This window comes from Streptomyces sp. NPDC005899 (assembly GCF_040629645.1).
Taxonomy (GTDB): Bacteria; Actinomycetota; Actinomycetes; order Streptomycetales; family Streptomycetaceae; genus Streptomyces.
On sequence record NZ_JBEXWB010000011.1, the window covers coordinates 1 to 54,058 of the forward strand.

Sequence of the window (54,058 nt, forward strand, 5' to 3'; positions counted from 1 at the left end):
GCCCGTGGGGCTCGCGGCCGGGACGGCCGGTTCCGCCGCCGCCGACGGTCCGGCCGCGCCGGCGGCCTCCGTCCGGCACCCCGCAGTCAGCACGGCGACGGCCAGCACACCGAGGGCGGCAGCCGTCGCCGTACGCCGCCGGGCGGCACGGAGGCCGTTCGTCCGCTCCGCGCCCGCACCGGCCCGGCCCCTTCGGCTCCCCGCTCGTCCCATCGTCGGCCCCCTGGCTCGCCCGCCACCGGCCCCGTCCTGGCCCGGTATCCCATGAGACGGATTCCCGCCCTGCCCGGTTGCGCAATCCCGAGCATGATGGGGACACGCGTCCGGACTCGGGGGAGCATGCTGTGAGCAAGGTCCCAACGCGTGGCTCACCCCGGCCGGGCCGCCGCCGCTAGAGTCCGTCGCGAGGTCTTGTTACCGAGAAGTAGCGTGAGCGGGAGGCACAGCACATGACGCGTGAGTCCGAGTCGGGACTGCCCATCGAGCCGGTGTACGGACCGGACGCGCTCGAAGGCTGGCGGGCCGACGAGAAGCTGGGCGAGCCGGGTGCGTACCCGTTCACGCGCGGTGTCTACCCCACGATGTACACGGGCCGGCCGTGGACGATGCGGCAGTACGCCGGGTTCGGCACGGCGACGGAGTCCAACGCCCGCTACAAGCAGCTGATCGCCAACGGCACGGCCGGACTCTCGGTCGCGTTCGACCTGCCGACACAGATGGGGCACGACTCGGACGCCCCGATCGCCTCCGGCGAGGTCGGCAAGGTCGGGGTGGCCATCGACTCGATCGACGACATGCGTGTCCTGTTCGACGGGATCCCGCTGGGCGAGGTCTCCACCTCCATGACGATCAACGCCCCGGCGGCCCTGCTGCTCGTCCTCTACCAACTGGTCGCCGAGGAACAGGGCGTGCCGGCGGAGAAGCTGACGGGCACCATCCAGAACGACGTGCTCAAGGAGTACATCGCCCGCGGCACGTACATCTTCCCGCCCAAGCCGTCGCTGCGGCTGATCGCGGACATCTTCAAGTACTGCCGTGCCGAGATCCCCAAGTGGAACACCATCTCGATCTCCGGCTACCACATGGCCGAGGCGGGTGCCTCGCCCGCGCAGGAGATCGCCTTCACGCTGGCCGACGGCATCGAGTACGTCCGCACGGCCGTCGCCGCCGGCATGGACGTGGACGACTTCGCCCCCCGGCTGTCCTTCTTCTTCGTCGCCCGCACCACGATCCTCGAAGAGGTCGCCAAGTTCCGTGCCGCGCGCCGGATCTGGGCCAGGGTGATGAAGGAGGAGTTCGGCGCCGAGAACCCCAAGTCGCTGATGCTGCGCTTCCACACCCAGACCGCCGGCGTCCAGCTCACCGCCCAGCAGCCCGAGGTGAACCTGGTGCGGGTCGCCGTGCAGGGGCTCGGAGCCGTGCTCGGCGGCACCCAGTCACTGCACACCAACTCCTTCGACGAGGCCATCGCGCTCCCGACCGACAAGTCCGCCCGCCTGGCGCTGCGCACCCAGCAGGTCCTGGCGTACGAGACGGACGTGACGGCGACGGTGGACCCCTTCGCGGGGTCGTACGTCGTGGAGAAGATGACCGACGACGTCGAGGCGGCGGCCCTGGAGCTGATGCGGAAGGTCGAGGACATGGGCGGGGCGGTCAACGCCATCGAACGTGGTTTCCAGAAGAGCGAGATCGAGCGCAGCGCCTACCGCATCGCCCAGGAGACGGACAGCGGTGAGCGGGTCGTCGTCGGGGTGAACCGCTTCCGGCTCGACGAGGAGGAACCGTACGAGCCCCTGCGCGTCGACCCCGCGATCGAGGCCCAGCAGGCCGCCCGGCTGGCGAGACTCCGGGCGGAGCGCGACCAGGGGGCGGTGGACGCGGCGCTGGCCGAGCTGAAGAAGGCGGCGGAGAGCGACGCGGGCACGGCCAACGTCCTCTACCCGATGAAGGACGCGCTCCGCGCGCGGGCCACGGTGGGCGAGGTGTGCAACGCGCTGCGGGAGGTCTGGGGCGCGTACGTCCCGACCGACGCGTTCTGAGGGGCGGGTGGACGTCCTTCACCGTGCCGGCCGCGGACCGGGTGGAGGCGGAGCGCTCCGCGGAGGGGCTGCTCGGCGGCGGCGAGGGCTGATCCGCCGGGCGGTCCACCGCGACGAGGACCGCCCGGGCCGGGTGTCGTACTGGCGTGCGACACTCCGTTCATGCTGGGTGTCACCGATCTTCCGACCTATCTCGCCGGCCTGGTGCTGATCCTCCTGCTGCCGGGACCGAACTCGCTGTACGTGCTGTCGGTCGCGGCCCGGCGCGGGGTGCGCACCGGCTATGTGGCCGCTGCCGGGGTGTGGACCGGGGACGCCGTCCTGATGACGCTGTCCGCGTTGGGCGCCGCCTCACTGCTGCAGACGACGCCCCTGCTCTTCGCCGTCGTCAAGTACGCGGGGGCGGGCTACCTGACCTGGATGGCGTTCGGGATGCTGCGCGCCGCCGTGTCGATGTGGCGGGAGCGGCACCTGCGGGTGGCCGGGCCGGCGGACGCGGCTCCGGCACCGCCGGGGGTGCCGGCGCGGCAGTCCGTGCGGGAACGCCCCTACCGGCGCGCGCTGGTGGTCAGCCTGTTCAATCCCAAGGCCATCCTGTTCCTCATCTCCTTCTTCGTGCAGTTCGCCGACCCCGGATACGCCTATCCGGCCCTGTCGTTCCTGCTGCTGGGCGCGCTGTTGCAGGCCGGCAGCTTCCTCTACCTCTCCGTGCTCATCTTCGGCGGCACCCGGCTGGCCGCCGCCTTCCGCCGCCGCAAGCGGCTGTCGGCGGGGGCCACCTCGGCGGCGGGCGTGCTGTTCCTGGGCTTCGCGGCGAAGCTCTCGTTCAGCAGCGTCTGAGGAGCGCCTGCGGGGCGGGCGGCGGGCCGCTAGTGGTGCCAGGCATTGCCTCCGACGTTGTGGATCATGCGCTGGAGGACCTTGAGCGCGGCGACGAACTCCTCGTCCGGGATTCCGGCGTGGATCTCCGCTCTCGCCCGGGCGACCCGTTCGTACGCCTTCTCGCGCAGGGCGTGGCCCTCGGGGGTGAGCCGCAGCCGGTCGGCCGCGTCCTGGGTGACCAGGCCGTGGGCGACCAGGGTGTCGATCTCCGGCTCCAGCCCGTCGCCGACGTTCAGGTAGCCGCGGAGCATCGCCACCACCTCGGCGCGCGGCCTGCCCTCGTCGTCGGCGTCGACGAGCTGATTGAGGACCCACCAGGGGGGCTGGGTCAGGCCGTGCTCGGCCAGGGCGGCACGGATGTGGGTCACGGTCGCCTCGTGGGCGGCCCAGCTCCAGTAGCCGATGGGCTGCCGGGCCAGTCCCGCGTCGTCGTGTGTGTAGTCCATGTCCTGGACCGTAGGACCTCGAGCGAGGTTGAGGTCAAGGCCCGGTGATCCGGCGGAGCCCGGTCCCGCCCCGCGCTCTCAGCCCAGCCGCTCCCGGAGCGGGACCCTGGCGGCCTGTGCCGCCATCGTCCGCTTCAGACGGGGCCCGATCGGCTTCTCCACCCAGCGGTGGAGCAGGTGGGCCAGGAGGAGCATGCAGCCCACCGAGGCGGCCAGCGTCACCTGTGTAGGCAGGTGCAGGACGCGGTTCATGACGCGGATCGCGAACCAGCCCAGGTGCTCGTGCAGCAGGTAGAACGGGTAGGTGAGCGCGCCGGCGACCGTCAGCCAGCGCCAGTTCGCCCATCGGAGCCCGCCGAGCGCCACCGCCGCCACCGCGGCGAACGCCAGCGTCACGATCGCCTGCACGACGTAGGGGGAGCGCGCGAAGTCGCCCTCCATGCCGGGGTGCCAGAGGGCCGTGACCGAGTACCGCTGACCCAGGAGCCAGCTCGTGACCACGATGCCCCACAGCAGCAGGTCGCTGCCGTAGCGGTGGATGAGGTAGAGGGCGAGCCCGCCGACGAAGTACGGGGCGTGGTCCCGCATCACCAGGGCGTCGGTGAGCGGTGTCTGCGCCACCCGGGCGAAGACGGCCGCGAACGTCCAGCCGATGCAGAAGACGACCACCCGGCGGTAGGTCACACCCCGCCAGACCACGAACACGGCGAAGAGCAGGTAGAACCGCATCTCCACCCAGAGCGTCCAGCAGACGCCGAGGACCCGGTCCACCCCCATCGGCTGCTGGAGCATGGTGAGGTTGACGAGGAGTTCGTCCAGCGGCAGTGGCGCGACCACCACCGGGAGCAGTACCGCGGCACCGGTGATGAGCACGATCGCCGCCCAGTAGGCGGGGTACAGGCGGGCGACCCTGGACCGGAAGAAGTCACCCGGGCTCCGCCCCCAACTGCTCATGCAGATCACGAAGCCGCTGATGATGAAGAACAGCTGCACCCCGAGGCTGCCGTACGTGGCGAACGACGACAGCGTGGGGAACTTCACGCCCGGCGACTGGCCCCAGGACTCGGCCACCGGGCCGTTCTTGCCCGCGTAGTGGTACAGGCAGACCATCAGCGCCGCCAGGATGCGCAGGCCGTCCAGGGCCCGCAGGCGGCCCGTGTCCCTGGAAGCGGAACGGGATGCCGGTGCCGGGGCCGCCGCCTGGGCGGGCGGTGGTGGTGCGATCGTCACGTCGGTGGTCCTTCCACGTCTTCCACCGTCTTCCCCCCGGGAAGACGCACGTCATGGGGTGGCTGTCAGCCGCACGGTCAGGGAGCGGGTGTCAGCCGCTGTTGACCCGGCCGCCGCCCGGGAGACGGCGGCCGGCCGCCCGCTGCCAGGTGCGGGCCTGCCGGGCGAACCGGCGCACGGTGGGGTTGCGGGGGAGGAAGTCGAACTGCGGGGGCAGGGCGCCGGGCAGGGCGAGGGCGGTCAGGCGGCGGCGCCTGAAATAGCGCTCCCGGCCGGACACCGGCTGTCGGGCCAGGAACGCCTCCGCGGAGGGACGCAGTTCCGGGTAGATCTTCGGCTGCATCGCGAAGCCGACGGCGGTGACCAGCCCGCCGAGGTCGCGCCGGATCCGCTCCTCGCCCGGCAGGCTCCACCCCGCGGTCGCCGCCGCGTCCTCGAGGTCGGGCAGGAGCGCGTCGACGATGGTGACCGGGACGCGGTTGCTGTTCTGGTACGGGGTGAGCCCGTTGAGCAGCGTGTCCGTGCCCAGGCGGGCGACGGGGATGCCGTAGAAGGCGGCGGCGGTGAGCAGGGCGGTGGAGAAGGCGCCGACGACGAGCGCCGGGCGCAGCCGCTGGTAGACCACTTCGGCGATGACCGGGGCGTCCAGCACGGTCAGTTCGGCGCCCAGCCGCCCGGCCTCCTCCTCCAGGACGTGCGACCAGCCGGCCGGAGCGGAGGGATGCGGCTTGAAGACGAGGTGGCGGTGCCCGAGCGCGACGGCTCCGCGCACCATCCGCACGTGGAGGTCCTCCTCCTCGGCGGGGGTCAGGACGTCGATCGCCGACAGGTACTGGCCGAGCAGCAGGGCGGGGGCCTCCTCGCTCCGGGGGGCGGCGAAGGAGGGCGCCGAGCCGGCCAGCTCCGCGAGCACGCCGAGGAACTCGGCCGTGGGCACGATCTCGGGCTCGACGCCGAACTCGGAGAGCAGCAGGGGCCTGAGCCCGGGTACCAGGTCCAGGTGGAGGAGCCGCTGCACCCGGGTGCCGATCAGCGGATCGATCCTGTTCCGGGTCGGGCCGTAGCTCATCAGCCCGTCGGCGTAGACGTGCACGGGGCTCTCGCCGAAGATCTTCACCAGGGCGCTGGACGGGTTCGCCTGGATCGACTCGCAGGCGATCTCCACCGGCCCGTCACCGAGGTCCCAGGCCAGCCGCAGGTACCGCTCCCAGAGCAGCGTGTCCTGGTCGCGGGGGAACCAGCCCGCCGGGTGGAAGGGCTGGATGAACTCGTTCCAGGAGAGCACGGTGTCGAACTCGGTGCGCAGGCACGCGAACCCGTCCATCCGGTCGAGCGGGGTGCCCACCTCCGGGGCGTACGAGGTGTCGCTGACGACCAGGACGCGGCGGTGCGCGTCACGGGGGCCGAACTGGCCCGCGCGGATGGCGGCGGTGACCGTGGCCGCGGCGTACTGCGAGCAGGCCGCGAAGAGCTGGGTGGTGCGGGGGCCGGACATCAGGCGGAGACTCCTGTGGTGACGGAGGGAACGGACCCGGTGGGGACCGGGCGGCGGCGGAGCCGGCGGAGCCGTGCCGCCCGCTGGTCCCCGAGCGAGTCGAGTGTGTCGCTGAGGAGGTCCTGCGGAAGGCGCTGGAGTGCGGCCGCGCTCATCGAGCGCAGTTTCCGCGCGACGGCCGGCTCGAACCTCTCGACGGAGTTCAGGTGGTGCGCCATGACGGCCGCGTAGGTCCGGACGGCTTTGGGCAGCAGCCTGTCCGCCTCGGGGTCCCGGGCCGTCTCCTCGATGACCTGGTCGAACGCCCGGATGAAGTCGAGCTGTCGCACGTCGCCGATCTGGGTGAGCGAGGAGGCGACGCCGCGCCGGTAGAACACCCCGAGCAGTCCCACCGCGGCGAAGGACTCCGCCTCCCGGTGCAGCCGCCAGATCCACGGCCGGTCCTCGGCCGTCCGCAGCCCGTGCGTGAAGTGGAGCAGTCCGCGGTCGACGAGGCGCCGGTGGTAGATGCCGGCCCAGGCGTACGGGTAGTCCACCGACGTGGTGCGGTCGGCCGGCAGGATGGCCTCCCGCGGGCTGAACGGAACGCCCCGCAGTCCGTGCGGCACCCGGTGCACGGTCCGGGCCCGGCCGGTGACCTGCACGTGGTCGGCGCGCACGAAGTCGCACCCCAGCTCCTGCGCCGCGGCCAGCAGCCGCTCGTAGTAGCCGGGGGCCAGCCAGTCGTCACCGTCGAGGAAGGTGATGAACTCCCCGCTCGCGGCGTCCAGTCCGGTGTTGCGCGCGGTCGCGAGCCCGCCGTTCCTCTCGTGCCGTATGACGACCGCCCCGGGGATGTCGTCCCGCGCCCGGCGCAGGATGTCGGCCGTCCCGTCCGTCGAGCAGTCGTCGACCAGGATGAACTCGAAGTCCCCACGCGCGTTCGCGCGGAGACTTCTGAGGGTGTCGGGCGCGTAGGTCTGCACGTTGTAGAACGGCACGATGACGGACAGCTTAACCATGCGGATCACGCTAGGTCCGGGCCCTGACATGCCGTCTGTCCCCGGTGGGGACACGGGGTGAACGGGCCGTGTCGGCTCCGTTAACCGGCCCGGCGACACGGGCTCGGGCCCCGGCGGGCGGCCCTGATTCCCAAGCGTCGGTGGGCTGTTAACCATCTGTTGCCCCCGCGTTGGGCCGCCCATCGAAATGCCTTCCTAACTTCTAGGGCGTGCCCCCTCGTACCAGTAACGCGGCCGGTCCGGCCGTCACCCCAGCAGCCGGCCGCGCGGCGCTCCGCGTCGCCGTGCTCGCCGACTCCGACACCCGCTGGAAGTGGGGTGCGCTCACCGCGCACCGCCTCGCCGGTGCCGCTGGTGCCGTCGGCTCCGGCCGGGCGGAGCGGCCCGCCGAGATCAGCGGGCTGCTGCTGCGCGGCCGGGCCACCCCCACTCCCCGGCAGCTCGCCGAGGTGGGTGTGGACACGGGCCGGGTGCGTGAGGTGACGACGGCCGAGTTCCTGCGCACCGTGCGGGACGAGGCGTACGACGTCGTGGTCCTGGCGCTCGTCGGCGGTGCCGTACAGGCGATGCTGCACGGCCTGGCCGCACTGGAGCTCCCGCGCAGGCCGGTCGTCGTCACCGGTTACGTCGGGGTCGTCTACGAGAAGCTCGCCGACGGGCTCCTGCTGCGGCACGGCGCCGACATGGTCCTCGCCAACTCCCGTCACGACGCCGGGCGCTTCCGCACGGTGTACGAGGGGGTCGGCGCGGACGCCTCCGCCGTCACCGAGGCCGCCCTGCCGTTCCTCGGCGGGGAGCCGCACCGGGCGGAGGAGGGCCGCGACACCGTCGTGTTCGCCGCCCAGCCCTCCGTACCGGCGTCCCGCGCCGAGCGCGCCTACCTGCTGCGCCGGCTCGTCGAGCACGCCCGGCTGCACCCGCGCCGCGAGGTCCTGCTGAAGCTCCGCTCCAGGCCGGGCGAGCACACCACGCACATCGAGGAGCTCCCCTACCAGCGCCTCGCGGACCGCGTGCCCGGCGGCCTCCCGCCCAACTTCCGCCTCGTGTACGGGCACATGGGCGAGGTCCTGGACCGCACCGACCTGCTGGTCACCGTCTCCTCGACCGCGGCGCTGGAGTCCCTGCACCGGCGGATCCCGACCGCGGTCCTGTCCGACCTCGGCGTCCGCGAGGCACTCGGCAACCACCACTTCATCGGTTCCGGGCTCATCACGTCGTGGGACCACCTCGACGGCGGATTCCGCCCGCGCCCCGACGAGGAGTGGCTCGCCGGCCAGGGAGTCGCCGCCGACGGCTCGTACTCCACCGCCTACGACGCCGCCCGCGCCCGGGTGGACGGACTGCTGGCCGCCGGCCCGCTGCCCGCCCTCGCCCCCTACTACACCGCCGCCACCGCCCCCGGTTACCTCCCCGGCATCCTCGCCCGCTACCACCTGGGCCCCGACGGCCGCCCGCTGCCGGGCGCCGCCGCCCCCCGGGAGGCCGGCCGGGTCAGGGGAGCCGTGCGGGAGACCGTCCGCAACGCGGCGCGCGGTGCCTACCGCCACGGCGTCCAGCGGGTCGCCCCGGTGATCCGCCGGATGGGCGAGCTGTGACCACCACTCCAGGAGCAACCATGACCCCGCCCCCGGCCCCGACCGTGCTCGCCGTGATCCCCGCCCGCGGCGGATCCAAGGGCGTTCCCGCCAAGAACCTCGCCGAGGTCGGCGGCTTCCCCCTCGTCGCCCGCGCGGTCCGCGCCTGCCTGGCGTCCCCCGAGGTCACCGACGTCGTCGTGACGACCGACGACGAGGCCATCGCCGACGCGGCCCGAGCCGCGGCCGAGGCACTCGGCGACGGGCCCCGGCTGCACTGCGTGCAGCGCCCCGCCGCCATCGCGGGCGACACCGCGACCAGCGAGGCGGCCGTCCTGCACGCCCTGGACGCCTACGAGGCCCTGCGGGGCGGCCGGACGGCCGACGTGGTGCTGCTCGTCCAGTGCACCAGCCCCTTCATCACCCGCGAGGACGTCGACGGGGTCGCCGCCGCCGTCGCCCGGGACGGCGCCGACACGGCCGTCACCGTCGCCCCCTTCCACGGCTTCGTGTGGCGCGACGGCAGCGCGGTCGAGGACACGGCGTACGGCGTGAACCACGACAAGGCCGTCCGCCCGCGCCGCCAGGACCGCCCCCAGGACTACCTGGAGACCGGCGCCGCCTACGCCATGGACGTCGCCGGATTCCGGACCCACCGCCACCGTTTCTTCGGTCACACGGCGCTCGTGGAGACCGACCCCGCCCGCGTCCTGGAGATCGACGACCCGCACGACCTCGCCCGTGCCCGCGCCCTCGCGCCGCTCCTGGACCCGTCTTCGCTGCCCACCCGGGCGGACGTCGACGCCGTCGTCCTCGACTTCGACGGCACCCAGACCGACGACCGGGTGCTCATCGACTCCGACGGCCGGGAGACCGTCGCCGTGCACCGCGGCGACGGCCTCGGGATCGCCGCCCTGCGCAAGGCCGGCCTGCCGCTGCTGATCCTGTCCACCGAGCGGAACCCGGTCGTCGCCGCCCGCGCCCGCAAGCTCCAGGTGCCCGTCCTGCACGGCATCGACCGCAAGGACCTGGCGCTCAAGCAGTGGTGCGAGGAGCAGGCCCTGGACCCCGCCCGCGTGCTCTACGTCGGCAACGACGTCAACGACCTGGCCTGCTTCGGCCTGGCGGGCTGGCCCGTCGCCGTGGCGAGCGCCCACGACTCGGTACGCGCCGCGGCGCGCGCCGTGACCGCACAGCCGGGCGGATCCGGCGCCGTCCGCGAGATCGCGGCCTGGCTCCTGGGCCCCACCCTCACCACCGAAACGCCCGACACCCCCACCGAGTAAGGAAGCACCACCATGAGCAGCACCTCCCGTCTGCGCACCTTCGGCACCCGCACCGCGGGCCCCGGCAACCCCGTCTACATCACCGGCGAGATCGGCATCAACCACAACGGCGACCTCGGCAACGCGCTCGCGCTGATCGACGTGGCCGCGGACGCCGGCTGCGACGCCGTCAAGTTCCAGAAGCGCACCCCGGAGATCTGCACCCCGCGCGACCAGTGGGACATCGAGCGCGACACCCCCTGGGGCCGCATGACGTACATCGACTACCGCCACCGCGTCGAGTTCGGCGAGGCGGAGTACCGGGCCATCTCCGAGCACTGTGCCGAGCGCGGCATCGACTGGTTCGCCTCCCCTTGGGACACCGAGGCCGTCGCCTTCCTGGAGAAGTTCGACGTCCCCGCGCACAAGGTGGCCTCCGCCTCCCTCACCGACGACGAGCTCCTGCGCGCCCTGCGCGCCACGGGCCGCACCGTCATCCTCTCCACCGGGATGTCGACGCCGCGTCAGATCCGGCACGCGGTCGAGGTCCTCGGCAGCGACAACATCCTGCTCTGCCACGCCACGTCCACGTACCCGGCGAAGGCCGAGGAACTGAACCTGCGGGTCATCAACACCCTGATGCAGGAGTACCCGAACGTCCCGATCGGGTACAGCGGCCACGAGACCGGCCTGCAGACCACGCTGGCCGCCGTGGCCCTCGGCGCCACGTTCGTCGAGCGCCACATCACCCTGGACCGCGCCATGTGGGGCTCCGACCAGGCCGCCTCCGTCGAGCCCCAGGGACTCACGCGCCTGGTGCGCGACATCCGCACCATCGAGGCGTCCCTCGGTGACGGCGTCAAGAAGGTGTACGAGTCGGAGCTCGGCCCGATGAAGAAGCTCCGCCGCGTCGCGGGCGTCGTCGCCGAGCGCGACGACGCCCCGGCCGAGCCGGTCGCGGTCTGACGGGCCGACCGGTGAACCTCGCCTTCGTCGAGAGCCCGGTCCAGCTCCTGAACGTCCTGGAGTGGACCCACGCCCGGGGAGGACCCGGCAGCACCACCGTCGTCGTCCTCCCCCCGGTCGACCCGATGTCGCGCGGCCAGCTGCGCAGGATGGCGGAGCTGGCCCGCGACGAGGGCGTCACCGTGCGCTGGCAGGAGGCGCGCGGCCGGAACGGCGCGCCCCTCAAGGCCCTGCGCGCCCTGACGGCACTCATCCGCACGGCGGACCGCATCGTCGTCGGGGACCCCTTCTCCCGGTACGTGCAGCTGCTGCTGTCCCTGGTCCGGCCCCGCCGGATCACGGTGGTCGACGACGGCACGGCCACCATGGAGTTCGTCGCCCAGCTGGCCGGCGGCGAACGCCTGGTGCGCTGGCACCGCCGGGGCAGCCGGGGCCCCCGCGAGCTGCTGCTGGCCCCGGTCACCTCGGCGGCCCGCCGTAGTTTCACACCCTCCGGGAACCGTACGGTCGAGGTGTTCACCGCGATGCCGGTGGAGGCCCCGGAGGGCGTCGAGGTCACCCCCAACACCTTCGCCTGGACCCGGGGGCGCTTCGGGCCGCCCTCCGTCACCAAGGGTGCCGACCTCGTCGGCACGTCACTGGTGGAGACGGGCGTGGTCGATCCGGTCCCGTACGAGGAGGCGGTGACGGCCCTGGCCCGTGCGCACGGCGCCACCCGCTACTTCGCCCACCGGCGTGAGTCCGCGGAGAAGCTCCACGCCCTGGAGGCCGCCACCGGTCTGGAGATCGTCCGCCCGGACCTGCCTCTGGAGCTCATCGCCCGCCGTGGCCCGATCGGCCACACGGTGGTGAGCTTCCCGTCCACGGTGGTCCACACCCTGCCGCTCGCCCTGGCGGGCACGGGAGTGAAGGTGGCGGTGTGCGACATAGCGCCCGAGTGGCTGCGCGACACGGCGTCCCCGCGTGCGCAGGGCTTCCTGAGCGGGGTCACGGAGACGGCCCGGGACGTGCAGCGGCTGGCGCCGTGGCGGGCCACGGCGGTCGTGGAGGGCTGAGCCGGCGGGTACCGGCGATACCGCCGGGTGCCCGCCCCAGGGCTTGCGCGCTCCCGCTGACGGGCAGTCGGTCCGGGTAGGGCATTGCGCCGAGGAAAGGGATCCCCACCATGACCGCCGGACTCTCCGACGACCTGAGGAAGCTCATCGACGACACCCCGGTCTTCGCGACCGTGGCCACGGTCCAGCCGGACGGCAGCCCGCAGCTGTCGGTCGTCTGGCTCGCCCGGGACGGCGACGACCTGCTGTTCTCCACGACCGTCGGGCGCCGCAAGGAGAAGAACCTGCGGGCCGACCCGCGGATCACCGTCATGATCAACCCGCCGAACGCGCCGTACACCTACGCCGAGATCCGCGGTACGGCCGCACTGACCACGCAGGGCGGACAGGAACTGATCGACGCCCTGTCCCGCAAGTACACGGGCCAGGAGTACGCGGACTTCAACCCGTCCTCGAAGGACGACGCCGCCCGGGTCGTCGTCCGCGTCACTGCGCGCAAGGTGGTCGGCTCGCTCTGAGCGCGCCGGTGCCCGGGGCCGGCCGTACGCGTCATCCCGCGAGGCGCGAGCGGGCGGGGCACCGGCGGGGCGGGTCCGCCCCGCCGGCGCCGTCCGCCCGCCCGCGCGTGCCCGCCGTACGGTGCACGCGGCGCGGGCTCAGCCGGCGAGCTCGCGGGCCCCGGCGTACCGGACGTTGATCCGGTGGAGGACACGGCTGTCCTCCAGGTCCCGGGTCGGGCTGACCCCGGTGCCGCGGTGCAGCGTGCTCATGTTGTCCCAGATCACCAGGTCGCCGGGCCGGTACCGGTGGGTGTAGCCGGGCAGCTCCTTGAGGACGAACTCCTCCAGCGCGTCGAGGGCGAGCTCCGACCGGGCGTCGGGGAGCCCGACGACGGACATGGCGCTCCCCGAGGGGGCGAAGAGGCCGCGCCCGCCGGTGACGGGGTGGGTCTCGATCAGCTTGTGCCGGGCACCCCGCAGTCGGGCGTGCTGCTCCTGGGACAGGTTCTGTTTCGCCGCCGTGTCGTCCCGCAGCGCCTTCCGGTTGCCGAAGCGGTGGACGACGTCGAGGGCGAGCACCTCGTCGACGCTCTCGCAGCCGAGGAGTTCGAGCAGGTCCGGACGGGACGGCAGGAGCTCCAGGGCAGAGGCCAGATCGGCGAACGCCGTGCCGCCGGAGCGCTCGGCGGCGCGCACGGCGTAGAGGGAGGTGGCGATGCCGAGGTCCTGGAGGTACGACATGTCGGCGTGCCAGTAGGCCCCGCCGTCGAGTACCCCGAAGGGGGTGCCGTCGGGCTTGACGTAGTCCGAGATGGTGAGGATCGAGGGGAAGCCCGGCACGGTGAGGTTCTGGAGCACGTGGGGGACCGGCCGGCCGAAGTGCTCCATGAACGTCTGATAGCGACGAGGGCTCAGTGACTGGCCGCGCAGGACGAGTACCCGGTGCCGGTGGAGGAGGGTTCTCAGCTCGCCGATCTCCTGCGCGGTGGCCGACGCGGCGTCGAAGCCGGTCACCTCACCGGCGAACTCGCGGGCACCCAGTGGCGTTGTTCTCATACGACTCGCTCCCGGTGGAATCCGGACCCGGCTGGCCGGGGCCTGTGCGTGGTCGGACGCCTCACCCGTCTCAGGTGTTCCGCGTGGTTCGCGCGCGCGGCAGCCGCCGGGCCGCCTCCTCCACCTGCCCGGCGGAGACCGCGAACGAGAAGCGGAGCCACGGCGTGTGCGGCCGGGTGAAGAAGTGGTCCAGGGGCAGGGCGCACACCCCCGCGTCGAGCAGGAGGTCGACCGCGGGCTCGGGCCCCCACGGACGGTCCGCGGGAGGCACCGCCATGACGAAGTGACCCCCGTCGGGCACGGACACGGTGAAGCCGCTGCCGGTGAGCGCCGCGAGCAGGTGGTCCCGCTTGCGCCGGTAGGCCCCGGCCGTGCCTTCCAGCCGCGCGGTGTCCACCTCGGCGAGGACCCGGACGGCGGCGCGCTGGAGCAGGTCCGGCGCGCAGTTGGACAGGTGCATGTGAGCGGTCTCCGCGCGGCGCGCGAGCCGGCCGGGCGCCAGCAGCCACCCCAGCCGGACCCCGGCGGCGGCGTAGGACTTGGAGACTCCGCCGGCGATCGCGGTGCGTCCCGTCTCCATCAGCGCCTCGTACGGCACGGCCGGGCCGCGGTAGCGGAAGTCGCGGTACACGTCGTCGATCAGCAGGTGGCAGCCGTGGCGCTCGACGAGTGCGCGCACCGCCGCCCACTCCTCGGAGCCGAGGACCAGACCGGTCGGGTTGTGCGGGGAGTTGAGCAGGAGGACGCCCCGGCGGCCCAGCGGTGCCAGTTCCGCCGCCAGCCGGTCCATGTCCAGGCGGGGGGCGGGCCCGGTGAGGTCGATCGGGACGCTGCGGGCCGCCATGCCCGTGATCCTGGCCAGCCCGGGATAGTAGGAGTAGAAGGGCTCCAGCCACAGCACGGTGTCGCACCCGTCGTCCGCGAGGCCGAAGAGGGCGGCGGCAAGGGACTCCGTGCATCCGGAGGTGGTCACCGGAGCGGGGAACCCGTCCCCGTACAGGCCGGCCACGGAAGCCCGCAGTCCGGGTGTGCCCGCGGACGGTGTGTACTGGAAGTGTGCGTGGGGCATCTCGGCGGTCAGTGCCGCTCGCCACTCCGTGTCGTACACGGGTTCCGGTATCCCCTGCGAGAGGTTGACCGCGGAGTGCTCCGCCGCCAGCGCGGTCATGCGCTGGTAGACGCCTACGACCTGGCTGTCCGGCTCGGTGGAGGTGGACGTGCTCACGGTGTTCTTCCGTTCCTCGGTCCGGGGCACCCGGACGGGCCCGGGGTGCACCGGGCCCGTCCGGGCGTGCTCATCAGGCGGTGGCGATGCGGTTGAGCCCGTTCCAGAAGGTGGTGAGGGCGTCCAGCACCTGGGCCGCGCCCTGGATCAGCTCCTCGCGGGCGGTCTCCTCCTTCGCCGCGGCGAGCAGGGCGTCCTGGACCCAGTCCACGTGGTTGGCCTCGATGAGGATGTGGAGGTAGAAGTAGTTGTAGTCCTCGTGCTCCCAGCCGTCGTAGAGACGGAAGCCCTCGTACAGGTTCACGATCATCGGGAACCCGAACTCTTCGATCACGTAGTGCGCGCCGACCGAGTAGTTCGACGACTCGTCCAGGAAGAGGCGCCGCAGGTTGGCGACCAGCTGCTCCGCCTCCGGGGCGTGCTTGACGGTGCGGTAGTCGTCGAGCTCGACGCCGATGCCCGCGAGCGCCTTCTCGAACATGATGTAGTGGGCGTCCCCGTGGCCGTCACCCAGCTCCGAGACGACGGTGCGGGCGCTCTTCAGCCGGATGAACTCGTCGTCCACGCGGGCCGCCAGTCCGGCCAGGATCTGCGGGAACGTCCGGATGTAGTAGTAGTACTGCTGGAAGACCTCCTTGAGGACCTCCTTGGGGAGCGGCTCCTTGCGAAGCGTCTGGTAGAACGCGTTCTCGTTGATCCCTGAGTCGTCGATCATCTGCTTGATGCGCGCGATGACCTCGGTACCTGCTTCGACCTCGTTGCCCACGGAACTGGATCCTTTCGGTGACAGTACGCGTCGCACGGGACACCGCCTTGCCGGCGGTTCGACCTGGGAGAAGGGGCGTGGCGCGGACATCGATGGATGGCGCTCGCCGACCGGTGGCTCGAACCCGCGATGCCGACCGGACACATTCATCATCAGCGCGCCCCCGACGGCGGCGCCAGTGCCACGAGCCTTCGCAACTCGGCCTGGCGACAGTCCGACAGGGGGTAAAGCGGGCATTAACCCCGAAGGAAGCCGACGTGTACGGGACGGCGGTGGTGGGGATCTTCCGGAGAGGGCGTCCAGGAACTCGGGACGGTGGAAGGAGAAGTGCGGCGCCAGGTCCGCCGGCCGTCCGTGGAACAGATAGCAGGGGGGCGGAACCGGCCGGATACCGTTTATCCGGTCGAGATCAAGTTCTGCTCCCCGGGTGCACGGCGTGAAATCGCCAGGGGTAATTCACCGGAAGGGAGCGTGCCGGTCCGGGGGTGTGATACGCCGGCACAGTCCTTTCCGGTGCCGGGCATACCGGACGGCTTTCCCGGTAATGGCGGCGTTTGCTAGTGTGCCGCGCATGAAGCCACGGGTTTTCCTTTTCGATCTCGGCGGCGTCGTCTGCCGCTTCCACCGCGAGCGCCGCCTGGAAATCCTCGGAGCGGCGTGCGGCCTCCCGGCGGAGCGTGTCGACGAGGAGCTGTACTCCTCCGGCCTGATCTCCTCGTGGGACGGCGGGGCCGGGAGCGCCGAGGAGGTGGAGGGGGAGATCCGGCGGCGCCTCGGCTTCCCCGGTACCTCCGCGGAGCTGCGCCGCATCTGGTGCGGTGCCTTCGAGCCCGACCCCGGCGTCCTGGCCGCGGCCGATCTCGTCCGCCCGTACCGCACGGCCCTCTTCACGGACAACGACGCGCTGCTGCTCTCGGGCCTTCCCGAGCAGCTGCGGGAGGTGGGCGACCGCTTCGACGCCCTCGCCTTCTCCTGTGCGCTGGGGGCCACCAAGCCCGCTCCCGAGGCATTCGCGGGGGCCCTGGGCCTCCTCGACGCCACCGCCGAGGAGGCCTTCTTCGTGGACGACCGCGAGGCGAACGTACGCGCGGCCCGTGAACTGGGGCTCACCGCCGTCCTCTTCGAGGGCGGGCCCGCGCTGCGCCGCACCCTCCAGGAGCTGCTAGCCGACTGAGCCGGCCGTCCGGGAGGTCAGTACCGCCACGGCCTCGGCGTGTACCTCCGCCGGGGGACGGGCGCCGTCGAGCACGACGGCACCGGAGTCCCGCATGACCTCCTCGTACCGCTCGCACAGCCCGGTGATCTTGGCGCGCAGCCCGGCGGGGGAGTAGGCGTCGACCCAGCGGTCCTGCCGCGCGACGAGCCGCTCGTAGGCGAGTTCGGGATCGACCCGCAGCCAGAACAGCACGTCGGCCCGGGGCAGCAGGGCCTCGATCCGGGCGAACCAGTCACGGTGCTCCACCACGTCCTCGCAGTAGACGGCCCACGTGTGCCGCCAGCGGTCGAAGAGCACGAAGTCCGCCTGCTCGAACCGCTGCTGTTCGTAGCGGAACTGCACGGCACTCTCCAGGAGATAAGCGGAATGCCGGAAGGGGGCGGGAAGTGCGTCCTGGTAAAGCTTTTCCGGGCGTCCGTCCTCGGCAATTCTCCGGAATGCGTTCGAGAGTGCTCGGGCGGGCCTCGCCCGGACGACCGACGCACGTTCCGAAAGCGAGGTACCGAGACTTTCGAGCAAAGTGGACTTTCCGCTTCCGTCCACTCCCTCGAGTGCCACTATGCGGTATGTCACTCCGATTTCCCCTTGCCTTTGTGAAGAGAAGCCGTGCTAGTTTCCTCGCCATGAAAGAGCCGATGATCGGAATATCCCTCAGGCCCTGGCGCAGACCGGAGAAGATCGACCGCTGGATGCAGAGCATCGGGTATTTCCGCGCCGTGGAGGCGTCCGGCGCCGTCCCGCTGGGCATCGCACCGGTCGCCGAGCCCGCCCTGCGCGCCCTCTACGACCTCTGCCAGGGCCTGGTCCTGCCCGGGGGGATGGACATCGCGCCCGAGCTGTACGGCGACGAGCGCCACACCACCACGGAGATCCAGCCGGAGCTGGACGCCATGGAACTGGCCCTGCTGCGCTGGGCGGAGGAGGACGGGAAACCCGTCCTCGGCATCTGCCGGGGTGCCCAGCTGCTCAACGCGGCCAGGGGCGGGGCCCTGTGGCAGGACCTTCCGGCCCAGCGAGGCGTCTCCGGGCACGAGGGGGACGGCACCGCATCCGACTTCCACGACATCGTCGTCGAGGAGGGGAGCCGGTTGCGGCAGGTGACGGACTCCGGGCGGGTCCTGGTGAACAGCCGGCACCATCAGGCGGTCTCCGTGCTCGGCAAGGGCCTGAGCGCCGTCGCCCACGCCCCCGACGGCGTGGTCGAGGCGATCGAGGCGCAGGGCCCGTGGTTCGCGCTCGGGGTGCAGTGGCACCCCGAGGAGCTGCCGGCCGGATCACCGGTCGGGGGCGGGGTCTTCCGGGCCCTGGCGCAGGCGGCCTCACGCCGGGCTGTCGCGCACCAGGCCGGCCGCGTGGAGCCGGGACACGAGCTCCTCGACGGCTGACACCGCGTCCGCCGTCGAGGAGCCGGAGACACCGACCATGCCCCAGCGGTCCGGGACGCTGGCCACGACCCGGACCGCTCTGTCCGGTGCCGTCTCCCGCTCCGCCAGGCCGGTCGTGGTGGCCAGGTCCGCCTGCGCGGCCGGGCGGTAGACACGGGTGGCCACGTGCACGGGCCCGCCCGGACCGGACAGCGCGTCCTGGAAGGCGCGCATGTACACCGCGCCGTGGGACGAGAGGTTGCAGTCGATGACCCCGTGGACGATCCGGTCGCCGAAGCGCCCCCCGATCCGCCCCACGGCGAAGTCGATCCCGCCGGTGACCAGACTGTGCGCGCACCCCTGAGCCTCGGCCTCCGGGCCGCCGAACGCGTCGAGGATCGCCCGCAGGGCCGCCGTCATGGAGGCGTACGCGCTCCTGGGCACTCCGAAGGCCGCGAAGTCCTCGGCGAGCAGCGTCGCGTTGCCCTCCCAGGAGCAGCCGTTCATGAGCTGGAGGGTCAGCCCCTCGGCCACCCGGCCCCCCTGGATGTGGCCGGACGGGGTGATGATGAACCGGCGCCCGGCGATGTCGCAGGTGGCGAAGTCGACGTGCGCCTCCAGCGCGTACGAGTCGCCGTGCACGTGGGCCTCGCGCGCGTGGCGGGTGAGGGTCTCCTCGTCGTGGAGGTCCAGACCGGTCACGATGCGGGCACCGTCGCCCGCCTCGCACGGCTTGAGGCAGCCCCGCTCCACGCCGTACCGCTCCAGGAGCAGGCGCGCCGCGGCGCGCACCCCCGCGGCGAACTCCGCCGGGTCGTCCCCGCGGGGGACGAGGTAGCCGGGGAGGACGGGGATCGCCATACCGAGCAACTGGTGGGCGGAGGACATCCGCTGCTCGCGGGCCAGCAGGTCGTCCGGCTCCAGGCCGTCCGCGTCGACGCCCAGCGCGTCCGGGACGGTGGGGTGGACGTGGTCCTTGCGGTTCCAGCCGGCGGACACGACGGGCCCGTTCGCGTCGACCCGCAGGACGTCGAGACCGAGCCGCTCCTTGAGCCACAGGAGGAAGATCTGCGTCTCCAGGTCGAGGGCGTAGAGCCGCACCACCGCGTCGGGGCGCGTGCGGTACCAGTCCAGGAGCGGGAGCAGCGCGGAGTGGCCGGGCGCGGCCGCGACGGTGAGCAGGGCGTGCGAGAGGTAGTAGTACTCCCGGGCGCCGATGTCGACCGCGGCGACGCCGACGCGGTCCACGGCCTCACGCCACGGTGCGATGCGCCCGACGGCCACGTCGCCCTCCCGGGCCAGCGTGACCGCCCGGCTCTCCAGGTAGCCGGCGACGTCGTAGGGGTTGCGCCCGGCGACGACGTCGGACAGGTCGCCCTCGAAGCCCCGGGTGGTCCGTGTGGCGGAGTGCATGATGACGGCGTGCACCGCCTCGGGCGCGGCGGGATCCTCGGCGAACGGGAGCAGTTCCCCCGCAGCCCTGTCCGCCACGCCGGCGACGCCGTGTCCGAGCAGGAGCCGGCAGTACTCCTCGATCTCCTCGTCGGAGAGCACGCGCGGGCCCGTGCTGAACCCGGTCCACGGGTGCACGGTGCCGTCGCCCGCGACGACTTCGGTGCTGATCGGCGTCGGCTCCGCGAGACGCGTGCCGGCCGCACCGCCCGCCGCGTCGGTGTCCATCGTCATGTCGCTCGTAGTCCTGTCGGATAACCCTCGGCCGCCGGCCGGGGGAGGGGTGGGGGGACGAGTACGTGGAGGATCTTCCGCCAGAACTCCTCTTTGGTCCCGGTGGCCGGGAACGCCTGGGCGTCCAGCACGTAGGTACGGTCCAGCTCGTCGGTGACCATGTCGAAGACGGCGTAGCGCAATCCCAGGGCCCGCGCCGCGTAGAGCGCCGTCTGCCCGGCGGTGGCGCTCCGGGCCATGGGGCCCTCGACGACCGTGCGCCCCTGTTCGACCGAACGGGTGGTGACCGACCCCGCGGGAGCGTGGCGTTCCTCGATGTCGATCACGCAGCCGCTCGCCACGGTGACCCGCAGCTCCGTCTTCGCCCCCCCGACGGTCATGCCCACCTCCTGCTCGAAGACGAAGCCGGACTCCGCGCAGAGCGCGGCCAGGAAGCCCTCGTCGCCGGGGGCGACGTCGCGGAAGATCCACTGTTCACCGGAGGTGTTGCCGGGGGACTCCAGCCGTCCGTCGCGATAAGCGTAGTTCGTCCGCCACCGCTCGGGGGTGAGGTGGGTGATGCCCTTGCCCATCGACCCGCACACCGCCTTGACGTAGAGGGAGCGTCCCGACTCCAGGACGGCCGACAACTCCTTCGGTGTGGGGTTGTCGAGGCCCGGGGGCACGGGGATGCCCGCCTGCTCCAGCACGTGTCTGGCCAGTGCCTTGTCCCTGGTGCGGGCGACCGCCTCCGGCGTGTTGAGGTAGTGGGCCCCCTGCGGCACGCTGCGGCGCAGCAGGCGGTCGGAGCTGAGCAGGTACGCGGAGAGGGCGTCGGCGTAGGCCCGCGTGCCGTAGGAGCCCTCGACCTTGTCCTCGATCCGCGCGTCCCAGAACTGGTGGGGGAAGAACAGCACCACCCCCACGGGGCCGGGCAGGCCGCGGACCCCCTTGCGCACCTCGGCGTAGGTGTGCAGGCGGACGGAGACCCCGCGCTCGGCGAGCCATCCCTCGTGTGCGAGGAAGGGGTCCAGCTGGGAGCGCGGCCAGGCGTCGGCGACGGCCAGGAGCGTCCGGATCGGTGGCGTGTTCATGCGGCTGCCTCGCTCTCGCCGTGCCGGTCGAGAGCGTGGATCAGGCCGAGGACGTGGCCGGCGACCTCCTCGGCGGGCGGCGAACCGTCCACGACGGTGTGCGGGACGCCGGCGAGACGCGTGGCGTACGCGGCGTCGAGTCTCTCCAGATCGGCCATCAGCTCGTCGGCGCTCCAGTGGTCGACGGTCCAGTCCCCCCGCTGCGCGATGCGCGCGAACGCGGTCGGCGGTGGGGTGCGGACGTGGAGGAGCAGATCCGGCCGGGGAAGGTCGTCCATGAGGAGCTGGTAGAAGTCCTCGTACATGCCGCGCTCCGGAGCGTAGACGTCGTACGTGGTGAGCCACCGGTCGAAGACGAGCCAGTCGTACGCCGCGTACTCCGCTTCCAGGTAGTGGAACTGCGCCTGCGCGTCGACAAGGAAGGCGCTCCGGCGGAGCGCGTCGGGGATGACGTCCTGATAACGCTGCCGCTGCTGCGAGGGCTCGTCCACGAGTTCGCGGAAGACGCTCGCCATGCGGGGCGAGAGCCGCTCGTACCGCGCCTTGGGCCCGAGGAGGCGCACCAGGTTGGCGGCCAGGGTGGACTTGCCCGAACCGTCGATCCCCTCCACCGCGATGATCCGGTAGGGACGGTCCGTACCCGTCATGCAGGCACCTCGGTGTCCACGGGCAGGCCGCGGCCCGACAGGAACTCCGGGAAGGGCAGGCGCCCGCGTACCAGTGCCGGGACGGTCTCGTTGACGGCACGCTGGCCGGCGCAGGCGCCGAGTGCGTGGATGCCGTCCACGGAGGTGCGGCCGCACTCGTCGGTCAGGATCGCGCCGTCCGCGTTCCGGGCCAGGGACTCCACCAGCGCCCCGCCCGGGAGCACGGGCTCGCAGCCCGTCGCCCAGACCACCGCGGTGTCCTCGATCCGGCGGCTCTCCTCCCAGGCGGAGCCGCCCCCGTTGATGAGGCGTCCCCGGGCGTGCCGGCACCGGCCGCTCAATGACCGCGAACCCAGGGGGTTCTCGTTGTCCCCGGCGCGGTACGTCCACATGACCTCGCCGTCGCGCACGTCGAGACGGTCGTAGACCAGGTGGCGCACGCACGGGGTGTGCCATCCCGGCCGGCCGCACTCCAGGGCGGACTTGGCGACCAGTTCGCAGGTGAGCTGGGAGGGGGCGCGCCAGCTGTACTTGTCGGCGCTCTCGATGGGGAACATGCCGACGTAGCGGTTGCCGAGGACCACCACCTCGGAGGCATCCGGGGCGACCAGCGACGCGACCTGCATGGCCGAGTTGCCGGAGCCCACCACGAGGACGGACCTGTCCGCCCACCGGTCCGTCCGGCGCACCGCGTGCTCGCGGTGGACGACGTCGTGGGCGACGGCCCCGGCCTCCGCCCAAGCGGGGGGCGGGGTACGGGGGTTGCTCCCCGTGGCCAGGACGACCTTCTCGGCACGCTCGTAGGAGATGCGGCCGTCGCCGTTGAGGACGTGGAGGAGGAACTTGCCCGTTTCGCCTTCGATCTCCAGGATCCGGGCGCTCTTGACCGTGGCACCGGAGGTGAGCAGGCTCTCGCGGACGTAGGCGTCGAACTGGGCCGCGCTGGGACGCAGTCGGCCGGTCATGCCGAGCTGAAACGTTTCCTCGTACCGGGAAAGCCTGAGCTCGTCCGCGTAGGACTGGAGGGTGGAGTCGCCGAGGAACTCCATTCCGGTGCCCAGGCGGTCAGCGATGACCAGGGTGTCCTGGGGAGGTATGTCCCCCTGGCGCACCTGTACGGCGGCGGCGGATCCACCGCCGATCACCACCAGGCGCCAACATCGGCCGGTTTCGCTGAAACGGTACATGCCACTTCCTTGCCGTCGGAGTGTTCAGGCGTTGTCGTGACCGGGGGCGATGACCGGATCAGCCCCAACCGAGGTCCGGTTCGTCCTGGTGGCCGTTCACGGTGGGTCCCGGCGGGACGGCGGAGGTGGCCGCCGTCGAACCGTCCGGTACGGCCTGCGAAGCCGCGCCCTCGTTCCCCATCTTTCCCCCATTGGCGATTCTGTGTTTCTGGCCGGGCTCGGCGCAAGTGCTTTTATGCCGATTCACTCAGGTAATGCAACCCATGTACACCGTCTAATGTTGCACCATGTTAAGGCGGTGTGGACCGAGAGTAGGTATCGTAGGTGCGTCTGGCGGAGACATGAAGGGCGGCCATAATGCGTATATCGGACATGACGGAAGGTGTAGGTCACTACGAACTCGATGCAGTTGCCGTAGCCATTTATCGGGGTGCGGCGAAACGATCGCCCGTCTCAATATGTGAATTGCGGGAACAGGCCGAGCTCTCCTCGGCCACCGAGGAGGAGCTGGATCGAGCCGTGGAGCGGCTTCTCGGGCTCCGCCTTCTCGTCCGGGTCGGCGACGCGCCGGCCAGGTATGCGGCGCTGCCGCCCGACCTCTCCCAGGCGCTCCTCCTCGGGGGGGCCGAACGGCAGATCACCCAGGCCCTGATGCGGGTCGACCAGGTGCGGCGGGATCTCATGGATCTCTCCTCCGTGTACGCGGAAAGCCTGTTCGACCGCATGCAGGACCAGCGCGTGGAGCAGGTCTTCGACGTCCAGCAGGTGCGCGACCTCATCACCGAACTGTGCGAGACGTGCCGGACCGAGGTGCTCACCTCCCAGCCGGGCGGGGCGCGGCGCGGAGAGGAGCTGGAGGAGTCCTTCGAGCGGACGGAGGCGCTGCTCTCGCGTGGCGTCCGGATGAGGACGCTTTATCAGCACACAGCGCAATTCAGCCAGGAGACATTGTCGTACGTCCAGTGGGTCACGGGCCTGGGGGCGGAAGTCCGCACACTGGCTGACGGGTTTCCGCGGCTCATCATTTTTGACCGGAAAATTGCACTCATCGATGCCCACACGGGTTCCCAGGGTGCGCTGCTGGTGCGCTCCCCCGGGGTCGTGGAATTCATGAGCCGATGTTTCAACTGGGCGTGGATAGCGGCGGACCCGTTTCCCGACTCATACCAGCAGGACCGGGTCCGCGTGATCTCCGACGAGATCAAGAAGGCGATCATCCGTTTTCTGGTGCTCGGTGAGGACGACAGGGTGATCGCACGCAGACTGGGAATGTCGCTGCGCAGCGTGCAGCGCCACGTCGCCGAGATCATGGCGCAGCTCGGGGCGACCAACCGGCTGCACGCGGGCTATCTCCTGGGGCGCGCGGCCTGAACCGCGCGCACGGCCGGCCGGGACACCGGGAACGCCTGCCCCTTCAGTGCTTCTCGGCGGCGCTGGGGACGGGCAGCGCCCGTTCGGAGCGCCGCCGCGCCTGCCGTTGGGGATCGAGCCACTGGAAGAGGAACAGCGAGGCCAGGATCACCACGCCTCCCGCGACCTGCGAGAGCCCCATGGTCTCGTCGAGGACCATCCAGCCGAGCGCCGCCGCCACCACGGGCCGCAACAGCACGGACATGGACGCGAGGCCCGCGTCCACCACCCCCAGCGCGTACGTCATGAGCCCGTGCCCGAGGAGCTGGCTGACCAGGGCGTACGCGAAGATCAGCAGGTAGCCCCCCGCGCTTCCCGGAAGGACCGGGTCGCTGGTGAGCGCGGTGACCGGGGCCAGCATGACGGCGATGACAGCTGAGTTGGTGAGCATGATGAGGGCTGTGGGGACGCGCTCCCGCAGATGCTTCGTCAGCAGCATGAAGGTGGCGTAGAGCGCGGCGGAACTGAGTGCCAGCGCGTCGCCGAGCGTGGACCGGTCCCCCGACGCGGACGTGCCGGCGTCGCCGAGCACCACCATCGCGCAGCCGAGCAGGGCGAGCACGGTGACGCCGATCTTGGCCGGGGGGATGTGCTGACGCAGCACCAGCCCGGCCAGCAGCAGCAGGAACACCGGGGAGAGGTTCATGAGCAGAGCCGTGTTGGCGACCGAGGTGTAGAGGACCGCCCACTGGTTGGCCAGCAGGTCAAGCCCCGCCACCAGGCTGGCCACCAGCAGCAGGCCCATGTCGCGGCGGGTCACCTCGCGCAGTGCGGGCCGCGAGCCGCGGGGGACAGTCATGGCTCCGACCAGACACGTGGCCACCACCATGCGCCACATCAGGGTGGCGGTCGGGTCGACCTCGCTGAGGCGGACGAAGATCAGTGCCGACCCCACCCCGAGGGTGCTCACCGCGAGGGCGAGGTACCCGAGCCGGCGGTGTCGGGCCGCGGTGGTCTCCGGTGAGCTGTGAACTGTCACGTGGTGTCTTCCTGGATGGGTGAGGCGACGTCGGCCGGCGCGAGGGTGTTGACGGCGCAGTGCACGCTGCCGAACTGCTGGTGGTGTGCGTCGAAGGGCACGGTGGAGATCTCGAAGCCATGGGGGTCCAGGAGCCGTGCCACCGGATCGTGGGCCGCCTCGGAGACGATGACCGAGCGTTTCCCGGGGACGAAGAAGACGTTGGCCGCGAAGCCCTCGACCTCCTCGGGGGTCAAGGCCAGGACGCTCGTGCCCGTACACTCCAGGGCCTCGCGCAGGGTGAGGGGGGAGGAGGGCCCGGAGGGCCGGTCCTGCTCCGCCGGGTGGACGGTGGCCACCACACGGGGGTCGTCGAGCCGGTCCCGGGCCACCAGTGCGAGGCCCGGTCCCAGCGAGAACCAGTGGTCGAGGTGGAAGGCCCCGGGACTGCGCACCCCGTCGCGCACCTCCAGGACCTGACGGCCGCCGGAGGCGAGGAGCGGCACGAGCGCGCCGGCCGCCTCCGGGCTGGTCCTGAAGCCGCAGCCCACGACGGCCAGACTCTCGGCGGTGGCGACGTCGCCACCCTCCAGGAAGAGCCCGTCGGCCGGTACGTGGTCCGCCGCCCGGCCGCGCAGCGCCCGGAGCACCTTCTCCAGGACGTCGGTCTCCCGCGCGCGGTCCCGGCGCCGAAGGCGGGCCAGTGCCACGGGGCCGCCCAGGTCGACGTAGTGGTCGCGCGGGAACATCAGCCCGAAGAGCGGGCGCGTCACGTAACTCTCGTACGAGCAGTCCGGGCTGATCAGCGCGATCTCCGGGTCCTCGTGCAACTCCAGCCGCGGCCGCCGGACGACCATTTCGGCCAGGTCGGTGGCGGTCCAGCCGTCGAGAGCCTCCCAGGCCGACTTCAGCCGGTCCGAGGTCGGGGCGGCGACCGCCTCCTGCGCGAGGGCCAGGAGCTCCTCACGGGGTATCGCCTCCAGGGCCCGCCGCACCGTGACGACGTCCCCGAAGCCGGAGAGCACCTCCCGCAGCGCCTCGGACTCGGCGCGGACGCGGGAGGGGTCGTACGGGCGCTCCGCGTCCATGAACAGCCCCATCTCCGCGGGCATCACCTCGGTCGGGTCCTGCAGGAGGAAGCGCGTCGGTGGCATCAGGGGGTTCCTGTCAGTTCGTAGTGGTACGCCGCGAGAGTCTCCGCGAAGTGCTCGTAACCGCCCGAGCCGTCGAACCGGTGCCTGGGAGAGGGCAGTTCCCCAGCGTAGAGGTGTGAGATCCGGCCGACCAGCCTGTTTCGGGACACACGGATGCGGTCCGTCGGCCCGGAACGCACCCGGAAGCCGGCGTTCCCGACGGAGCCGGAGCCCGAGGCGGTAGCGGCGGAGGGCGACGTGCCGGGGGGCACCCGCACCCACACCTGGAACACGAAGGGGATCAGGACTCCTCCATCTGGTGTTCGCACGGGTCGCCGCGGGCACGGCGACGTGGCCCCGGATACGTGACAGCGGAGTGGAACGCGGCGCGGAGAGGGTGAGAGGCCCTTCCCGTCGCGGGGAAGCCGGCCCGGTGAGCATGGGGGCTTCGCGCCGAGCGGGCACGTCGTCGACGGTGACGGGTGTCCGTTTCCGTCAGGTGCGGAAGGCGCGCACCTGTGGGGGTGGTCCCGCGGTGGGCGCCGTGGCGCCGTCCCGCCGGAAACCGGGTCCTGCATAACGGCTAACGCGTTGTCAATTCGTGAGCAACGTAGGAGACGGCCTCCGGGGGTGTCAACAGGGCCCCGTGGCTGCGGACTTGTACGCCCGGCGGCCCGGCGGCCCGGCCGGGCGCTCCGTACGCGCCCGGATGCGGCCTCCGGGCTGGTCACGAGGGTGGTGAGGGGCGGGCCCCGCGCCCACCGGCACGCGCCGACGCGCACGGGTGACGCCCGGGTGTGCGCCACGGCCTCGGGCGGAGCCCGGGGGTCCGGTACCGCCTCCGGGGAAGCCCGGGTGTGTGACACGGCCTCGGCGCGGGGACGACTGTCCGCCGGCCCGGGGATGCGGCGGCCCGAAGCTGTGATCAGCGTGTCCGCCGGCCCGGGGGATGCGGCGGGCCGAAGCTGTGACCGACCTGTCCGCCGGCTGTGGCCGTGCCCTTATGCCCCGAAGAGAAGCCCTCGGTCGTATTTCCTCCTGTCGTCTGCTCGCCACGACGTGATGCGTCACCCCCGAAGCGTGGATTCCACATGCCATCTGGGTGAAGATCTGCCAGGAGCAGGCGAGTTCGGGGGAGGCGGGGCGCCCGCTCACCGCGTGCCGCTCACCCGGCACGGCGAGGTCGCGCCCAGGCGGAGCGGGCGGCCAGGGCCGTCGGCGCGCGGTCGGGAACCGCGGTTCGCCCGCGCGGCGGGGGCCGCCGACGACGAGGTGCCGGGACTGAAAAACGGGGATGGTCTCAAGGGGGGCTGGGATGGCGCGTTTCGCCGTCGTATCCGATCTGCACGGAAACCGCGAGAATTTCCTGGCGATCCAGGAGAAGGCCGCCGGACGCGTCGACACGATGGTCCTCACGGGTGACTACCTGGAAGCGAAGGTGTCCAAGAAGGACCTGCACCGGGACCTGCACTGGTCGCTCCAGGACGCGGTGGACCCCGATCCGTCCCTCTGGGAAGCCCTCTCCTCGTGTCTGCTCGTGCGCGGCAACCAGGAGGAACGCATCACCACGGTCCTGCGCCACCGAAGCGTCCCGGGCCCACTGGACGTCCTGCTGGCCGCGCCTTCCGAACGGTCCACCCCCACCACGAGGTTCGTGCACGGCCACGGCTTCACCTGGTTCCGGGAAGGCGAGCACCTGCGGCACCCCGTCCTCGACACCGCGCCGGACCGGCCGGTCCTCGTCCACGGCCACAGCCACCGCAGGCTCCTCACCACCGGCCTGGGCACGCCGGGGCGGCACACCCCCCTCCGCGTCGAGCCCGTGACCGGGCGCGTCTACGAACTGCCCCCGTCGGGCCACTGCCTGGTGAACGCGGGCGCCGCGAGGGACCCCGAGGCGCACTGGGTGCTCTACGACGAGGAAGCCCGCACGGTCACGTACGAAACCGCCCGCACTACAGGAGTTCGCCGATGAAGAAGCAGGACAGCACGAAGCCGCGGGTACTGGTGATCGCGGGGCGGGCGGGAAAGCTCAAGGCTGCCGTGGACGCCGGTTTCGAGGTCGTCTACGCCCAGCACACCGAACTCTTCGCCGACCACCACCGCGCCGCCTCGCACGAGGCCGTCCTGCTCGACTACACGCGCCCCGAACGGCTCCTGCCGGTCGTCGCCGGCCTGCACCGGGCGGCTCCGCTCGCGCTCGTCGCCTCGTTCACCGACCCCGGCCTGGAGCCCGCTGGACTCGCCACGGAGCACCTGGGGCTGCCCGGCAACCCCGCTTCCGTCTCCGTCCTGCTCCGGGACAAGTACGCGCTGCGCACCCGGCTCGCCGAGGCCGGTGTGGAGAGTCACCCCTGCGCACTCGTGGAGTCCGCCGCCGGACTCCGGGACTTCTGCGAGCGGCACGGCTACCCGGTCGTCCTCAAGCCCCGCGACGGCACCGGCAGCGAGAACGTGCGGCGCATCGAGTCCCCCGAGGACGTGGAGCGGGCCTTCGACGGCCGCACGGGGCAGCAACCGCCCCTGCTGGCCGAGCGGTTCCTCGTCGGCAAGGAGATCAGTGTCGAGACGGTGTCCCAGCACGGGCGCCACAGTGTCCTCGCCTTCACGGAGAAGTTCATCGACGAGAACTTCGTGGAGTGCGGCCACGTCGTGCCCGCCCGCGTCGGCCCCGAGCACCGGCCCGCCGTCGAGAGGCTCGTCACGGGAGTGCTGGACGCCGCCGGGCTGACCGAGGGCTGCGCCCACACGGAGGTGATGCTCACCGACGCGGGGCCGGTGAGCATCGAGTCCCACAACCGCATGGGCGGCGACCGCATCTACGAGCTCGTACGGCTCTCCCACGGACCGGACCTGGAACGCCTCGGCTTCACGCTGCCCCTGGGCATCGACCCGCTGCCCGAACCCCCGGCGCCCACCGGAGCCGCCGCGATCTGGTTCGTACGGGCCGAGCCCGGCCGCGTCGTGGAGGTCGAGGGCACGGAGCAGGCGGAGAAGGCCGAAGGGGTGCAGGAGGTGGCCGTCAACGTGGAACCGGGGAGCGAGGTCCGGCCGGTACGCTCCAGCGCGGACCGGGTCGGCTACGTCATCGCCACCGGCGAGGACGCCGACTCCGCCGTGGAACGCGCCCGGGCCGCCGCGGAGGGCATCCGTGTGCGCACCGAGCCCGTGGCCGCGCAGGCGCACCTGTGATGCACCGCTCCCACGACGGGGTCCCGGAGACCGTCACCCATGTCATGGCCGGCTTCGGCGCGGCCCTGCTGCCCGACCTGGACCGCTGCCTGCCACCGCGCTCGCTCCTCGTCGTCGAGGAGCCGGACGTCGTCGCGGCCCGCGACCTCGACCGGCGGGCCGCCGCCCACCCCTGCGTGGCCGGCATCCTCACGGCACCCATCCACGAGGAGGACGACCTGTCCGCCGCGCTCGCGGCGGTACCACGACCGCGGAACGTCCGTGCCGTCCTGCCCGGCGTCGAGTACGGCGTCTCCGCCGCCGCGGCCCTCGCCGACCGTTGGGGGCTGCCCGGTGCGGGTACGGCCGCGGCTCGTGTCCTGCGGGACAAGGCCCTGCTGCGGGAGGTCTGCGAGCGGGCCGGAGTGCCCCAGCCGCGGTGGCGCAGGGCCACCTGCGCGGCGGACGTGCGCTCCTTCCGGGACGAGGAGGGCCGGGGATGCGTCCTCAAGCCCGCCAACCGCCAGGGCAGTCTGGGCGTGCAGATCCTCGACGCCACCGACGACCTCGACGAGGCGTGGCGGCGCACGGTCGAGGCCGACGAGCCCCGGCTGCGGGCCAGACGGCCGCTGCCGGCGTCCTTCCTCGTGGAGGAACGGGTCGACGGCCCCGAGATCAGCGTCGAGTGCGTGGTCCTCGACGGCCGGGTGCTGTTCCGCAACGTGACCGCCAAGGACGTGCGTCCCGGCCGGCACCCCGTCGAGATGGGCCACCAGGTCCCGGCGGTCCTGCCGCCGGGCGTGCCGGAGCGGGTCGCGTCGGCCATGGAGCGGCTGGTCACCGCCACCGGGTTCCGGACGGGGGTCCTGCACGCCGAGTGGATCCTGCGGGAGGGCGGCCGGCCGGTCCTCGTCGAGTGCGCGGGCCGCGTGCCGGGGGACTGCATCCACGAACTCATCGACCTCGCGTACGGAGGGTCACTCGTCGCCGACCTCCTCACCGTCCTGACCGGTTCCGGGGAGGTGACCCCTCGTGAGCCGCGCAGACACGCGGCCGTCCGGTTCCTCGACTGCCCCCCGGGGACGGTCCTCTCGGTGTCGGGCGTACAGCGGGCGGAGGAGCCGGAGGACGTGGTGAGGGTCCACATAACCGCGGCGCCGGGCAAGGAGACGGGCACCGTCTCGAACTCGCACGAGCGCGCCGGGTACGTCGTGGCGACCGGGCGGGGCGTCGCCGACACCAGGGAACTGCTGGACACGACGGCCGCCCGTGTGCGCTTCGCCGTACGCCCCCACGACGAAACCCCCCAGGAGGTCCGGTGCGAGGCAGGGAGGACGGCATGAGCGAGCACGTACTCGTCGTCGGCAGCGGACGGGACCTGCCGGGGCGCGTGCGCGCCGCGGCTCCCGGGAACCGCACGACGGTGATCTGCCGCCTGGACTACCTCTCCCGCCTGCGGGAGCGCGATGAGCACAGCCGCGTCCTCGCGGTCCGCCACGACGCACCCGACGCGGAATGGGTGGCCCTCGCCGCCGCCGTGCACGCAGTGGACCCCTTCACCCGCATCGCCACCTTCGGCGAGCGAGACCAGGACCGGTGCGCCGAGATCGGGCACGCCCTCGGACTGCACACGCACAGCCCGCGCACCGTGGCGCTCGTCCACGACAAGGCGGCCATGCGGGCGCGGTTGCGGGAGACCGGTACCGACACCACGCCCTCGGCCGCGGTGAAGGACCTGGAGGCGCTGCGCCTGTTCGTGCGCGAGCACGGCGTGCCGTGCGTGGTGAAGCCCACGCACGGCTCGGCCAGCGTCGGCGTCGCCGTGCTGCGTTCGGCACGGGAGTCCGAGCTGGCCGCCGCCCTCACGCGGGCCGGCGGGGACTTCTACGGCCTCTCCGGTACCGGGGTCGTCGCCGAACGCTTCCACGAGGGGCCGCAGTTCAGCGTCGAGGCGTTCTCCGAGGACGGTGAGCACGCGTGCGTGGCGATCACCCGCAAGTACTCCGACCCGGGCCGCTTCGTCGAACTCGGACACGTCGTCCCCGCGCACCTGGCGCCGGAGACGGAGGAGGAGGTGCGGAGCTACGTCGCGCGCGTGCTCGACGCGCTCGGCATCACCTTCGGAGCCACGCACACCGAGGTAGTCCTCACCGACGCGGGCCCGCGGGTGATCGAGACGCACCTGCGCATGGGCGGCGACGAGATACCGGCTCTCGTACGGGCCGCCACCGGTGTGGACCTCGGGGACTGTGTCGCCAGGCAGGCGGCCGGTGAGCGGGTGCTGCCCGAACTCCGCGAGAAGCTGAGCGGCGGCCGGGCACCGTCCTTCGCGGCGATCTGGTTCGCGGCGGCGCCGGTCGCGGGGGTGCTGACCTCCGTGGAGGGCGTGGAGGAGGCGCGCCGCACCGCGGGGGTCGAAGAGGTCGTCGTGCAGGCCGAGCCGGGAACGGTCTGCGCGGGGCTGGAGTCGTCCGACGGACGTCTCGCGTACGCCCGCGCCACCGGGGCGACCGCCGAGGAGGCCCTGGGCGCGGCACGAGCCGCCCTCACCGCCCTCGCGTTCCACATCAGGACGGTCCCGTCCATCGAGGAGGCAGTGTGACGTCCACGGCTCAGGACCGCGACGTGGTGCGGACCACGGCGGGTGAACTCGCCGAGGAGATGCGCCGGAGGGCTCCGCGGGGTGTGCGGCCATCCTCCGGCGCCGTCCAGTCCTGGCACCGTGTGAGCGGGCGCTTCGCCGAGGGCTCGGTCAGCGACCTCAGCCTCCAGCAGGGAGAGGCGACGTCCGCCCGCTATCTGGGCGAGCACGGTCTGATCCACCGTGCCGTGCCCGGACTGAACCCCGCGGCGGCCCGGTTCGGCGGTTTCGGGAGCACCGGCGGGCACCACCGGGGCGGCCCCGCGGGCCCACCGCCGTCCTGGCTGGAGATCGGGGCGATCGTCTCCTCCCTGCGCGAGCTGGAGGAGGCCGCCCGCTCCCGCGATCCGAGCATCGCCCAGGTCGTGATCGACTTCGAGCTGAGCGAGCAGGAGATGGCCCTGGCGAGCGGGGAGGACGTGCGGCGGCTGCGCACCGAGCACCGGCTGCTCAGCTACCTCTCCGTACGGGTCGTCGCGCGCCGCGGCGACCGGGTGTCCACCGGCTTCTACACACCCGGCGTCAGCGGGCGGCTCGACGGGATCGACGCGGCTGCCTGCGGCGCGGAGGTCGCCCGCAGGGCGGTCGCCGGGCTGGACGCCCGGCCCGCCCCGGTGGGCCGGATGCCCGTGGTCGTGGCCGGCGGCCGGGGCATGGTGCTCCTGCACGAGGCGTGCTGCCACCCGCTGGAGGGGGACGAGGTCGCCCGCGGCTCCGTCTACGCCGGACGGCTCGGGGAGCAGATCGCCTCCCCGCTGGTGGAGGTGCGGGACGACTCGACCGTGCCGGGCGCGGTCGGTTCCTACGGCTGCGACGACGAGGGGACGGCGGCCCGGTCCACGACGGTCATCGAGGAGGGCCGGCTCAGGGCCTATCTGACGGACCGGGACTCGGCGGCCAGGCTCGGCACGGAGCCCAGCGGGAACGGCCGGTGCGGCACCGTGCAGCAACCGCCCCTGCCCCGGATGACCAACACCTGCCTGGCGGCCGGGACGTCCGGTGTCGACGAGATCATCGCCGACACCCCCTTCGGCATCTACGCCGAGCATGTGGGCGGCGGCGAAGTCGTCGAGGCCACCGGCGAGTTCACGTTCCGTGTGACGAACGGCTGGCTGATCGAGAAGGGCAGGATCACCGACCCCGTCCGGGAGACGACCATCGCCGGCCTCGGCACCGAGGTGCTCCGGGACATCGACGCGGTGGCGGACGACGTCACCGTCGGCGCCGCCAAGTGCGGCAAGTTCGGGCAGTGGGTGCCCGTGGGCGTCATCGGGCCCACGGTACGGGTCGGTTCCCTGCTCGTGGGAGGAACAGAGTGAGTGACGGCATCCGGGCACTGATCGCCGAGGCCGCGAGGCAGGCGGCCGACTGCGAGGTGTGGACCGCTCACCGGGAGACCGAAGAGGTCGTCTGTCGCGGCGGCGCCGTCGAACGGCGCAGTGACGTCGAATCCGGCGTCACCGCGGTGACGGTGTGGCGGGACGGCGGCGAGGGGTACGCCGTGCGGGCCCTGCCCGACTCCGGCGACCCCGCCCTGGTGCGGAGCGCACTGGAGGCCGCCCGCGCGCTGCCCGGCAGGCTTCCCCCGCCTCCCGCCCCCGCGCCCCCGGCGCCTCCCACGACAGGGGAGACGGCGACCGGCCCGGCCCTCGACGACAAGACGGTGCACGCCGTGCGCGAGCTCAGCACGGCGGCCCCCGGGCTGGACGTCGAACTCCGGGTGAAGGCGGAGCGGAGCACGGTACGCCTGGGGCGGCCCGGTCACGGGCCACGCGGCTACCGCACCGGCATGGTCCAGCTCCAGGCCCGGGTGACCGCCAGCGCCTCCGGCACCGGCTTCGTGGCCCACCAGATGTACGGGAGGACGGCCGAGGACGTCCTCGCCCGGGCGGCCGGTGCGGACCTGCCGGAGATCTGCGCCCTGGCGACCGTGCTCGCCGGACCGCCCACGGACGCCCTGGAGTACGACGACGTCCTGCTCACCGGCTGGGTGGCGGTGAAGCTTCTGTCCCTCGTGCTCCCGGCCTTCCAGTGGGACACCGCGGTCGAGGGCAGGTCACCGCTGGCGGGCAGGTGGGGGGAGCGCGTCTGCGCGGACGGTGTCGACCTCGTCGACGACCCCACCTGTGCCGATCACCCGCTCGCCGCGCCCTGGGACGACGAGGGGACCCCCACCCGGGCCGTGGAACTGGTCCGTGACGGACGGCTGCGGGCCTTCCTCGGCCACCGGCGGAGCACCCGGTCCGCCGGGGCCGGACAGGCGGGCTCCGGCTGGCGGGGAGCGGCGGGGGAGATGCCGAGGGTCCAGCCCAGCCACCTCTCGCTGCGAGCGGGCCACGCCCTCGGTGACGTACCCCGGCCCGGCCGGCGTCTTCTGAGAGTGGTGCAGGCGAACGGGGTGCACACCTCCAACGGCATCACCGGTGACTTCTCCATCGGCGCGAACGCGCTGCTGGAGGAGCCGGACGGAGCCCGCCGCAACGCCGGGAACGTCACCGTGGCGGGCAACGTCTTCGACCTGCTGCGGCACATCGAGGGCCACAACGGGACCGTGCGCACCAACCGCTCCCACACGTCGTTCGTCGCCTGTCCCGGCCTGTGGGTCCGCGGCCTCACCATCGGGCGGTGAGCACGGTGGGGAACGGCACGCGCGTCACCGGACTGCCGGAGTTCCGGCTCCTGTGGTCCTCGCAGAGCCTGAGCGTGCTCGGCACCTCCGTCAGCCGTACGGCGATCCCCCTGATCGCGGCCTCCACACTGGCGGCCTCGCCCATGCAGATGGGCCTCCTGCAGGCCGCGCTCGGCCTCTCGTACCTGGTCCTCGGACTGCCCGCGGGGGCCTGGATCGACCGCATGCGCAGGCGGCCCGTCCTGATCGTGTGCGACCTCGGCCGCGCCCTGCTGATGGTGACCCTGGCGTGCGCCGCGCTGCTGGACCGGCTCACCTTCCCCGTACTCCTCGCGGTCGCCCTGCTGCTCGGCGCGGCCCGCACCTTCTACGAGATCGCGTACCAGGCGTACATCCCGGCGGTGGTCGGGCGCGACCGGCTCGTCGAGGGCAACTCCAAGCTGGAGAGCACCAACTCCGCCTCCCAGATGGCCGGACCGGCCGCGGCCGGGGCGCTCGCCCAGGCCGGAGCGGCAGCGGCCGTCTCGGTGCAGGCGGTGAGCTACGTCGCCTCCTTCCTCCTGCTGCTGCGCATCCGCAAGCCCGAGCCGGAGCCGGTGCGGAAGCCGGCGGCGAACATGCGCGAGGAGATCAGGAGCGGCCTCTCCTTCGTCCTCGGCAACCCCCTCATGCGCGCCCTGGTGGGATCGGCCGCCACGTACAACTTCTTCTACGCCGTCCAGGCGCCCCTGGTGCTCCTGCTGCTCGTCCACGAGGTCGGCCTCTCCGAGGCCGCCGCGGGGGCTTTCATGACGGTCGGCGGGGTCGGCGGCGTGCTCGGAGCCACCTCGGCCGGCGCCCTCGCGCGGCGCCTGGGCCAGGTCCGCGTGATCCGGATCGCCTACCTGACGACCATTCCGACCGTGCTCCTCATCCCGCTCGCCGGCCCGGGGTGGCGCATGCTGTTCTTCGCCGTGCCCTGGTTCACCGCCGCGTACGGCCTGGTGGTCTACAACGTCGCGCAGGTCAGTTTCCGGCAGGCGATGTGCCCGGACCACCTGCTGGGACGGATGAACGCCAGTGTCAGGTTCCTCATCTGGGGGATCATCCCGGTCGGCGGTGTGGCCGGCGGCGCGCTCGGCGAGCTGGCCGGCGTGCGCGGCGCGCTGCTGGCCGCGGGGGCGGGCATGACCTGCGGGGGGCTGTGGCTGGTCTGCTCCCGACTGCGCCGGATCCGCGACATCCCGGCCGTACCCGACGGGACGGACACGCGGGTGACCCCCTGACCCCCGCCGCGGGTCCGTCCGGGGGCCGGCGCCCTCAGGCGACGGCGGGGCCCCGGCCCCCGGGTGCCGTCCACCGCGGACGGCCGCCGTCCCGGAGCAGGTCGCGCAGGACCGACGCCGCCGGCAGCGGCGCGGTGGGCAGCGCGACGTGCACGGTCCGGCGCAGGGCCGGGTCGGTGAGCCGGACCAGCACGAGGCCGTCCGGCACCGCCCAGGCGGCCAGCGAGGGGACCAGCGCGACCCCGAGCCCCGCGGCCACGTAACCGAACTTGCCCGTCCACTCCGCGATCCGGATGATCCTCCTGGGGACGAAGCCCGCCCGCACGCACGCGTCACCGAGCACCGTGCGGCCGTCCCCGTACGCGTCCTGCAACCATGCCTCGTCGCGCAGTTCGCCGAGGTCGACGGCAGCGGCGCCGGCCAGACGGTGCTCGCGGGGGAGGGCGACCAGCAACTCGTCCTCGCACAGCGGCGCCGTGGTGACGCCGTCGGCGGTGGGCAGCCCGGACGGGTAGTCGCTGACGACGGCCAGGTCCAGCGTCCCGTCCGCCAGCCGCGCCGTCAGCATGGCGCTGCGGCCCTCGACCGCCAGTACCTCGACATCGGGCCTGGTCTCCTGGAAGGCGCGCAGGGCGGCGGGCACCAGCGAGACGTTGGCGGTGGGGAACGCCCCCACCCGCAGCAGCCCCCCGCGTGCCGTGTGCAGCACGGTCAGCTCCTGCGCGGCATGCGCCAGGCGGTCCAGGACGTCCACGGCGTGCCGGTGGAGGGCGTGACCCGCGGGGTTGAGCCGTACGCCTCTCGGGAGCCGCTCGAAGAGGGGCCCGCCCGCCTCCTGCTCCAGCGACGCGATGCGCCGGGAAACCGCTGACTGCGTGTAGTTCAGTCCGGCCGCGGCCTTGGTGAAGGACCCCGTCGCGGCCACCGCCACCAGGAGTCGCAGAGCATCGATCTCGAACACGTGCCGCACCCCCCTTCACCCGAGCCATTCCTGTGGCGCATGGCTCCCATGCCATCCGGTCGCTGGTGGAACGCACCACCCCCGCCCTAGCCTCGACGAGCGGCCGCAGGCGGGCCGCCCGAACGCTCCGGGGGCCTCGCCTCCATGCCGTCGAGGGGGTAAGTGCCGTGGGGGGAAGCTTAGTCGGGGGTGGGCCTCGCAGGTCCGACGTCGGAGACATCCGCGGTCCCGGTCGAGGAGGGTCCGTGGTGAACCGGCCCGGAAGCGTGCGCGCCCTGCTGCTCACGGTCGCCGCCGCCGTGCTGCTCACCGGCTGCACGGAAGCCGCTCCCGAGGCGGCCCCGCCCGGTGCCACGCAGTCGCCGTCGTCCCCGTCCCCGTCCCCGTCTCCAACGCCCAGTCCCACTGTCACGCCCACGCCGAGCACGGCGGCCGAGAGGGCCGATGCCGTCCGCCTGTGGTACGAGTTCGGCGGAGGGACGGCCATGACCAGCCTGATCGGTGAGACGGTGAAGGCCCGGGCCGGGCGCCCCACCGAGGAGTTCGACTCGGTGACCGCGGACTTCGAGGCCCTCTTCGAAGCCCTGCGCACCGCACGGCTGTTCGGCACCATCCCGGACGCCCAGGCTCAGACCGCCTGGGCGGCAGCCCTCGAGAACCTGGAGGCCGGCGCCCAGCAGGTCCTCGCCTCGGTGTCGGGGACCACCGTGATCCTGTCGCCACAGGAGTCGGGGCAGATGTGGGCGGGGTGGGCCACGTTCGACAAGGGCGTCAGCAGCCTGAAGGCGACCGGGACGCGACTGGACCGCGCCTTCGGCCTGAAACCGGCCTCCGACCCGTGGAAGCAGAACTGAGGGGGGCGGAATCGCGCGGAGCGTACGTCGTGGACCGGCCGCCCTCCTGAACTCGCGTGCGCTCGGGGTTCCACCATGGTGGACACGACCACGGCGGCCACGGCGGCCACGGTGCACGCCGCCCGCACCGAAGCCGCCGGGAGCGGGTCGTCGCCGGCGCGGGGCGGTGCGACGCGTCCGTGGTGCGGGCACTCACCGCCGGGCTCTCGCCGGCCGGGGGAGGCGGTGCGGCGCCCGCTTTCCGGGGCGCGCGGGCGAGGGCGGGCCGCAGCCGGTCGCCGTACGGCTCGCACCGGCGTGGGGGATGGCGGAGGATACCCATCACGCGCCGTCGTTACACGCCGCCACACCCCCTTTTGTTCCGCTGAGCGGCTGAAGTTTTGTTGATCTGTGGCCAGTTGAAGGTCCATGGGGCCTACCCTTGACGGGGTGAACCAGTTGAAGACCCGCTCGCCCCATGCCGAGGCCGCCATGCCCGGCACCCTCTCCGACGAGCTGCGTGCCGAGCTGATCGCCTTCCGGCGTGACCTCCACATGCACCCCGAGCTCGGCAACCAGGAGTTCCGCACCACCGCCGCGATCAAGGCGCGGCTGGAGAGGGCGGGCCTCGCGCCGGAAGTGCTGCCCGGCGGCACGGGGCTCATCTGTGACGTGGGGGAGTGGGACGGCGTCACCCCCATGCTGGCGCTGCGCGCCGACATCGACGCGCTGCCGATCCCGGACACCAAGGAGGGCGTCTCCTACCGGTCCACCGTGCCCGACCGGGCGCACGCCTGCGGGCACGACGTCCACACCGCCTGCGTGCTGGGCGCCGGGCTGGTGCTCAGCGAGCTCGACCGGCAGGGGCTGCTGCCGCACGCCGTGCGGCTGCTGTTCCAGCCGGCCGAGGAGGTGCTGCCCGGGGGGGCGGCCGACGCGATCGACGCCGGGGTGCTGAAGGGCGTCGGGCGGATCATCGGGGTGCACTGCGACCCCAAGGTGGACGTCGGGAAGATCGGACTGCGGATCGGGGCGATCACCTCCGCCTGCGACCGGCTGGAGGTCTCCCTCGACGGCCCCGGCGGTCACACCGCCCGGCCGCACCTGACCACGGACCTCGTCACCGCGGCGGCCCGGGTGGCCCTCGACGTCCCCGCACTGCTGGCCCGCCGGGTCGACGCCCGGTCCGGGCTCGCCCTCACCTGGGGCCGGCTGGTGACCGGGCACGCGCCCAACGTGGTCCCGCAGCACGCCGAGCTGTCCGGGACGGTCCGCTGCCTCGACCTGGAGACCTGGCGGCAGGCGCCCGACATGGTCCACGCGGCGGTCGACGAGGTGGCCGGAATGCACCGGGCGAAGACGGTGATCGACTACGTCCGCGGGGTGCCGCCCGTGGTGAACGACGCCGAGTCCATCGGCCTGCTCGACGCCGCGATGACCGTGCGCCGCGGTTCGTACGCCATCGAGGACACGGAACAGAGTCTCGGCGGGGAGGACTTCTCCTGGTACCTGGAGCACGTGCCGGGCGCCATGGCCCGGCTCGGGGTGCGCACCCCGGGCGACACGCGCGGTCTGGACCTGCACCGCGGGAACTTCGACGCCGACGAGGAGGCGATCACCGTCGGGGTCGAGCTGTTCACCGCCTCCGCGCTGCTGGAAGGCAACCGTTCGTAACTGGACAGGACACCTCCTGTTCGCGACGATCCGATAACGGCTTCCGTACAGGTCCTTATCTGACATCTACGCGCGTTACGATCGCCGCGAAACCAGCGCCGGAAGAGGCGCTTCGGTCAGGTTTGAAGGAGCCTTCCCTTGCGCCGGATCACCAGGATTGCCACCGTGGGCGTCATGTCCGCGGCACTCGCGCTCAGCGTCACGGCGTGTGGCGAGTCGTCCTCCTCGTCGAGCAGCAGTTCCGACTCCAAGGCCGACAAGACGGCCATCGCGTACGACATCGGCGGCCGTGGCGACCAGTCGTTCAACGACGCCGCCTACGCGGGCCTCGCCCGGGCCCAGAAGGACCTCGGCGTCAAGGGCACCGAGGCCGAGCCGTCCGAGGGCGAGTCGGACGCGGACAAGGTCCAGCGCCTCACCTCGCTGGCCCGCGCCGGCAACAACCCGGTGATCGGTGTCGGTTTCGCCTACGCCCCCGCCATCAAGAAGGTCGCGCCGAAGTTCCCGAAGACCACCTTCGGGATCATCGACGACGCCTCGGTGACCGGCGACAACATCGCCAACATCGTCTTCAACGAGGAGCAGGGCTCCTACCTCGCGGGTGTCGCCGCCGCCAAGGTCACCAAGACGAAGACGGTCGGCTTCATCGGCGGTGTCGAGACCCCGCTGATCAAGAAGTTCCAGGCCGGCTTCGAGCAGGGCGTCAAGGACACCGAGCCCTCGGTGAAGGTGCTCGCGCAGTACCTGACCCAGCCGCCGAACTTCGACGGCTTCTCCAAGCCCGACCTCGGCAAGGCCGCCGCCCAGGGCCAGCTCGACAAGGGTGCCGACGTGGTCTACTCGGCGGCCGGTCTGGCCGGTTCCGGAGCCATCGAGGCCGTCTCCAAGGCCGGCAAGTGGAACATCGGCGTCGACTCCGACCAGTACAAGCAGGAGGGGCTCGCCGCCTACAAGGAGTCCATCCTGACCTCGGTCACCAAGGACGTCGAGGACTCCGTCTTCAACCTGATCAAGTCAGTCCAGGACGGCAAGCCGCAGTCCGGTGAGATCCGCTACGGCCTCGCCAAGGACGGCGTCGGCCTGGCGGCGTCGAACCCGGCCTTCACCAAGATGACCGAGGTCATCGCCGCCGTGGACAAGGCGAAGAAGGAAATCGTCGACGGCACGATCACGGTCAAGACCACCCCGTAACGACTCCGTCGTCACGCCGGTCGTCCCCGGGCCCGGAGCGCGCCACCGCTCCGGGCCCGCCGGGCGCCACCCTCGGCGGAGATCCGTCCGTCGGCGTCCTCGAAGAAGATCCGCCCGTCGCAGTGTCCTGCCTCGCGCGGGTTCCGGGCCATGTGTCCGGTCCGCGCCGGGTGCCTACGCTTTACGATTCGGCAGCGCTACGCGTGTAGACAGCCCTCAGGCGCGATAACTTCACCCCCGCCCCCTCTGCCCCTGTGCCCCCGCTCCTGTCCGGCCAAGGAGAGTGCGTCATCAACGCGTCCAGCAGTCCCCCTGCCGTAGAACTGCACGGCATCACCAAGCGCTTCCCCGGTGTCGTCGCCAACCACGACATCGGCATCACCGTCCGCAAGGGCACGGTCCACGCCCTCGTCGGTGAGAACGGTGCCGGCAAGTCCACCCTGATGAAGATCCTCTACGGCATGCAGAAGCCGGACGAGGGGACCATCGCCGTGGACGGCGAGCAGGTGTCGTTCGCCAACCCGGGCGACGCCATCGCCCGCGGCATCGGCATGGTGCACCAGCACTTCATGCTCGCCGACAACTTCACCGTCCTGGAGAACGTCGTCCTCGGCGGCGAGAGCCTGCACGGCATCGGCTCCGCCGCCCGCAGGAAGATCAAGGAGATCTCCGACGCGTACGGTCTCGGCGTCAGGCCCGACGCGCTCGTCGAGGACCTCGGGGTCGCCGACCGCCAGCGGGTGGAGATCCTCAAGGTCCTCTACCGCGGTGCCCGCATCCTCATCCTGGACGAGCCGACCGCCGTGCTGGTCCCGCAGGAGGTCGACGCGCTCTTCGCCAACCTCCGCGAGCTCAAGGCCGAGGGACTCACCGTCATCTTCATCTCGCACAAGCTCGGCGAGGTCCTGTCCGTCGCCGACGAGATCACGGTGATCCGGCGCGGCACGACGGTGGGCACCGCCGACCCCGCGAACACCACGACCAAGCAGCTCGCGGAACTGATGGTCGGCAGCGAGCTGCCCTCGCCGGAGACCCGCGAGTCCACGGTGACGGACGTGCCCATGCTGCGCGTCGAGGGGCTCTCCCTCGGCGTGACCGACCCGGACGGGGTCGTCCGCGACGTCCTGTCCGACGTCGGCTTCACCATCCACAAGGGCGAGGTCCTCGGGATCGCGGGCGTCGAGGGCAACGGCCAGACCGAGCTGATCGAGGCGCTCGTCGGGATGCGGAACCCGGACAGCGGTGTCATCACCCTGGACGGCGCCGACATCTCGCACGCCCCCACCCGCAAGCGGCGCGAGGACGGCATCGGGTACATCCCCGAGGACCGGCACCGGCACGGCGTCCTGCTGGACGCCCCGCTCTGGGAGAACCGCATCCTCGGCCACGTCACGGAGAAGCCCAACAGCCGCGGCTTCCTGCTGGACCCGAAGGCGGCACGCGCCGACACCGAGCGCATCGTCCGCGAGTACGACGTCCGCACCCCGGGCATCGAGGTCACCGCGGGCTCCCTGTCCGGCGGCAACCAGCAGAAGCTGATCGTCGGCCGCGAGATGAGCCACAACCCGAAGCTGCTGATCGCCGCCCACCCCACGCGGGGCGTGGACGTCGGCGCCCAGGCGCAGATCTGGGACCAGATCCGCGAGGCGCGCCGTGAGGGACTCGCCGTCCTGCTGATCTCGGCGGACCTGGACGAGCTCATCGGGCTCTCCGACACCCTGCGCGTCATGTACCGCGGTCAGCTCGTCGCCGACGCCGACCCCGCCACCATCACCCCGGAGGAACTGGGCTCGGCCATGACCGGCGCCGCCGCCGGTCACCTCGAAGCAGCACCGGAGGACGAGGCCTGATGAAGAAATTCGACAAGGACCGGATCGTCCTGGGATTCGCCGGGCCGGCGCTGGCCCTGGTGGTGGCGTTCGCGCTCACCACCGTGGTGCTCCTCATCTCGAACCGCGATCCGTTCGAGCTGTACCGACTGCTGTTCGAGCAGGCGTCGTACTCCGACGTGCAGGTACTGATCATCAACCAGTCCGGTACGTACTACCTGGCCGCCCTCGCCGTGGCCGTCGGCTTCCGGATGAACCTCTTCAACATCGGTGTCGACGGGCAGTACCGCCTCGCCGCGATGATGGCCGCCCTCGTCGGCGCCAGCGTCGACCTTCCCGGACCGCTCCAGATCCTCCTCATCGTCGTCGTCGCGATGCTGGTGGGTGCCTTCTGGGCGGGCATCGCGGGCTTCCTCAAGACCACCCGGGGGGTGAGCGAGGTCGTCGCGACGATCATGCTCAACTCCATCGCGACCTCGCTGATCGCCTGGCTGATCCTGCCGAAGAACTTCGGTGACCAGGCGACCGGCTCCAACAACCTGACCACGGGCGAGATCCCGGAGTCCGGCTGGTTCCCCGGGCTCTCCCTGGGCGCCGAGGCCGGTGAGATCTACGGGTTCACGTTCGTCGCCGCGGGTTGCGGCCTCGTCTACTGGCTGGTCCTGAACCGCACCCGCTTCGGCTTCGACCTCCGGGCCACCGGTGCCAGCGAGAGCGCCGCCCAGGCATCCGGCGTGGACGCCAAGAAGATGATCCTGACCTCGATGCTGATCTCGGGTGCCGTCGCCGGCCTGGCCGGGATGCCCACGCTGCTGGGCGACACCCACACCTACAGCCTCGACTTCCCGGTCGGCATCGGCTTCACCGGCATCACCATCGCGCTGCTCGGCCGCAACCACCCGTTGGGCATCGCCCTCAGCGCCCTGCTCATCGCCTTCCTGGACAAGGCGTCCTCGTCGCTGGACCAGTTCGGCTTCGAGAAGGAGATCGCCACGATCATGCAGGGCCTGATCGTGATCTCCGTCGTCATCAGCTACGAGCTGGTCCGGCGTTACGGGACCCGCCGGCAGCAGCAGAAGGTCGGCGAGGAGCTCGCCGCCGGCCACGCCCTCACGACCCAGAAGGAGGCGGCCCTGTGAGCACCAGCAAAGTCTCCGCCGCACGCGTCGCCCCCCGAAAGGGCGGCCGGCGCAAGCTCTCCCTGCCCGTCGTCCTCCTGATCATCGCCGGGGCGCTGGCCCTCGTCTCGCTGGTCCGCCTGATCAGCGGGGCGAACGACGTGACCTCCGTGGGCCAGGTGCGCGGCGCCCTGGAACTGGCCGTGCCGATCGGCCTGGCGGGCCTCGGCGGCCTCTGGGCCGAGCGGGCCGGTGTCGTCAACATCGGCCTCGAGGGCATGATGATCCTCGGCACCTGGTTCGGCGCCTGGGCCGGTTTCCAGTGGGGCCCCTGGACGGGCGTCCTGTTCGGCGTCGTCGGAGGCGCCCTGGGCGGGTTGCTGCACGCGGTCATCACCGTCACCTTCGGCGTGAACCACATCGTCTCCGGTGTGGCGATCAACATCCTCGCCGTCGGGGTCACCCGCTACCTCTCCAACTTCACCTTCGCCGAGGAGCCCGGCGGTTCCTCCAAGCAGTCCCCGCGCCTGGAGGAGATCGACAAGATCACCGTCCCGGGACTGTCGGACTGGATGCAGGACCTCCAGCAACACCACTGGTTCTTCGTGTCCGACCTCGCCGGCATCATCGGCGGGCTGGTCACCGGGCTGTCCCTGCTGACCGTCGTCGCCCTGCTCCTGATCCCCGTGACCTGGTGGGTGCTGTGGCGCACCGCCTTCGGCCTGCGCCTGCGCTCCTGCGGCGAGAGCCCGGTGGCCGCCGAGACGCTCGGCGTGAACGTGTACAAGTACAAGTACATCGCCGTCACGATCTCCGGCGGCCTGGCCGGGCTCGGCGGCGCCTTCCTCGCCCTCGTCGCCACCAGCATCTACCAGGAGGGCCAGACCGGCGGCCGCGGCTACATCGGCCTCGCCGCGATGATCTTCGGCAACTGGATGCCGGGCGGCATGGCCCTGGGCGCGGGGCTCTTCGGCTTCACCGACAGCCTCAAGCTGCGCGGCGGAGCGGACAACGTCCACGCGATGCTGCTGCTCCTGGCGATCCTGCTGGTGATCGTCGTGTTCTGGCAGCTGTACCGGAAGAAGTACGTGGCCGCGGTGATCGCGGCGGCGGTCTCGGCGCTGCTGTTCGCCTGGTACGCGCTCACGGACCAGGTCCCGAGCCAGTTCGTGGACGCGGCCCCGTACGTCACGACGCTGCTCGTGCTGGCGCTGTCGGCGCAGCGCCTGCGGCCCCCCAAGGCGGACGGCGTGCCGTACCGCAAGGGCGAGGGCAAGTGACGCCGCCGCCGGCCGCCGTCGACTGGGAGGCCCTGCGGAGCGCCGCACGGGACGCGATGTCCCGGGCGTACGCCCCGTACTCGGGCTACCCGGTCGGCGCGGCGGCCCTGGCCGACGACGGGCGCACCGTCGTCGGCTGCAACGTCGAGAACGCGTCCTACGGCATCGGGCTGTGCGCCGAGTGCGGGCTGGTCGCCCAGCTGGCCGCGACGGGCGGGGGCCGGCTGACGCACTTCACCTGCGTGGACGGCGCGGGTGCCGTGCTCGTGCCGTGCGGCCGGTGCAGGCAGCTGCTGTACGAGTTCGGGGGGCCCGGGCTCGTCCTGGAGACCCCGGACGGCCTGCGCACGCTCGACGAGATGCTGCCGCAGGCGTTCGGGCCGCAGCACCTCGAGTAGGACGGCCCGGGTGGCCCTCCCGGCGACCGGGAGGGCCACCCCCGTATCACCCCTCTATGCGCGTAGAGTCAGTGGCGACTCTGCGTAGCGCATTCCTGCCGGAAGGACACCAGCACCATGGACGCCATTTCCGTCATCCGCACCAAGCGGGACCGGGGCGAGCTCAGCCCCGAGCAGATCGACTGGGTCATCGACGCGTACACCCGCGGCGAGGTCGCCGACGAGCAGATGTCGGCCCTGGCCATGGCGGTCCTGCTGAACGGCATGAACCGGACCGAGATCGCCCGCTGGACCGCCGCGATGATCGCGTCCGGCGAGCGGATGGACTTCGGCGCGCTCTCCCGCCCCACCACCGACAAGCACTCGACCGGCGGGGTCGGCGACAAGATCACCCTCCCGCTCGCCCCGCTCGTCGCCGCGTGCGGCGCCGCCGTGCCGCAGCTCAGCGGCCGGGGCCTCGGCCACACCGGCGGCACGCTCGACAAGCTGGAGTCCGTTCCCGGCTGGCGCGCCCACCTGTCCAACGCCGAGATGCTGGACGTGCTCGACACCACCGGCGCCGTGATCTGCGCGGCGGGCGACGGACTGGCCCCCGCGGACAAGAAGCTCTACGCACTGCGGGACGTCACCGGCACCGTCGAGGCCATCCCCCTCATCGCCAGCTCGATCATGTCGAAGAAGATCGCCGAGGGCACCGGCGCGCTCGTCCTCGACGTCAAGGTCGGCTCCGGCGCCTTCATGAAGACCATCGAGGACGCCCGCGAACTGGCCTCCACCATGGTCGCCCTGGGCACCGACAGCGGCGTACGCACCGTCGCCCTGCTCACCGACATGTCCACGCCCCTCGGCCTGACCGCGGGCAATGCCCTGGAGGTGCGCGAGTCCGTCGAGGTCCTCGCCGGCGGCGGCCCCCGCGACGTCGTCGACCTGACCCTCGCCCTCGCCCGCGAGATGCTCGACGCGGCGGGGCTGAAGGACGCCGACCCGGAGAAGGCCCTCGCCGACGGCTCGGCCATGGACGTGTGGCGCCGCATGATCGCCGCCCAGGGCGGCGACCCGGACGCCGAGCTGCCCGTCGCCCGCGAGCAGCACGTGATCACCGCCCCGTCGTCGGGCGTGCTGACCCGGCTGGACGCCTACGACGTCGGCGTCGCCGCCTGGCGGCTCGGCGCGGGCCGTGCGCGCAAGGAGGACCCGGTGCAGGCCGGTGCGGGCGTCGAACTGCACGCCAAGCCCGGGGACACGGTGACCGAGGGGCAGCCGCTGCTGACCCTGCACACGGACACCCCCGAGAAGTTCGGGTACGCGCTGAAGGCCCTGCCCGGCTCGTACGACATCGCCCCGGCGGGCACGCCCTTCACCGCCACACCGGTGGTGCGGGAGCGTATCGCCTGACCCGCGGGTCTGCCCTTCGGCGCACGGGGCCGGTGGACCGCCACCGGTCCCGTGCGGCGTGCCGGTCCTGGGGCGCGCGGAGAGGGCGAGGCCGCCCGTGGGAGCGGTCGGACACGGCCGGAGGAGCACGCCGCCGCATGCCTTCCGGCCGGGCCCGGACACGGCAATCCGCCGGGCCCGGCGCACCGCGCCCGGCCGCCGGCGATGAGTTCCGCGTGGTGCGCCGGTCTGTGTGGTGTGGACGCCATGACTCCGAACGCCCTCGTCGTCACCGGCCGGGTCACCCCGGCCGACGTGCCGGCGCTCCGCGCCGAGCTCGAGTCGCTGCTGGCCGGCGCGCCCGAGGCCGCGGTGGTGGACTGCGACGTGGGCGGTGTCGTGTGCCCGGATCTGGCCCTGGTCGAGGCGGTGGCCCGGCTGGGGCTCGTCGCACGCCGGGCCGGAGCCCGGCTGCGGCTGCGCAACGTCCCGGGCGAACTCCGCTCCCTGCTGGCCCTGGTGGGCCTGACCGACGCGACGGGGCAGATCCGGCTGGACCCGCCCTGACACCCCGCGGCACGGGCCGGCGCCGTCCCGGACACGCGTGCCGCCCCGCGTGCCGGGACGTCACGCGTCCAGGCGGTCCGGCAGCCCGAACAGCGGGAACCAGCGCGGGGTGTCCAGGAAGCAGTGCAGTCCGGTGATCGCGCCGTCCGAGACGTCGAGGACCTGCACCGCCCACGGGACGTGACCCGGGCCGTCGGGGTCCGGCTTGTAGTGCGCGAAGGCCGGGGCGCCGTTGGCCCGCGTGGCCACCAGCCGGGAGTTCGCGCAGCTCGCCCCCATGGAGAGCATGAAGCCCGTGATGTCGTCGTGGCCCCGGAGCCAGAGGTCGAACGGCGGCATGGTCATCACGGCGTCCTCGTGGAGCAGGGCCGTCAGCGCCGTCATGTCGTACCCCTCGAACGCCGCCACATAGCGGTCCAGGAGTTTGCGCTGCTCCTCGTCCAGCGGATCGGCGGTGTCCGGTGCCCTGCCCGCCGTCTCCGCGAGGGTCGCCCGGGCGCGCTGCAGCGCGCTGTTGACCGAGGCGACCGTCGTCTCCAGCAGCTCCGCGACCTCACTGGCCCTCCAGGCCAGGACCTCACGCAGGATGAGCACCGCCCGCTGCTTCGGCGGCAGGTGCTGGAGGGCGGCCATGAACGCCAGGCGCACCGACTCCTTGGCCACCGCGGCCTCGGCCGGATCGGCCGTCGACGGCAGGACGCGCCCGTCCGGCATCGGCTCCAGCCAGGTGTTCTCCGGGCGCGGGGTGAGCGCGGCCTGGGCCAGCGGCGTGGGACCGGTCAGATCCACCGGCCTGGCCCGCTTGTTGCCCGCGTTCAGCATGTCCAGGCAGACGTTCGTCGCGATGCGGTAGAGCCAGGAGCGCAGGGAGGAGCGGCCCTCGAACTTGTCGAAGTTGCGCCAGGCACGCACCATCGTGTCCTGGACCGCGTCCTCCGCCTCGAAGGCCGAGCCGAGCATCCGGTAGCAGTAGCCGGTCAGCTCGACCCGGTGTCCCTCCAGACGGCTGTCGATGCCGGCCGTCGCCGTCGGATCACTCATCGCTCCACCCCTGTCGTGCTGTGACACCGCTCACTCAGCACTGCGGAAGCTACCCCAGGGCACTGACAACGGGGACGGGAAGCGGGAAAGCCCCTGCTCAGGTGCCGGGCTTGCGTCCGTACACGAAGACGTCGTCACCGTTCTTCAGCAGCTTCCAGTATGACTTCGCGTCCGCCGGCCGCATGTTGACGCAGCCCGCCGAGCCCGGGTTGTTGTACATGGACTTGGTGACCGAGTGGAACGCCTGGCCGCCGTCGAAGAACTGGGCGTACGGCATCCGGACGTCGTAGAGCGTCGACCAGTGGTCGATGTTGCGCCAGTAGACCTTCCTCGCGCCGGTCCGCGTCTCCGCGCCGTCACGGCCCGTCCGCACCGGCACCGGACCGAACTTCAGCTTGGCGCCGTCCTGGATCCAGCTCAGCTGCCGCGTCAGGTCCACGCACGCGATGCGCCCCCTGTCGGTGGGACACTTCTTCGCGGCGTTGGGCTTCTTGCCCGCGGCCTTCTGCGCCGTGATCGTCGTCATCGTGCGCCAGGTGACGGGACCCGCGTACCCGATGGCCGGGGTGACGCCCTTCGCCACCTGGAAGGCGCGGATCGCCTTGCAGTCGGCCGTGGACTGCCGCCCGTCCGCGGTCCGCTTCAGCCACTTCTCGACCTGCTTCTGGTACGGCCCCTTCGCGGCCGTGCAGGAGGCCGCCTGGGCGGTCGTGCCCGTGCTCAGGACCAGGGCCGGTACGGCCATGAGCCCGGCGACGGACAGCGCGGCTCCACGCCGCGTCGTCGCGCCGCGTATCTTCCCCGAGATGCGCATTCGTCTGCTCCCCTTCGCGCGGTGTGTGACTCCGCTTGTTGGACGCGCGCGGCGGAGCGGCGGTTGTGCGGAAACAGGTCTCAGTTGTGCACGGCCCCCACCGGGCGGGCCCGGAGCCGTTCGGCCCGGGCGGCCCTCGTCCCGTACAGCGTGATCGACACGACGCCGAGCACCGCCAGCAGGCCCAGCGCGACCGTGCCCGCCCAGCCGCCGGCGTGGAAGGCGACCGCGCCCAGCGTGCCCCCCGCGCTGGAGCCCAGGTAGTACGCCGACTGGTAGAGCGCCGACGCCTGGGCGCGGCCGGTCGTCGCCGTCCGGCTCACCGACGAGGAGGCGACCGCGTGCCCGGCGAAGAAGCCGGCCGTGATCAGGACCAGGCCCAGCAGGACGGCGGCCAGCCGGTCGGCCAGCGAGAGCAGCAGGCCGGCGGCCGTCGTGGACACGGCGAGGTACAGCGCGCCCCGGCGGCCCAGCCGGGCGACGAGACGCCCGGCCGCCGCGGAGGAGACCGTGCCGACCAGGTAGACGAGGAAGACCGAGCCCACGATCCCCTGCGGGAGGCCGAACGGTGCTTCGACGAGCCGGTAGCCGATCACGGTGTAGACCGCGCCGAACACCGTCATGAACAGGGCGCCGATCGCGTACAGCCGGCGCAGCAGCGGATCGGCGAGATGGCCGGTGACCGTCCTGGCCAGGGCCCGGGGGTCGAGCGAACCGGGCGTGAAGTGCCTGGCCTTGGGGATCATGAAGTGGAACACGACGGCGCAGGCGGCGGCCAGCAGCCCCACCGCGCCGAGGGCGGCGCGCCAGCCCCACAGCTGGGCGACCCAGCCCGTGAGGATGCGGCCGCTCATGCCGCCGATGCTGTTGCCGGCCACGAACAGCCCGATCGCCGCCACCAGGGCCTTGGGCCGCACCTCCTCGGCCAGGTACGCCATCGCCGAGGCGGGCAGTCCGGCCAGCGCCGCGCCCTGGACGGCGCGCAGGGCGATCAGCCAGCCGAGCGACGGGGCGAAGGGGACGAGGAGCCCGACCAGTACGGCGACCGTCAGCGACGCCGTCATCATCTCCCGCCGACCGAAACGCTCGGAGAGGGCGCTCAGCGGCAGCACGCACAGGGCCAGCGCCCCCGTCGCGGCGGAGACCGTCCAGCTCGCCCGGCCGGCGGTGGCGCCGAAGGAGGCGGAGACGCCGGGCAGCAGCGCCTGCGTGGAGTAGAGGAGGGCGAAGGTCGCGATCCCGGCGGCGAGGAGCGCGAAGCTCATCCGGCGGTGGCCCGGGCGGCCCGGCGCGAGGCGGTCCGGCTCGGAGCGGACCGGTCCGGAGCGGACCGGGGCGGTCGGGGGAGCGGCGACGGCGGATGACGGAGCGGAGGCGCCCAGCACGACGGTGGACGCCCCGGTACTGGCAGGAGGCATACCCAGAACGTAGGCTTCCGGGTTTCATGCGTCCAATGCATGAAACCCTCATAATCGTTCCCATGGTGCATCAATACAGCTCACAGCCACGGCTGTCACCGAGTAGTTACGAAGAAGACATCCGGGCCGTGCTCGCGCCCCGCCTCGCGTACTTCGAGGCGGTGGCCCGGCACGAGCACGTCACGCGTGCCGCGCACGAGCTCGGTGTGCCGCAGTCGACGCTCTCGCGGGCCATGGTGAGGCTCGAACAGGACCTGGGCGTCGCCTTGCTCGCCCGCCGCGGCCGCACCGTCTCGCTCACCCCCGCCGGCCGCACCTTCCTCGGATCGGCCGAACGCGCGCTGGCCGAGGTGGAGAAGGCGGCCGACTCGGTGCGCGCGGACGCCGACCCGGCCTCGGGCAGGGTCGCCTTCGGCTTCCTGCACACCATGGGTTCCGAGACCGTGCCCGCGCTGCTCCGGGCCTTCCGCGCCGACCACCCCCGGGTCCGTTTCCAGCTCGTCCAGAACTACGGCGAGGCGATGCTCGAACGCCTGCGGGCGGGCGACCTCGACCTCTGCCTGACCTCCCCCGTCCCCGAGGCCCCCGACCTGGTGGCCCGCCGCCTGGACGAGCAGCGGCTCCGCCTGGTCGTCCCGGACGACCACCGCCTCGCCGGGCGCCGCCGCGTCCGCCTCGCCGAGGCCGCCGAGGAAGCCTTCGTCACCCTGGAGCCCGGTTACGGCCTGCGGCGGATCACGGACGACCTCTGCGCGGAGGCCGGCTTCACGCCGCGGGTCGCGTTCGAGGGCGAGGAGGCCGAGACGCTGCGCGGGCTGGTCGCCGCCGGGCTGGGGGTGGCCCTGCTCCCGCCGCCCGCGGTCGCCCGGCCGGGCGTGGTCGAGCTGACCGTCACGGCGCCGCGCGCCGCCCGTGAGATCGGGGTCGCCTGGCTCGACGGCCACCCCGACACGCCGCCCGTCGCGGCGTTCAAGCGCTTCCTGCTGTCCCGGCGCGGGAACCTGCTGCCGGACTGACGGACCCACGGGCCCGCCCGGTGGCGCACGGGCCCGCCCGGTGCCCGTGCCCCGGCGGGCCTCCCCGGTGCGTTCAGGGCCGCAGCGACCTGCCGAAGCCGGCGGCCAGCGGCATGCGCAGTCCCAGCGGCGGCGGGGCCGCGAACGCGTCGGCGACCGGTCGCGCGTAGGACCGGGCGAGGAGGGAGCCCCGGACGAAGTCCGCGGCCAGGGCCGTCACCTCGGCCCGGTACCGGCGCAGCGCGTGCCCGTCGGAGTGGACCTCGAAGCGGCAGGTGTCCCGGTTGGACTTCTTGACGCGCTCCGCCAGCCGGTAGGACAGCTCCGGGCTCGTCCGGCCGTCCCTCGTGCCGTGCACGATCAGCACCCGCCGCCCCACGAGGTGCTTGACCGGCTCGGGGGCCTGCGCGGGGGTCTGCGCCTCCGGCAGCCACGGGGCCATCGCCAGCACCGATCGGACGGCGGCGTGGCCGCCCGCGCGCAGGGCCGCCCGGCCGCCCATCCCGTGCCCGGCGAGGCAGACGGGCACGTCACCGTAGCGGCGCACGGCCTCGTCGGCGGCCCACTCGGCGTCGGCCGCCGGATCCGCCCCGGCGTTCCAGCCCCGGTGGCGGTAGCGCACGACGTGGACGGCGAGTCCGTCGTGGCGGCCGGCCCGCGCCAGGGTCCGGGCGAGCGGCAGCTGCCGGGCGTAGGAGAGGGCGGAGGGGCGGCGGTGCGACGCGGCCGCGCCGTCCGGGAGCAGCAGGACCACTCCGCTGATCCCGGACGGCGCTCCGGCCGTGCGGACGGCTGGTCCCAGCCTGGCGGCGGGCGGCGTGAGTAAGCGCTCTGACATGACTGAACAGTGTCAGAAGGGCACGCGGTTTTCCTCCGGCCCGGCGGTCACTGTTACACATCGGCGCCAGCGCTCTACGCGCGTAGGCGCTAGAGTGCCAAGATGACGAGCCAGACCCTGAACGTCCCCGATTCCGACCAGATCCGCCGTGCGCCCAAAGTGCTCCTGCACGACCACCTCGACGGTGGCCTCCGCCCCGGCACCGTCGTCGAGCTCGCGCTCGCCCAGGGCTACGAGGCCCTCCCCGAGACCGAACCGGACAAACTCGGCACCTGGTTCCGTGAGGCGGCGGACTCCGGTTCGCTGGAGCGCTACCTGGAGACGTTCGCCCACACCTGCGCCGTCATGCAGACGCGCGACGCCCTGTTCCGGGTGGCCGCCGAGTGCGCCGAGGACCTCGCCGAGGACGGCGTCGTCTACGCCGAGGTGCGGTACGCGCCCGAGCAGCACCTCACCGCGGGCCTGACCCTCGAAGAGGTCGTCGAAGCGGTCAACGAGGGCTTCCGCGAGGGTGAGCGCAGGGCCCGCGCCAACGGCCACCGCATCCGCGTCGGGGCCCTCCTCACGGCGATGCGGCACGCCGCCCGGGCGCTGGAGATCGCCGAGCTCGCCAACCGCTACCGTGACACGGGCGTGGTGGGCTTCGACATCGCGGGCGCCGAGGCGGGCTTCCCTCCCACCCGGCACCTGGACGCGTTCGAGTACCTCAAGCGCGAGAACAACCACTTCACCATCCACGCCGGCGAGGCCTTCGGGCTCCCGTCGATCTGGCAGGCCCTGCAGTGGTGCGGCGCGGACCGGCTCGGACACGGTGTGCGCATCATCGACGACATCGAGATCGCCGACGACGGCACGGTGAAGCTCGGCCGTCTCGCCTCCTACGTGCGCGACAAGCGCATCCCGCTGGAGATGTGCCCCACGTCCAACCTCCAGACCGGGGCGGCCTCCTCGTACGCCGAGCACCCCATCGGGCTGTTGCGCAAGCTCCACTTCCGCGCCACCGTCAACACGGACAACCGGCTGATGAGCGGGACGAGCATGAGCCAGGAATTCGAGCGGCTGACCGAGACCTTCGGATACACACTCGACGACATGCAGTGGTTCACCGTCAACGCGATGAAATCGGCGTTCATTCCTTTCGATGAACGTCTGGCGATGATCAACGACGTCGTGAAGCCCGGTTACGCGGAACTCAAGTCCGAATGGCTATTCCGTCAGACCGTCACGACCAGCGGTTCTGTGCGTACGGCGGGCTGAGAAAGGCTTACGGGCGACGGCCGGGGGTGGTGGATCCCGGCCGTTTTCCGTGTCCCGGCATGTTTGCGGGAGGCGTCAGCGGCTGACTACGTTGCAGAGCCGTTCACATCCCCTTCCCCAAGGATGAAAGTAATATGAAGCAGACTGCTGTCAGGACCCTCGGCGTCGTCGCCCTCGGCGCCGCTTTCGCCGCCGCCGGCGCGGGCAGTGCCTCCGCCGTCGCGCTGCCCGTCGACTCGTTGGCCGGCGTGCTGCCCGCGAACATCGCGCTCGACTCCGTGACCGACGCCCTTCCCGCCGTCCAGAAGGCATCGGGCGGCCTCCTCGACCAGCAGCAGGCAGGCCACGCGGTCAAGACCAAGGGCAACAACCTGCTCGGCGGCATGCCCGCCGGCGGGCTGACCAGCCTCCTGCCCCTGGGCCGCTGAGCGACGCGCTCGACACGGCTGTGGGGGGCGCCCCCCGCTCGGGGGGGGGGCCCCCACCCCGGGGCGCGGCGCGGCCCCGCCGCGCACCCCGCCGTCGGGGGGGGGGGCTTGTGCGCGGGGAGGCACACCCACACCGCCCGC

The 54,058-nt window shown here is 72.3% G+C and carries 49 protein-coding genes and 1 pseudogene; 29 read left to right on the top strand and 21 right to left on the bottom strand.

Going from position 1 to position 54,058, the window contains the following annotated elements; translation table 11 throughout:
- Positions 1–213 (bottom strand): annotated as a pseudogene (locus ABZ371_RS02815) (hypothetical protein); the annotation flags it as partial.
- 236 nt (positions 214–449) lie between these two features.
- Between ABZ371_RS02815 and ABZ371_RS02820 the strand changes: the two are divergent.
- Together ABZ371_RS02820 and leuE are read left to right on the top strand one after the other, a co-directional pair.
- A complete protein-coding gene (locus ABZ371_RS02820) occupies positions 450–2,039 on the top strand; it encodes a methylmalonyl-CoA mutase family protein (RefSeq protein ID WP_358672785.1) in 1,590 nt (529 codons plus the stop codon).
- 162 nt (positions 2,040–2,201) lie between these two features.
- Complete coding sequence (gene leuE, locus ABZ371_RS02825; protein WP_358672786.1) at positions 2,202–2,879, top strand: leucine efflux protein LeuE; 678 nt, start codon at positions 2,202–2,204, stop codon at positions 2,877–2,879.
- A 29-nt stretch (positions 2,880–2,908) separates the two neighbouring features.
- On the opposite strand, the gene ABZ371_RS02830 is transcribed toward leuE, so the two are convergent.
- The 4 genes from ABZ371_RS02830 to ABZ371_RS02845 all read right to left on the bottom strand — a co-directional run bounded on the left by ABZ371_RS02830 (position 2,909) and on the right by ABZ371_RS02845 (position 7,093).
- Complete coding sequence (locus tag ABZ371_RS02830) at positions 2,909–3,367, bottom strand: MarR family winged helix-turn-helix transcriptional regulator (RefSeq protein WP_358672787.1); 459 nt, start codon at positions 3,365–3,367, stop codon at positions 2,909–2,911.
- A gap of 78 nt (positions 3,368–3,445) precedes the next feature.
- Positions 3,446–4,597, bottom strand: coding sequence for an acyltransferase (locus tag ABZ371_RS02835; RefSeq protein ID WP_358672788.1), 1,152 nt, complete (start codon positions 4,595–4,597; stop codon positions 3,446–3,448).
- A 91-nt stretch (positions 4,598–4,688) separates the two neighbouring features.
- The gene (locus ABZ371_RS02840) at positions 4,689–6,092 is read right to left on the bottom strand and encodes a polysialyltransferase family glycosyltransferase (RefSeq protein WP_358672789.1); all 1,404 of its coding nucleotides are present in this window, start codon (positions 6,090–6,092) and stop codon (positions 4,689–4,691) included.
- Positions 6,092–7,093, bottom strand: a complete 1,002-nt coding sequence (locus tag ABZ371_RS02845; protein ID WP_358672790.1) for a glycosyltransferase family 2 protein — start codon at positions 7,091–7,093, stop codon at positions 6,092–6,094. Before ABZ371_RS02845 ends, ABZ371_RS02840 begins: the two co-directional genes overlap by 1 nt.
- Before the next feature lie 209 nt (positions 7,094–7,302).
- On the opposite strand from ABZ371_RS02845, the gene ABZ371_RS02850 reads away from it, so the two are divergent.
- The 5 genes from ABZ371_RS02850 to ABZ371_RS02870 all read left to right on the top strand — a co-directional run bounded on the left by ABZ371_RS02850 (position 7,303) and on the right by ABZ371_RS02870 (position 12,471).
- Entirely contained in the window at positions 7,303–8,688 is a 1,386-nt protein-coding gene (locus tag ABZ371_RS02850) for a DUF6716 putative glycosyltransferase (protein WP_358672791.1), read from the top strand.
- A 20-nt stretch (positions 8,689–8,708) separates the two neighbouring features.
- Positions 8,709–9,953: an acylneuraminate cytidylyltransferase gene (locus ABZ371_RS02855; protein WP_358672792.1), complete on the top strand. Its 1,245-nt coding sequence runs from the start codon at positions 8,709–8,711 to the stop codon at positions 9,951–9,953.
- 12 nt (positions 9,954–9,965) lie between these two features.
- Positions 9,966–10,898 carry an N-acetylneuraminate synthase family protein gene (locus tag ABZ371_RS02860; RefSeq protein ID WP_358672793.1) on the top strand — a complete coding sequence of 311 codons (933 nt, stop codon included), beginning with the start codon at positions 9,966–9,968 and terminating at the stop codon, positions 10,896–10,898.
- A gap of 11 nt (positions 10,899–10,909) precedes the next feature.
- Complete coding sequence (locus tag ABZ371_RS02865) at positions 10,910–11,953, top strand: hypothetical protein (RefSeq protein WP_358672794.1); 1,044 nt, start codon at positions 10,910–10,912, stop codon at positions 11,951–11,953.
- 110 nt (positions 11,954–12,063) lie between these two features.
- Positions 12,064–12,471 carry a PPOX class F420-dependent oxidoreductase gene (locus ABZ371_RS02870; RefSeq protein ID WP_358672795.1) on the top strand — a complete coding sequence of 136 codons (408 nt, stop codon included), beginning with the start codon at positions 12,064–12,066 and terminating at the stop codon, positions 12,469–12,471.
- A 138-nt stretch (positions 12,472–12,609) separates the two neighbouring features.
- Here the strand turns inward: ABZ371_RS02870 and ABZ371_RS02875 are convergent, their stop codons facing one another.
- The 3 genes from ABZ371_RS02875 to ABZ371_RS02885 all read right to left on the bottom strand — a co-directional run bounded on the left by ABZ371_RS02875 (position 12,610) and on the right by ABZ371_RS02885 (position 15,500).
- A complete protein-coding gene (locus tag ABZ371_RS02875; protein ID WP_358672796.1) occupies positions 12,610–13,509 on the bottom strand; it encodes a TauD/TfdA family dioxygenase in 900 nt (299 codons plus the stop codon).
- Positions 13,510–13,579: 70 nt separating this feature from the next.
- Positions 13,580–14,734 (bottom strand): pyridoxal phosphate-dependent aminotransferase, encoded by a 1,155-nt coding sequence (locus tag ABZ371_RS02880; RefSeq protein WP_358672797.1) that lies wholly within the window; start codon positions 14,732–14,734, stop codon positions 13,580–13,582.
- Positions 14,735–14,807: 73 nt separating this feature from the next.
- Positions 14,808–15,500, bottom strand: a complete 693-nt coding sequence (locus ABZ371_RS02885; RefSeq protein ID WP_358672798.1) for an iron-containing redox enzyme family protein — start codon at positions 15,498–15,500, stop codon at positions 14,808–14,810.
- Positions 15,501–16,071: 571 nt separating this feature from the next.
- Here ABZ371_RS02885 and ABZ371_RS02890 point away from each other — a divergent pair.
- Entirely contained in the window at positions 16,072–16,674 is a 603-nt protein-coding gene (locus ABZ371_RS02890) for an HAD family phosphatase (protein WP_358672799.1), read from the top strand.
- On the opposite strand, the gene ABZ371_RS02895 is transcribed toward ABZ371_RS02890, so the two are convergent.
- The gene (locus tag ABZ371_RS02895; RefSeq protein ID WP_358672800.1) at positions 16,663–17,289 is read right to left on the bottom strand and encodes an AAA family ATPase; all 627 of its coding nucleotides are present in this window, start codon (positions 17,287–17,289) and stop codon (positions 16,663–16,665) included. The genes ABZ371_RS02890 and ABZ371_RS02895 overlap by 12 nt on opposite strands.
- A 62-nt stretch (positions 17,290–17,351) precedes the next feature.
- On the opposite strand from ABZ371_RS02895, the gene ABZ371_RS02900 reads away from it, so the two are divergent.
- Entirely contained in the window at positions 17,352–18,101 is a 750-nt protein-coding gene (locus tag ABZ371_RS02900) for a gamma-glutamyl-gamma-aminobutyrate hydrolase family protein (protein WP_358672801.1), read from the top strand.
- On the opposite strand, the gene ABZ371_RS02905 is transcribed toward ABZ371_RS02900, so the two are convergent.
- The 4 genes from ABZ371_RS02905 to ABZ371_RS02920 are packed head-to-tail and all read right to left on the bottom strand — an operon-like array spanning position 18,036 to position 22,673.
- Complete coding sequence (locus tag ABZ371_RS02905; RefSeq protein ID WP_358672802.1) at positions 18,036–19,766, bottom strand: hypothetical protein; 1,731 nt, start codon at positions 19,764–19,766, stop codon at positions 18,036–18,038. The two genes, ABZ371_RS02900 and ABZ371_RS02905, sit on opposite strands and share 66 nt — an antisense overlap.
- Complete coding sequence (locus ABZ371_RS02910; RefSeq protein WP_358672803.1) at positions 19,763–20,839, bottom strand: hypothetical protein; 1,077 nt, start codon at positions 20,837–20,839, stop codon at positions 19,763–19,765. The genes ABZ371_RS02905 and ABZ371_RS02910 overlap by 4 nt, the downstream gene beginning before the upstream one ends.
- The gene (locus tag ABZ371_RS02915) at positions 20,836–21,486 is read right to left on the bottom strand and encodes a deoxynucleoside kinase (RefSeq protein WP_358672804.1); all 651 of its coding nucleotides are present in this window, start codon (positions 21,484–21,486) and stop codon (positions 20,836–20,838) included. The genes ABZ371_RS02910 and ABZ371_RS02915 overlap by 4 nt, the downstream gene beginning before the upstream one ends.
- On the bottom strand, positions 21,483–22,673 hold the full coding sequence (locus ABZ371_RS02920) for an FAD-dependent oxidoreductase (protein ID WP_358672805.1): 1,191 nt from the start codon (positions 22,671–22,673) through the stop codon (positions 21,483–21,485). The genes ABZ371_RS02915 and ABZ371_RS02920 overlap by 4 nt, the downstream gene beginning before the upstream one ends.
- A 372-nt stretch (positions 22,674–23,045) precedes the next feature.
- On the opposite strand from ABZ371_RS02920, the gene ABZ371_RS02925 reads away from it, so the two are divergent.
- Positions 23,046–24,044, top strand: coding sequence for a LuxR C-terminal-related transcriptional regulator (locus ABZ371_RS02925; RefSeq protein WP_358672806.1), 999 nt, complete (start codon positions 23,046–23,048; stop codon positions 24,042–24,044).
- Between the two features lie 43 nt (positions 24,045–24,087).
- Here the strand turns inward: ABZ371_RS02925 and ABZ371_RS02930 are convergent, their stop codons facing one another.
- From ABZ371_RS02930 to ABZ371_RS02940, 3 genes are read right to left on the bottom strand one after another with little or no spacing between them, the layout of a single operon-like run.
- The gene (locus ABZ371_RS02930; protein WP_358672807.1) at positions 24,088–25,062 is read right to left on the bottom strand and encodes a DMT family transporter; all 975 of its coding nucleotides are present in this window, start codon (positions 25,060–25,062) and stop codon (positions 24,088–24,090) included.
- Entirely contained in the window at positions 25,059–26,195 is a 1,137-nt protein-coding gene (locus tag ABZ371_RS02935) for an arginine deiminase family protein (RefSeq protein WP_358672808.1), read from the bottom strand. Before ABZ371_RS02935 ends, ABZ371_RS02930 begins: the two co-directional genes overlap by 4 nt.
- A complete protein-coding gene (locus tag ABZ371_RS02940; protein ID WP_358672809.1) occupies positions 26,195–26,344 on the bottom strand; it encodes a hypothetical protein in 150 nt (49 codons plus the stop codon). Before ABZ371_RS02940 ends, ABZ371_RS02935 begins: the two co-directional genes overlap by 1 nt.
- A gap of 1,145 nt (positions 26,345–27,489) precedes the next feature.
- On the opposite strand from ABZ371_RS02940, the gene ABZ371_RS02945 reads away from it, so the two are divergent.
- Genes ABZ371_RS02945 through ABZ371_RS02975 form a run of 7 tightly spaced genes read left to right on the top strand, consistent with a single transcriptional unit; the run spans position 27,490 to position 35,880 of the window.
- Positions 27,490–28,149: a metallophosphoesterase gene (locus ABZ371_RS02945; RefSeq protein WP_358672810.1), complete on the top strand. Its 660-nt coding sequence runs from the start codon at positions 27,490–27,492 to the stop codon at positions 28,147–28,149.
- A complete protein-coding gene (locus tag ABZ371_RS02950; protein ID WP_358672811.1) occupies positions 28,146–29,366 on the top strand; it encodes an ATP-grasp domain-containing protein in 1,221 nt (406 codons plus the stop codon). Before ABZ371_RS02945 ends, ABZ371_RS02950 begins: the two co-directional genes overlap by 4 nt.
- Complete coding sequence (locus ABZ371_RS02955; protein ID WP_358672812.1) at positions 29,366–30,688, top strand: ATP-grasp domain-containing protein; 1,323 nt, start codon at positions 29,366–29,368, stop codon at positions 30,686–30,688. The genes ABZ371_RS02950 and ABZ371_RS02955 overlap by 1 nt, the downstream gene beginning before the upstream one ends.
- A complete protein-coding gene (locus tag ABZ371_RS02960) occupies positions 30,685–31,947 on the top strand; it encodes an ATP-grasp domain-containing protein (RefSeq protein WP_358672813.1) in 1,263 nt (420 codons plus the stop codon). The genes ABZ371_RS02955 and ABZ371_RS02960 overlap by 4 nt, the downstream gene beginning before the upstream one ends.
- Entirely contained in the window at positions 31,944–33,305 is a 1,362-nt protein-coding gene (locus ABZ371_RS02965; protein WP_358672814.1) for a TldD/PmbA family protein, read from the top strand. Before ABZ371_RS02960 ends, ABZ371_RS02965 begins: the two co-directional genes overlap by 4 nt.
- A complete protein-coding gene (locus tag ABZ371_RS02970; protein WP_358672815.1) occupies positions 33,302–34,615 on the top strand; it encodes a metallopeptidase TldD-related protein in 1,314 nt (437 codons plus the stop codon). The genes ABZ371_RS02965 and ABZ371_RS02970 overlap by 4 nt, the downstream gene beginning before the upstream one ends.
- Positions 34,612–35,880 (top strand): MFS transporter, encoded by a 1,269-nt coding sequence (locus tag ABZ371_RS02975; protein ID WP_358672816.1) that lies wholly within the window; start codon positions 34,612–34,614, stop codon positions 35,878–35,880. The genes ABZ371_RS02970 and ABZ371_RS02975 overlap by 4 nt, the downstream gene beginning before the upstream one ends.
- 34 nt (positions 35,881–35,914) lie before the next feature.
- Here the strand turns inward: ABZ371_RS02975 and ABZ371_RS02980 are convergent, their stop codons facing one another.
- Complete coding sequence (locus ABZ371_RS02980; RefSeq protein WP_358672817.1) at positions 35,915–36,841, bottom strand: LysR substrate-binding domain-containing protein; 927 nt, start codon at positions 36,839–36,841, stop codon at positions 35,915–35,917.
- 245 nt (positions 36,842–37,086) lie between these two features.
- Here ABZ371_RS02980 and ABZ371_RS02985 point away from each other — a divergent pair, with 245 nt between their 5' ends.
- The 9 genes from ABZ371_RS02985 to ABZ371_RS03025 all read left to right on the top strand — a co-directional run bounded on the left by ABZ371_RS02985 (position 37,087) and on the right by ABZ371_RS03025 (position 47,105).
- A complete protein-coding gene (locus ABZ371_RS02985; protein ID WP_358672818.1) occupies positions 37,087–37,695 on the top strand; it encodes a hypothetical protein in 609 nt (202 codons plus the stop codon).
- Between the two features lie 438 nt (positions 37,696–38,133).
- Positions 38,134–39,348, top strand: coding sequence for an amidohydrolase (locus tag ABZ371_RS02990; protein ID WP_358672831.1), 1,215 nt, complete (start codon positions 38,134–38,136; stop codon positions 39,346–39,348).
- Positions 39,349–39,486: 138 nt separating this feature from the next.
- Complete coding sequence (locus ABZ371_RS02995; protein ID WP_358672819.1) at positions 39,487–40,539, top strand: BMP family ABC transporter substrate-binding protein; 1,053 nt, start codon at positions 39,487–39,489, stop codon at positions 40,537–40,539.
- 266 nt (positions 40,540–40,805) lie between these two features.
- Entirely contained in the window at positions 40,806–42,389 is a 1,584-nt protein-coding gene (locus ABZ371_RS03000; protein ID WP_358672832.1) for an ABC transporter ATP-binding protein, read from the top strand.
- Positions 42,389–43,507, top strand: a complete 1,119-nt coding sequence (locus ABZ371_RS03005; RefSeq protein ID WP_358672820.1) for an ABC transporter permease — start codon at positions 42,389–42,391, stop codon at positions 43,505–43,507. The genes ABZ371_RS03000 and ABZ371_RS03005 overlap by 1 nt, the downstream gene beginning before the upstream one ends.
- Positions 43,504–44,766, top strand: coding sequence for an ABC transporter permease (locus ABZ371_RS03010; RefSeq protein ID WP_358672821.1), 1,263 nt, complete (start codon positions 43,504–43,506; stop codon positions 44,764–44,766). Before ABZ371_RS03005 ends, ABZ371_RS03010 begins: the two co-directional genes overlap by 4 nt.
- Positions 44,763–45,164 carry a cytidine deaminase gene (locus tag ABZ371_RS03015; protein ID WP_358672822.1) on the top strand — a complete coding sequence of 134 codons (402 nt, stop codon included), beginning with the start codon at positions 44,763–44,765 and terminating at the stop codon, positions 45,162–45,164. The genes ABZ371_RS03010 and ABZ371_RS03015 overlap by 4 nt, the downstream gene beginning before the upstream one ends.
- A gap of 117 nt (positions 45,165–45,281) precedes the next feature.
- Positions 45,282–46,559 carry a thymidine phosphorylase gene (locus ABZ371_RS03020; protein WP_358672823.1) on the top strand — a complete coding sequence of 426 codons (1,278 nt, stop codon included), beginning with the start codon at positions 45,282–45,284 and terminating at the stop codon, positions 46,557–46,559.
- Positions 46,560–46,763: 204 nt separating this feature from the next.
- Positions 46,764–47,105, top strand: a complete 342-nt coding sequence (locus ABZ371_RS03025) for an STAS domain-containing protein (RefSeq protein WP_358672824.1) — start codon at positions 46,764–46,766, stop codon at positions 47,103–47,105.
- Between the two features lie 60 nt (positions 47,106–47,165).
- Here ABZ371_RS03025 and ABZ371_RS03030 read toward each other — a convergent pair whose 3' ends face one another.
- The 3 genes from ABZ371_RS03030 to ABZ371_RS03040 all read right to left on the bottom strand — a co-directional run bounded on the left by ABZ371_RS03030 (position 47,166) and on the right by ABZ371_RS03040 (position 50,378).
- Positions 47,166–48,146 carry a sigma-70 family RNA polymerase sigma factor gene (locus ABZ371_RS03030; protein ID WP_358672825.1) on the bottom strand — a complete coding sequence of 327 codons (981 nt, stop codon included), beginning with the start codon at positions 48,144–48,146 and terminating at the stop codon, positions 47,166–47,168.
- Between the two features lie 97 nt (positions 48,147–48,243).
- Positions 48,244–48,960: a L,D-transpeptidase gene (locus ABZ371_RS03035; RefSeq protein ID WP_358672826.1), complete on the bottom strand. Its 717-nt coding sequence runs from the start codon at positions 48,958–48,960 to the stop codon at positions 48,244–48,246.
- 80 nt (positions 48,961–49,040) lie between these two features.
- On the bottom strand, positions 49,041–50,378 hold the full coding sequence (locus ABZ371_RS03040; protein ID WP_358672827.1) for an MFS transporter: 1,338 nt from the start codon (positions 50,376–50,378) through the stop codon (positions 49,041–49,043).
- Positions 50,379–50,440: 62 nt separating this feature from the next.
- On the opposite strand from ABZ371_RS03040, the gene ABZ371_RS03045 reads away from it, so the two are divergent.
- The gene (locus ABZ371_RS03045) at positions 50,441–51,394 is read left to right on the top strand and encodes a LysR family transcriptional regulator (protein WP_358672828.1); all 954 of its coding nucleotides are present in this window, start codon (positions 50,441–50,443) and stop codon (positions 51,392–51,394) included.
- A 73-nt stretch (positions 51,395–51,467) separates the two neighbouring features.
- Here ABZ371_RS03045 and ABZ371_RS03050 read toward each other — a convergent pair whose 3' ends face one another.
- Positions 51,468–52,148 (bottom strand): alpha/beta hydrolase, encoded by a 681-nt coding sequence (locus ABZ371_RS03050; protein ID WP_358672833.1) that lies wholly within the window; start codon positions 52,146–52,148, stop codon positions 51,468–51,470.
- 186 nt (positions 52,149–52,334) lie between these two features.
- On the opposite strand from ABZ371_RS03050, the gene ABZ371_RS03055 reads away from it, so the two are divergent.
- Both ABZ371_RS03055 and ABZ371_RS03060 read left to right on the top strand, forming a co-directional pair.
- A complete protein-coding gene (locus ABZ371_RS03055; protein ID WP_358672829.1) occupies positions 52,335–53,489 on the top strand; it encodes an adenosine deaminase in 1,155 nt (384 codons plus the stop codon).
- A 134-nt stretch (positions 53,490–53,623) separates the two neighbouring features.
- Positions 53,624–53,917 (top strand): hypothetical protein, encoded by a 294-nt coding sequence (locus tag ABZ371_RS03060; RefSeq protein ID WP_358672830.1) that lies wholly within the window; start codon positions 53,624–53,626, stop codon positions 53,915–53,917.
- The last annotated feature ends 141 nt before the right edge of the window (positions 53,918–54,058 follow it).

What these genes read in the sequence shown, in the direction of transcription:
- ABZ371_RS02820 (WP_358672785.1), top strand. Translation starts at nt 450, where the DNA reads ATGACGCGTGAGTCCGAGTCGGGACTGCCCATCGAGCCGGTGTACGGA.
- leuE (WP_358672786.1), top strand. Translation starts at nt 2,202, where the DNA reads ATGCTGGGTGTCACCGATCTTCCGACCTATCTCGCCGGCCTGGTGCTG.
- ABZ371_RS02830 (WP_358672787.1), bottom strand. Translation starts at nt 3,367, where the DNA reads ATGGACTACACACACGACGACGCGGGACTGGCCCGGCAGCCCATCGGC.
- ABZ371_RS02840 (WP_358672789.1), bottom strand. Translation starts at nt 6,092, where the DNA reads ATGTCCGGCCCCCGCACCACCCAGCTCTTCGCGGCCTGCTCGCAGTAC.
- ABZ371_RS02845 (WP_358672790.1), bottom strand. Translation starts at nt 7,093, where the DNA reads ATGGTTAAGCTGTCCGTCATCGTGCCGTTCTACAACGTGCAGACCTAC.
- ABZ371_RS02855 (WP_358672792.1), top strand. Translation starts at nt 8,709, where the DNA reads ATGACCCCGCCCCCGGCCCCGACCGTGCTCGCCGTGATCCCCGCCCGC.
- ABZ371_RS02860 (WP_358672793.1), top strand. Translation starts at nt 9,966, where the DNA reads ATGAGCAGCACCTCCCGTCTGCGCACCTTCGGCACCCGCACCGCGGGC.
- ABZ371_RS02870 (WP_358672795.1), top strand. Translation starts at nt 12,064, where the DNA reads ATGACCGCCGGACTCTCCGACGACCTGAGGAAGCTCATCGACGACACC.
- ABZ371_RS02875 (WP_358672796.1), bottom strand. Translation starts at nt 13,509, where the DNA reads ATGAGAACAACGCCACTGGGTGCCCGCGAGTTCGCCGGTGAGGTGACC.
- ABZ371_RS02890 (WP_358672799.1), top strand. Translation starts at nt 16,072, where the DNA reads ATGAAGCCACGGGTTTTCCTTTTCGATCTCGGCGGCGTCGTCTGCCGC.
- ABZ371_RS02900 (WP_358672801.1), top strand. Translation starts at nt 17,352, where the DNA reads ATGATCGGAATATCCCTCAGGCCCTGGCGCAGACCGGAGAAGATCGAC.
- ABZ371_RS02905 (WP_358672802.1), bottom strand. Translation starts at nt 19,766, where the DNA reads ATGACGATGGACACCGACGCGGCGGGCGGTGCGGCCGGCACGCGTCTC.
- ABZ371_RS02910 (WP_358672803.1), bottom strand. Translation starts at nt 20,839, where the DNA reads ATGAACACGCCACCGATCCGGACGCTCCTGGCCGTCGCCGACGCCTGG.
- ABZ371_RS02915 (WP_358672804.1), bottom strand. Translation starts at nt 21,486, where the DNA reads ATGACGGGTACGGACCGTCCCTACCGGATCATCGCGGTGGAGGGGATC.
- ABZ371_RS02920 (WP_358672805.1), bottom strand. Translation starts at nt 22,673, where the DNA reads ATGTACCGTTTCAGCGAAACCGGCCGATGTTGGCGCCTGGTGGTGATC.
- ABZ371_RS02925 (WP_358672806.1), top strand. Translation starts at nt 23,046, where the DNA reads ATGACGGAAGGTGTAGGTCACTACGAACTCGATGCAGTTGCCGTAGCC.
- ABZ371_RS02935 (WP_358672808.1), bottom strand. Translation starts at nt 26,195, where the DNA reads ATGCCACCGACGCGCTTCCTCCTGCAGGACCCGACCGAGGTGATGCCC.
- ABZ371_RS02945 (WP_358672810.1), top strand. Translation starts at nt 27,490, where the DNA reads ATGGCGCGTTTCGCCGTCGTATCCGATCTGCACGGAAACCGCGAGAAT.
- ABZ371_RS02950 (WP_358672811.1), top strand. Translation starts at nt 28,146, where the DNA reads ATGAAGAAGCAGGACAGCACGAAGCCGCGGGTACTGGTGATCGCGGGG.
- ABZ371_RS02955 (WP_358672812.1), top strand. Translation starts at nt 29,366, where the DNA reads ATGCACCGCTCCCACGACGGGGTCCCGGAGACCGTCACCCATGTCATG.
- ABZ371_RS02960 (WP_358672813.1), top strand. Translation starts at nt 30,685, where the DNA reads ATGAGCGAGCACGTACTCGTCGTCGGCAGCGGACGGGACCTGCCGGGG.
- ABZ371_RS03005 (WP_358672820.1), top strand. Translation starts at nt 42,389, where the DNA reads ATGAAGAAATTCGACAAGGACCGGATCGTCCTGGGATTCGCCGGGCCG.
- ABZ371_RS03020 (WP_358672823.1), top strand. Translation starts at nt 45,282, where the DNA reads ATGGACGCCATTTCCGTCATCCGCACCAAGCGGGACCGGGGCGAGCTC.
- ABZ371_RS03025 (WP_358672824.1), top strand. Translation starts at nt 46,764, where the DNA reads ATGAGTTCCGCGTGGTGCGCCGGTCTGTGTGGTGTGGACGCCATGACT.
- ABZ371_RS03030 (WP_358672825.1), bottom strand. Translation starts at nt 48,146, where the DNA reads ATGAGTGATCCGACGGCGACGGCCGGCATCGACAGCCGTCTGGAGGGA.
- ABZ371_RS03035 (WP_358672826.1), bottom strand. Translation starts at nt 48,960, where the DNA reads ATGCGCATCTCGGGGAAGATACGCGGCGCGACGACGCGGCGTGGAGCC.
- ABZ371_RS03040 (WP_358672827.1), bottom strand. Translation starts at nt 50,378, where the DNA reads ATGCCTCCTGCCAGTACCGGGGCGTCCACCGTCGTGCTGGGCGCCTCC.
- ABZ371_RS03045 (WP_358672828.1), top strand. Translation starts at nt 50,441, where the DNA reads ATGGTGCATCAATACAGCTCACAGCCACGGCTGTCACCGAGTAGTTAC.
- ABZ371_RS03055 (WP_358672829.1), top strand. Translation starts at nt 52,335, where the DNA reads ATGACGAGCCAGACCCTGAACGTCCCCGATTCCGACCAGATCCGCCGT.
- ABZ371_RS03060 (WP_358672830.1), top strand. Translation starts at nt 53,624, where the DNA reads ATGAAGCAGACTGCTGTCAGGACCCTCGGCGTCGTCGCCCTCGGCGCC.